Genomic DNA, 57,671 nt, shown 5'->3' on the forward strand with positions numbered 1-57,671 from the left:
GCGCAGATCTACGCCTGGCGCAAGGGCATCAAGACCATCTACTACATCCGTCTCCGCCAGCTCGCGCTGGAGGGCACGGAGGTCGACGGCTGCGTCAGCTGCATGCTGTAGCGCCCGCCGCTGCCCCTTTCGACACCTCTGCACGACCTATCCGCACGAAGAAGAGATCATGACTCCCCCTGAGAAGCTCAAGCTGGTCAGCCACGTCAACGCCATCAACTGGAACCGCATCCAGGACGACAAGGACGTGGAGGTCTGGAACCGCCTCACGAGCAACTTCTGGCTGCCCGAGAAGGTCCCGCTGTCCAACGACATCCAGTCGTGGAACACGCTGACCCACGAGGAGCAGCAGCTCACGATGCGCGTGTTCACGGGCCTGACCCTGCTCGACACCATCCAGGGCACGGTCGGCGCGGTCTCGCTCATACCCGATGCGATCACCCCGCACGAGGAGGCCGTCTACACGAACATCGCGTTCATGGAGTCGGTGCACGCGAAGAGCTACTCGTCGGTCTTCTCGACGCTGTCCAACACCCAGGACATCGACGAGGCGTTCCGCTGGTCCGTGGAGAACCCGAACCTTCAGAAGAAGGCCGAGATCGTCATGGACTACTACCGCGGCGACGACCCGCTGAAGCGCAAGGTCGCCTCGACGCTGCTCGAGTCGTTCCTCTTCTACTCCGGCTTCTACCTGCCGATGTACTGGTCCTCGCGGGCCAAGCTCACCAACACGGCCGACCTCGTGCGCCTCATCATCCGCGACGAGGCCGTGCACGGCTACTACATCGGCTACAAGTTCCAGAAGGGCCTCGAGCGCGTCGACCAGGCCAAGCGCGACGAGATCAAGGACTATACGTTCTCGCTGCTCTACGAGCTCTACGACAACGAGGCGCAGTACACGCAGGACCTCTACGACCAGCTCGGCCTGACCGAGGACGTCAAGAAGTTCCTGCACTACAACGCCAACAAGGCCCTGATGAACCTCGGCTACGAGCCGATGTTCCCCAAGCAGGTCACCGATGTGAACCCCGCGATCCTGTCGGCCCTCTCGCCCAACGCGGACGAGAACCACGACTTCTTCTCGGGCTCCGGCTCCTCCTACGTGATCGGCAAGGCCGTGAACACCGAGGACGAGGACTGGGACTTCTAGGCGTCGACACCACGTCCGGTCCTCCACGGCGAACGGCCCCTCCCCGACACGGGTGAGGGGCCGTTCCTCGTTCCCGGGCGCCGGGCACTCAGAGCGGCAGGCGCATCAGCACCCGCGGGAAGCCGTTCAATACCGAGGTGGTGTCGGCCGCCCACGAGAAGCCGGCGCGCTCGAACAGAGCGCGGGTGCCGACGTACGCCATCGTCTGCTCGACCTTCGCACCGCGGTTGTCGACCGGGTAGCCCTCGATCGCCGGAGCGCCGTGAGACCGAGCGAAGTCGACGGCTCCCGCGAGTAGGGCGTGCGAGATGCCGCGGCGGCGGAAGCCCGGGCGGACGCGGATGCACCAGACGGTCCACACGTCGAGGTCGTCGACGTGCGGGATCCTGCGGTTCTTCGCGTAGCTCGTGTCGGCGCGGCGGTGCACGGCGGCCCAGCCCGTCACCTCGTCGCCGTCGTAGGCGAGCACGCCGGGCGGGGGATCCTGCGCCACCAGTTCGCGCATCCGCTCGCCCCGCGCAGGACCGCGGAGGGAGGTGTTCTCGGTGGAGGAGAGCAGCCGGTAGCTCAGGCACCAGCACACGCTCGCATCCGCTCGCTTCGGCCCGTTCATGATCGCGACGTCGTCGAAGACGGACGCCGGGCGCACCTCGATCGTCATGAGGGCACCCTGGCACCGGGGGAGGGGCGCGGGCAAGCGTGCTGATTCACCACTCCGTCGCATGAATCGCACCAGCACCCGCTGTTGGACGCCACTCAGCCGGCCCCCCTACCGTGGGGGAGTACCCGACGAAGGAGTCCCTCTTGAAGCACGTCCCCCTCGGTGCCTCCGGCATCGAATCCCCGAACGTCGTCCTCGGCCTCATGCGCATCCCCGACATGACCGACGACGCCATCCGCGATCTCGTGCGCACCGCGCGCGACTCCGGCATCGACTTCTTCGACCACGCCGACGTCTACGGCAATGCCGTGCACCACTGCGAGGAGCGCTTCGCCGAGGCGATGCAGCTCACCCCGTCCCAGCGCGACGAGATCGTGCTGCAGACCAAGTGCGGCATCGTCGGCGACGGCCCCTACTTCGACTTCTCCTACGAGCACATCGTCGAGTCCGTCGAGGGGTCGCTGAAGGCTCTTCGGACCGACCGCATCGACGTGCTGCTCCTGCACCGCCCCGACGCGCTCGTCGAGCCGGACGAGGTCGCCCGCGCCTTCGACGAGCTGCACGCCGCCGGCAAGGTGACGCACTTCGGCGTCTCGAACCACACGCCGTTCCAGATCGAGCTGCTGAAGAAGTCGCTGAACCAGCCGATCGTGGCGAACCAACTGCAGCTCTCGGTCACGCACGCTCCGCTGATCGCGCAGGGAGTCGCGTCGAACATGGCGGCGCTCGACCAGTCGATCATGCGCGACGGCGGCATCGTCGACTACTGCCGCCTCAACGACATCACCGTGCAGGCGTGGTCGCCGTTCCAGGCGGGCTTCTTCACCGGGGTCTTCCTCGACAACCCCGCGTACACGGAGCTCAACGCCGTGATCGACCGCCTCGCCGCGCAGTACGACGTGCCCGCGATCGCCATCGCGACCGCGTGGATCACGCGCCACCCCGCGAACATGCAGGTCGTGCTCGGCACCACCAACGAGCAGCGCGTGCACGACGCGGCACTCGGCTCCGACATCCCCCTGACCCGGGCCGAGTGGTACGAGATGTTCCGCGCCGCCGGCTACACGGTCCCCTAGAGCTCCCACCCCGGAGGAAAGGCGCGTCGGCGCACAGAGAGGGCGCGGCTCCGGCCGTGCCCTCTCGCACGTCCGGCAGGCGTCAGATGCGCAGGCGCACGGTGACGGCGGAGTCGACCTCGACGCCTTCCGCCCGGCGCGCTGCGGTCTTGAGTGGCACCAGGTAGCCGCCGTCCTTCGGCCAGAGCGACGTGCTCCAAGTGCTCGCGCCGAGCACGACCGTCGCGGGGATCATGCCCCAGCCGTACGACACGTGGGCCGCGGCGTCCGCGATCGCCGGGACGTGCTCCTCCGGCACCCGCACGAAGTGCCAGGGCGCCGGCCCGCGCCAGAAGACGACGACGGCGTCGAACTCGATCTCCATGTGCTCAGCACTTGTGGCTGTCAGTCACCGATGTGGCTCTTGCGGCCTGCGCTTTCGCGCAGTCCTCGACGATCAGGTCGAGCCAGCGTGCCGATCGGTCCGTCACAGAGGCACCGCATCGCGGAGCACGGCGTCGTCTCGTCCTCGACGCAGACCTGACCGGAAGACGGCGTCGACGGAGCGACCGAGAAGCGCTTCCGCGCCGAGAGCGAAGGCCGCGAGGGAGAAGTAGCTCGTGCCGGGCTCGGCGTCGACGATCAGGTCGATGTCGCTGCCGTTCGTCGATGTGCCGCGTGCGACCGAACCGAAGACGGCGACCGAGGTGATCCCGGAGCGAGACGCCAGGTCGAGCAGTTCCTCGCGGTGCGCTCGCAGCTCCTGCAGCGACGGAGCCGTCGGTCTCGCGCGCTCCTGCGCACGCACCTCTCCTCCGTCACTGCTCATGACTCGACGGTACCGAGGGCGGGGGGAGCTGTACAGCGAAGACCCAGGAATAGGATCCGGCTCTCCGCGTTGAACTTGAGTGCAAGTGACTCAACTCTTCAGGAGGACTGGTGCCCGACAACTTCAACGAGGCCGGAGCGAGCTCGTTCGACGACTTCCTCGCCCGCTACCTCGACGGTGAGCGCGCCCGCGCGGCGCGGTCCATCGACCTCAGCCGATTCCTCACCGCCCGTACTCAGAGCATCCTGCAGTCCGCAGGACGCTTCGCCCTCGAGCGCGGCCAGACCGAGCTCGACGCGCTGCACGTGCTGCGCGTCCTCGTCGATGACGAGGCCGTCGCGCAGGCCGTCCGGCGCATCGGCGTCGACCCCGGCGCGATCGCGACCGCGACGGAGGCGCGCCTGCCGCAGGCCGCCGAAGGGCAGGCGTCGCCGAACGCCGCCACCATCACGCCCAGCGCCCAGCGGGCGCTGTTCCACAGCTACCAGGTCGCCCGCTCGAGCGGATCGACCTACATCGATCCCGAGCACCTCTTCTTCGCGCTCGTGCTCGGTCAGGACGCGCCCGCCGGGCAGGTCCTGGCGCGCGCCGGTGTGACGGCGGAGGCGCTCACCCAGGGACTGCGCGAGACCGTCACCACCGGTCCGGAGCAGCAGCAGGAGACCGGCACGCCCGCCTCCGAGACGCCGATGCTCGACACGTACGGCACCGACCTCACGCAGCTCGCCCGCGACGGGAAGCTCGACCCGGTGATCGGCCGCGCCGACGAGATCGAGCAGACCATCGAGATCCTCAGCCGGCGCACCAAGAACAACCCGGTGCTCGTCGGGGAGGCCGGCGTCGGCAAGACCGCGATCGTCGAGGGCCTGGCCCGCGCGATCGTCGCGGGCGAGGTCCCGGAGCAGCTGCGCGACAAGCGCGTCGTCTCCCTCGACCTCCCCGGCATGCTCGCCGGCACCCGCTACCGCGGCGACTTCGAGGAGCGCCTCACGAAGACGATGGACGAGATCGCGGCCCGCTCGGGCGAGCTGATCGTCTTCATCGACGAGGTGCACACCGTCGTCGGCGCCGGTGGTGCCGGCGAGGGCGGCATGGACGCGGGGAACATCCTCAAGCCCCGGCTCGCCCGCGGCGAGCTGCACCTGGTGGGTGCGACCACGCTCAAGGAGTACCGCACGATCGAGAAGGACCCGGCGCTGGAGCGCCGCTTCCAGCCCGTCCGCGTGGGCGAGCCGTCCGTCGAGGACGCCGTCGCGATCCTGCACGGACTGCGTCAGGCCTACGAGGAGCACCACCGCGTGACCTTCACCGACGACGCCCTCCGCGCCGCCGTGGAGCTCTCGGACCGCTACCTCCCCGACCGCGTGCTGCCCGACAAGGCGATCGACCTGATCGACCAGGCCGGTGCGCGCCTCCGCCTCTCGCTGGGCGCCGGAGTCGACACCGCGGCCCTGCTCGAGCGCCTCGCGGTGCTCGAGGGCGACAAGAACGCGGCCGTCTCGGCCGAGCACTACGAGGAGGCGTCGCGACTGCGCGACGAGATCTCCTCGGTGCAGGCACAGCTCGACGCCGCGACCTCGACCGGACGCGCGTCGACCGGGGCCGAAGTGGGCGAGACGGAGATCGCGGCCGTCGTGGCCCGCGCCACGGGCATCCCCGTGTCGCGCCTGACGGAGGGGGAGCGCGAGCGCCTCGCGCACCTCGAGGACGAGCTGCACCGGCGCGTCATCGGCCAGGACGACGCGGTGACCGCGGTCGCGCGCGCCGTCCGCCGCAGCCGGACCGGCCTCGGAGACGCCTCGCGTCCCGTCGGCTCGTTCCTGTTCCTCGGTCCGACGGGCGTCGGCAAGACCGAGCTGGCGCGCACGCTGGCCGGGTCGCTCTTCGCCGACGAGCAGTCCGTGATCCGCTTCGACATGAGCGAGTTCGGCGAGCGGCACACCGTCTCGCGGCTGGTCGGCGCCCCTCCCGGGTACGTCGGCTACGACGAGGCCGGCCAGCTCACCGAGCGCGTGCGGCGGAACCCCTACTCCGTCGTGCTGTTCGACGAGATCGAGAAGGCGCACCCCGACGTGTTCAACCTGCTCCTGCAGGTGCTCGACGACGGGCGTCTGACCGACGGTCAGGGCCGCACGGTCGACTTCCGCAACACGGTGATCATCATGACCTCGAACCTGGGGTCGGAGTTCCTGGCCTCGCGTTCCGGCGCGCTCGGCTTCGTCGCGCAGAGCGACGCGTCGGCCGAGGGCTTCGCCTCGGAGAAGGACCTGCGCGACCGCGTCATGGGCCGGCTCCGCGAGGCGATGCGGCCCGAGTTCCTCAACCGCATCGACGAGATCGTGCTGTTCCGCAAGCTCGGTCGCGAGCAGCTCCGCGAGATCGTGGGCATCGTGCTCGACGCGACCCGGGCCCGTCTCGCGCCGCGCGAGGTGTCGCTCGAGGTCACGGAGTCGGCGATCGACTGGCTCGCGGAGCACGGCTACGAGCCGCAGTACGGTGCCCGTCCGCTCCGCCGCCTCGTGCAGCGCTCGGTCGACGACCGCATCGCCGACCTGTTCGTGAGCGGTGACGTCACCGACGGAGGCGCGGTGCACGTGGACGCGGTCGGCGGCGAGCTGGTCGTGACGTCCTCGTCGCGGATGCCGCTGGCGGCGTAGCCCGCCGCCCGCCGACGCCCCGGCTCCCTCACCTCGGGAGCCGGGGCGTCGTGGTGTGCGCCGGGCCGCTCGCGCGACCGCTTGCGCGGGCCCGCTCCGGCGGATAGACACGGGAGAGCACGAGAACCGGAGGCCCGATGTCGAACCCGCGCTACTACGACCCGGTCGGTCGCGCGATCCGCGCCCTGCTCTGGATCTCCCTCGTCTGCTTCGGGCTGGCCGTCGGCTTCTTCGCACTCGACGTGGTCACTCCGGGGTCGATGACCGACGCGGCACGGCCCTACGCCGAGGCGAGCGGGGCGCTCGCGCGCTTCGGCATCGCGGCGCTCATCGTGCACTTCGCGGTGGTCGCGATCGTCGGGGCGATCCGGGGGCGCGGGCAGTAGGTCCGGCTCGCAGGAACACGTTCGGCTCGCAGGAATCCGAGGATTCCGCGAGCCGAACGTGGTCTGACGAGCCGGACTCAGCCGGCGATACCCGTCAGGGGCACTTCTTCGCGGTGATCGAGACTTTCAGGGCTGCGTCCGGGGCGACGGAGGAGCCGCCCGCCGGCTCCTGACCGGTCACCTTCCCGGTGTCCGGCGCATCGCCGGCCTCGGTGCAGGACAGCGTGATCTGCGTGAATCCGGCGGCCCCGAAAGCGGCCTTCGCCGCCTCCAGGTCCTGACCTGTCACGTCCGGCACCGTCTTCTGGTTCCCGCTGCTGGTGAACACCGTGATGCCGGTGCCCGCCTGAGCCGAGCCCGACGGGTCCTGGCGCGTCACGGTGCCGACCGGGGCGTCGGACGCCTCGGTGCCGCCCTCGATGAGGGGGAAGCCCGCCGCGGACAGCTTGGCCTTCGCATCCGCGAGGGCGAGCCCCGTCACATCGGGGATCTCGACCCGCGGCACGACCTGGAGCGAGCCGTTCGCCTTCGGGAAGGCCGCTCCGCCGTACTCGGCGTTCGCGGCCGCCATCACGACCGGCCAGATGCGGTGACGGGCGGTCGCCGCGGACCCGGAGTCGAAGTTGAACTGGCGGAGGCGCAGGTTCGCGGTGCCCTTCACGTTGAAGACGCCGACGACGGTCGCGACCCGGGTGCTCGCTCCGCTCATCCAGGTGGCGGCGGCGCTGTCGGTCGTGCCGGTCTTGCCGATCAGCGGGATGCTGTCGCGGGTGCGCGACGCGGTCGCCGTGCCGCCCGCGGTGAAGGTCGACTGCAGGGCGACGGCGGCGGTGGCCGCGACGTTCGCGTCGATCGACTGGCGGCAGTTGGCCGGCGGCACCGGCTGCTCCACCCCGGCGGTGTCGGTGATGCGGTCGATCGCGATCGGGTCGCAGGTGATGCCGCCTGAGGCGACGGTCGCGTACGCGCCCGCCATCGAGAGCGGCGAGACGTAGTTGGTGCCGAGGACCGAGGACGGGTTGTGCTCGAGCTCGGCGCCGCTGCCCTGCTTCACGCCCATGTCGAGCGCGGTGTCGCGGATGCCGCAGAGGTCGAGCTTGCGCGCCATGCCGACGAAGCCGGTGTTCAGCGACGTCTTCGTGAAGGAGACGGGCGTACCCACCTCTCCGGTGCCGCCCTCGTCGTTCTTGGCGCTCGTCTCGTTGCTCGTGTCGGTTCCGCCGTCCACGCACGAGTCGGTGAAGGTGCCCCAGGTCGACTTGCGCGTGCCGTCGACGCGCTCGTTGATGCTGTGCCCCTCCTTCAGCCACTCGATCAGGGTGAAGAGCTTGTAGGTCGATCCGGGCTGGATGCCGGAGGAGCCGCCGTAGGCCTTGTCGGTGCTGAAGTTGATCGCGCTGTAGGAGGCGTCGGCGTTCAGGACGTCGGGGTCCTGCGAGTACTTCTTGTTCTGCGTCATCGCGAGCACTCGGCCGGTGCCGACCTCGACGCTGACGGAGACGGCTCCGACGTCGAAGTTCCACGTCTCGGGGACCTGCGCGTTCACGGCGTTCACCGCCGTGTCCTGGAGGGAGACGTCGAGCGTCGTGTAGACGTCGAGGCCGCCGCGGCGGAAGTTCGTCCACCGCGCGTCCTCGTTGTCGCCGAAGGTGGGGGAGTTCTTGAGGACGTTCGTGACGTAGTCGCAGAAGAAGCCCGCGTTGCCGGCGGTCGAGCAGCCGGTGCTGGGCTCGGTGATCGCGGGCTGGACCGGCGTGGCGAGGGCCGCGTCGTGATCGGCCTGCGTGATCTTCCCCTCCTCCAGCATCTTGCCGATGATGTAGTCGCGCCGGTCCTTGTTGCGGGCGTAGCCGTTCGCGGCGCCGTTGTCGGGGTCGTCGGGCTGGTCCAGGCGCAGGTTCGCCGGGTTGTTCACGATGGCGATGAGGCTCGCGGCCTGGGCGATCGTGAGGTTCGCGGCGGTGGTGTTGAAGTAGTAGTTGGCGGCCGTCTCGAGGCCGTAGGTGGTGCCGCCGAAGAACGCGATGTTCAGGTAGCCCTGGAGGATCTGGTCCTTCGTGTACTCCTTCTCGAGACCGATCGCGAGCTTCATCTCGCGGAGCTTGCGCTCGGGCGTGGTCTTCGTCGCGCTCTCGATCGCCGCGGCGCGCTCGGCCTCGTCGGTGATGTTGCGGACGGCCTTCTCGATGAGCACGTTCTTCACGTACTGCTGCGTGATGGAGGAGCCGCCCTGCACGTCGTTGCCGAGCACGTAGGTCTGAGCGACCGCGCGCAGGGTGCCGGGGAGGTCGACCCCGCCGTGCTCGTAGAAGCGCGGGTCCTCGCCCGAGACCGCGGCGTCCTTGGCGAACTGCGAGATCTGGTCGAGCGGGACCTCGACGCGGTTCTCGACGTAGAAGGAGGCGAGCAGCTGGGGCGTGCCGTCGGCGCGCGTGGCGAAGATGTTGCTCTTCTCGGAGAGCTTGTCGACCTCGAGGTACTCGGGGAGGCCGTCGAAGACGCCGATGGACTGGTTCGCGGCGACGCCGGCGATCGCCACGGCGGGCGTCACCGTGGCGGTCACGAGGACTCCGGCCACGACGCTCATGCCCAGGAAGCCGACGATCGCCTTGATCACGCCGCCGGTGGTCCGTCTGTCCGTCGCCAATCCGTCTCCTTCGGGTACCCCCGGTCTCGCGACGGTCGCGACCGACGCCCTGACGCGCTCTGCGACAGGTCAACCTCGACAGACTAACCCGAGACCTCCCGAAGACGAAGGCCCGGTCCGAGGCCTGAAAGGGGGCTGGGACGCGGGGCGGAGGCAGCCGGGCGATCGGCGCGTGCGCGCCGGGCTCGGCGGGTCGGGGATGCTCGGGCGCCAAGGGCTGGTGATCGCCTGAGAAGAAACACAGGATGACGGCGAGCGGATCCGATGCAGGGGCCGCTCGGGAGAGCGCGGCCTCGGTGCGGTGACGTGGCCCGTCCGCTCTCCTCGCTGCCGCGCGCCGATGGCCCGAGGGCTTCCTCCACAGGGCCGCGCCGTTGCGGCATACCGGTGTTGTCCCTACTCTCCGAGGAAACCTCACCGATCAGAAGGAGATCTCATGTCCCTCACCCGGCGCGTAAGCGCTTTCGCCCTCGTAGCGGTCGCCGCAGCGACCTTCGCTGCTCCCGCCGCCACCGCGGCGGAGAGTCAGTGCCCCACCGGCTTCAGCTGCGTCTGGACCGACAAGGACTACTCGAGCAGCTACTCCGGCCGCGGCAACGCCAACTACCACGAGTACTACGCCGTCGGCGGCCGCATCTTCAACGACTCCATCTCGAGCATCAAGAACCGGTACCCGGGTCAGAAGACCTGGTTCGAGCACATCGACCGCGGAGGCCAGTACCTGAAGGTGAAGGCGTACGAGAAGATCTCGAACCTCCAGGACCGCTCGCCCGGGGTCTGGTACCACTCCGACTGGAACGACTTCATCTCGAGCGTCGACTGATGGCGGGGGTCCGCCTGCTCCCGCCGCTCGTCCTGGTCCCGGTGCTCGCGCTCTGCGCGTGCACCGGGCCGGGCCCCGAACCGACCGGCGCCACGATGCCGGAGCGCGTCGACATCAGCGAATACGCGGACGTCAGGGCCGGCCTGGACGCGGCGAACGAGACGATGACGTTCCCGATCGACGCGTTCTTCCTGTCTCCCGCCGCGCTCGGCCGGGTCGGCCAGGCGAACGCGCTGCTCTGGGACGCGTGCATGCGGGAGGGCGGGCGGACCTACCCTCCGGCCGCTTTCGACCTGACGACGTCGGGCATGCTGCCCGACACGCTGTACGGGATCTGGAGCCCGGAGAACGCCCAGCAGTGGGGGTACGGGCTCGACCCCGCGAACGACGCGGTGATGGAGGCGGCGAACGAGGCCTTGATGACGGCCGCGGCGGCGGATCCCGGATGGGATCCCGCGTTCGACGTCTGCCTCGAGTCGACACCCCGGCTCCCGGAGCCCGGGCGCGGTTACAGCGGAGACGAGGAGCTGGCGATCTCCGGTCCGGCCAAGCAGGTCGCCGACGACGCGAAGATGCTCGCGATGACGGACCCGCGCTGGGACGAGGCGAGGGCCAGGTGGACCGACTGCCTCGTCGCGGAGGGACTCCGCCTGCGCGAGGGCGAGACGTCGCCCTGGGCTCCCGAGGTGCCCGAGGATCCCGAGGCGGCCATCAGGACGGCCGTCCTCGACGTCGAGTGCAAGGCGAGGACCGAGCTGGTCGAGACGCTGAGCTCGCTCGAGGCGCAGTACCAGGCGGCCCTCATCGATCGGCAGCGAGCGGCTCTGGACGAGGTCGCCGAGAAGGAGCGGGAGATCGTCGAGCGGGCCGACCGGATCATCGCGGGGAGCGGCCGGTGAGCGACGAGCCGCCCTCCCGTGTCCGCCTGCCCGCCGTCGTGCGTCCGCGCGCTCTGGCGGTGTTCGCGGTCGCGGTGCTGCTGGTCGGTGCCGCGGGAGTCGCGCTCGGGGCCTCGATGCGCTCGACGTCGGACGTCGACGACGAGGCGCTCCTGGCTCCTCCGCCGGTCGACGCGGCGGTCGAGAGGCGCTCCATCGATCCGGCCCGGATGCTGCAGGGGGCCGTCGACGCGGGGGACACGACGACGGTCGCCTTCCGCGACGCGGGCGGTGAGGACGTGCTGCCCTACGTGACCGAGGTCGGCACCGCTGCGGGAGCGGCGCTCGTCAACGGAGGGCTCCTGCTCGCCGTCGCCGACCGGCCCCGGATCGCGCTGCACGTCGCCTCGCCCCTGTACCGCGACCTCCGCGTGGGCGACGAGGGGGAGGACGTGCGGGCGTTCGAGACCGCGCTGAAGGCCGTGGTCCCCGGCGACTTCGACGTCGACGAGGATTTCACCGGCCGCACCCTCGCGGCGGCGGAGCAGCTCTGGCAGCGGCTCGGGTACGACCTGCCGACCCGTCCCGGCGAGGTGGTCGCTCCGGCGCCGTCCCCGTCGGCACCGGGTCCGGTGGCCACCGGTGCTGCCGTCACGACGGCGACGACACCTCCCGCGACGGCCACGACTCCGGCGATCGCTGCGGCTCCGGAGGCGTACATCGACGTGGCGCAGATCGTGCAGCTGCACGCCGACGCGGTCGGCGTGCTGACCGTGCTCGACGTCGGCGCGATCGCCGAGGTCGGCGCCCCGCTCGCGACGCTGCAGACGAGCCCGCGCCGGGTGGTCGCCCGCGCGAGCGTCCTCGATGCGGACGAGTTCGTCGTCGGGACCGCGGTGACCCTGCGGGCGAGCGGACGGCCCGAGCAGAGAGGCACCGTCGCAACGGTCGGCGGGTTCGTCGCCGCCGACGGGACCGCGCAGAGCGTGTCGGGACGCGACGTGCGCGTCGACCTCCCGGCCGACTGGGCCGATCTCGCCGACAAGTCGACGGTCACGCTCACGACCGTCGAGGCGGGCGAGCCGGTGCTGGCGGTGCCGCTCACGGCGGTCCACGACGCGTCCACGGACCCCTACGTCGTCTCCTCCGAGACGGCGGGCTTCGACGAGGGAGAGCGGGTGCCGGTCCAGGTGCTCGGTTCCGGCGACGGCTGGGTGCGCATCGACGAGGAGTCGGGGCTCCTCGAGGGCGATCGGATCGAGGTGGGCCCGTGACCGTGCCGCTCCTGTCCCTCCGCGGCGTCTCGCGGCGCTACGCCGGCGCGACCGGCGCCCTCGCGCTCCAGGGCATCGACCTCGACGTGCACGAGGGCGAGTTCGTCGCCGTCGTCGGCCGTTCCGGAGCGGGCAAGTCGACGCTCCTCAACGTGCTCGGGCTCCTCGACTCGTCCGACGCGGGGGAGTACCGCATCGGCGGGCTCGACGTCTCGCAGCTGCCGGAGGGCGACCGGGACGCCCTGCGGGCGCGCACCTTCGGCTTCGTGTTCCAGGACTCGTTCGTGCTGCCGGGCGAGAGCGTCGCCCGCAACGCGGCGCTGCCCCTGCGGATGCGGAGGGAGTCCCACGAGTCGCAGACCACCGCCGTCGCCGCGGTGCTCGACCGCTTCGGCCTGCTCCGACTGGCGGAGCAGCCCGCCGGCACGCTGTCGGGCGGGGAGCGCCAGCGGGTCGCCCTGGCCCGCGCCGTGGTCGGGCGGCCCGCGGTCGTCCTCGCCGACGAGCCCACGGGGAACCTCGACTCGGCGACGACCGCGGTCGTGATGGACCTGCTCGTCGAGCTGCACCGCAGCGGGGTCACGGTCGTGCTCATCACGCACTCGGCGGAGGTCGCCGCGGTCGCGGGACGGCGGATCCGACTCGAGGACGGCGCGATCGTCGCCGACAGCGGCGACGGCCTCGACGATCGGCTCGGGGTGCTCGGAGGAGTGGCGACCGCGGTGCCGCGGGAGCGGGGGCGACGTGGTCCGGCCTGGGTGCTGGCCGACGCGGTGTCCGCGCTGCTGCTCTCGCCCGCCCGCACCCTGGGGGTCCTTGCCGCCTTCGTCCTCGCGATCGCCGGACTCGTGTCCTCGGTCGGGATCAGCGCCACCGCCGCGCAGCAGGTGACCGAGCGGCTCGACGCCGCAGCGCTCGACCAGGTGACCGTCCGGATGCCCGAGTCCTCCTCGGACGAGGACCTGCGGCACGCGGCCGCGGCGATCGCCGGTCTCGGCGGAGTCTCCGCGGCGGGCCCGAGGGTCCTGCTCACGGGATCGGAGGGACGACCGGGGCGTCTCCTCGGGCCGGACGGACTGTCGACGGAGGCGACCGTCCTGGCGGTCGACGAGTCGTTCCTCGCCGTCGAGCTGGTCGCGGTCGCCCCCACGACGGCGCCGGCCTGGCTCGACGTCGTCGACGGCGTGCCCGTCGCACTGCTCGGGATCGGAGCGGCGGAGGACCTCGGGATCCCCATCGGGCGCACGGGGGACACGATCCGCATCGCAGGGCAGTCCGTCGTCGTCGCGGGGTTCCTCACGTCCTCGGAGCGGGATCCCGCGCTGACGGAGTCGATCCTCGTCTCGCTCACCGACCTGTCCGTTCCTCCGCGGTCCGAGCGCCAGGTCGTCGCCCGGACGAGCCCGGGTCGTCCGGCCGCGGTGGCCGGATCGATCCCGCTCGCCGTCGACCCGGGGCATCCCGAGAGGGTCGTCGTCGAGACCGTCGCCGACCTGCGGTTGCTCGCCCGCGGGGTGAGCAGCGACCTCGCGGCCAACCTGCTCGTGGTCTCGGCCGTGCTGCTCCTGCTGGTCTGCTTCAGCAGCGCCACGTCGATGTTCCTCGCCGTGTCGGCCCGCACCCGCGAGATCGCGCTGCGGCGGGCCGTCGGAGCGACCCGACGCGACATCCGCCTGCTGTTCCTCATCGAGGGGACGGTCATCGGACTCGCGGGTGGCGTCTCGGGGCTCGCTCTCGGCGTCCTCGCGACCTCGGTGCTCAGCGGTCTGCAGGGCTGGTCGCCCGTGCTCGACGCGACCAGCGCCGCCGTCGGCCTCGTCGCGGGCGTGGGGGCGGGGGCGCTGTCCGCGGTCGGACCGGCGCTCCGTGCCGCGCGGATCGAGCCGGCGCTCGCCCTGAGGGCGGGATGAGCGCGGCCGGTCTTCTAGGGTGCTGGTATGTCGAGCACCCCTCCCGACCCCCGTCCGGAAGCGCTGCCGCCCGCGCAGCCCGCACCGCCGACCGGGGCGATGCCCTACGCCCTCGGCTTCCTCGCCCTGACCGGGATCCCGTTCCTCTCGTTGATCGTCGCGGGCGTCGTGATGGCGGCCGTGTACCCGTCGGCCCGGCGGCGCGGGGGAGCGGTCGCCGAGAACGGCCGGCGGGCGGCGAACTGGGGTCTCACGACGGTCCTGATCACCGTCCTCTGCCTCGTCGGCCACTTCGTGCTGCTCTTCGCGCTGACCGCCGACGCGCCGTCGACGAGCTTCTACCCGATCGGCGTCCCGATCACGGTCTTCGCGGTGCTGGCCGTGGCCCACCTCGTGGTCATCATCTGCGGCCTCGTCTCGGCGAACCGCGGGCACGTGTTCCGCAACCCGCTCGCGATCCCGTTCCTCCGCCGCCGCACCGCGCACTGACCGCTCAGGACGTCGCGACGGGCCAGACGTAGTCGAGGTCGTCCGGGGTGCCGGGGAAGCGCGGTGCATAGAACTCCGGCGCCTTCGCGAGCAGCTTGGAGCGGTGCGAGCGGTGCAGCTCCTCCCGGCCCAGCCACGGCGGCACCGGGAAGCCGCCGAGCAGGTACGCCTCGGCGTCCTCCGGCACCGTCTCGAGCACGGCCATCGTCTTGACGAGGCAGGTGTCGGCGAAGCCCCGCTCCGTCCAGACGGCGCAGGTCTCGCGCTGGTACTCCATCAGCGCGGGCCGGTAGCCGCGCCACATCGCGGTGACCGGGTGGTGCTGCCAGCCGTAGCCGGCGACGGTGAGCGCCTTCATCACCTGCAGCGTCTCGACGCGCTGCTTGCCCAGGCGCCGGTCGTCGAGGGAGCTCGCGCTCGCGTGGAAGTCGGGGAACGGGAGGAACGTCTGCATCCCCTCCAGTCAACACGAGGGCGCGCGTGCGGGACGAGCCCCGTCGCCCCTTCGCCGCGTCGTCCCCCGGCCACCCGGTCGTCACGTCGAGGACGCCTGCGGCCCGTACCGTGCGGTCCATGACCGGACTCCCCCTCCTCGCCACCGACGACGTCCAGCTGCGCTGGGCGCGCCCCGAGGTGCTCGACTCCTCGCGGCACCGGATGCTCCGCCTCCTCACCCTCGCCGAGCGCCTGCGCTTCGAAGCCACCGGCCGCCGCGAGGCGCGCGACAGCTTCCTCCTGGGCCGGGTGCTCGTGCGCGAGCTCGCCGCCGAGACGCTCGGCATCGACCCGCTCGAGATCGCGGTGGAGGCCCGCTGCGCCCGCTGCGGCGGACCGCACGGCCGCCCCGTCCTCGCGGGGGAGCACCCCGCCCTCGAGCGGATGCGCATCAGCATCGCCCACTGCGAGGGCGCCGTCGTCGCGGCGCTGGCCACCGGTCGCGACGTCGGGATCGACGCGGCCCGCACCCGCGTCGTGCGCGAGCGCATCGCCTCCGGGCAGGAGAGCGCCGAGCAGGTGCTCGAGGGGCTCCGCGCGCAGGCCGTCGCCAAGGCCGACGGTCGCGGCACGGACATCGACGAGGCGGTGCGCTTCCGCACCCGCGAGGGCGCGACCGAGGCCTGGATCGACGGCTCCGAGCGCTACTTCGCGGTCTCGGAGCCGACGGTCCACTCGGCGCTCGTCGTCACGCTGGCGCTCGCCGAGGCCTGAGCGGCGGGTCAGAGATGCGGAGCCACGTGCTCCGCAAAGCCCGCCGCGACCTTGGCCGCGACGTCCGCGTACGCCGTGTCCCAGACCTCCTGATGGAAGATCTCGACCTCGATGTCGCCCGTGTAGCCCGCCTCGACGACGGTCTGCGTGAGCAGCGCGAAGTCGATGACCCCCTCGCCCACGTAGTGGCGCGAGAGCAGCACGTCGGCGGCGAGCGGAGTGGCCCAGTCGCACACCTGGTACGAGGCGATGCGCCCTTCCGCCCCGGCGCGCAGGATCTGCGGCAGCACCTGCGGGTCCCACCAGACGTGGAACGTGTCGACCACGACGCCGACCGCGGCCGCCTCGAACGGCGCGGCGAGGTCGAGGGCCTGGCCGAGCGTCGAGACGACGGCGCGGTCGGACGCGTACATCGGGTGCAGCGGCTCGATCGCCAGCTGCACTCCGGAGCCGCGTGCGTAGTCGGCCAGCTCGGCCAGCGCCTCCGAGACCCGGGCGCGCGCGCCGACGAGGTCGCGCGAGCCGGTCGGCAGGCCGCCCGCGACGAGCACCAGCGCCGGTGCGCCCAGCGCGGACGCCTCGTCGATGGCCCGGCGGTTCTCCTCGAGGGCCGCGCGGCGGTCCGGCCCCTCGGGCACGGTGAAGAAGCCGCCCCGGCACAGGCTCGAGACGCGCAGGCCGCTCTCGGCGACCAGGCGCATCGCCTCCGCGACCCCCACCTCGGCGACGGGCTCGCGCCACAGGCCGATCGAGGAGTAGCCGGCCCGCGCGGTGACGTCGAGTGCCTCGCGCAGGTCCGCGTACTTGATGGTCGCCTGGTTCAGCGAGAGCCGCGGATGCACGGTGGTCGCATCGGCCCGCACCACCGGATCGAGCGCGGTCATGCGAGCACCGTCCGGAGCGCGTCGACGCCGTTCACGGCGAGCAGGCCCGTCCAGCGGGCGGCGGCGAGCTCCGGGCGCTCGAGCGCTCCGGCCTCGTCGGCCAGCCGCACGATCTCGGAGAGGTGCGGCAGCGAGCGCGCCGAGTGCAGTCCGCCGACCATCGCGAACGCGGTCTGGTGGCCGTTCAGCCACGAGAGGAACGCCACGCCGGTCTTGTAGTACTGGGTGGGCGCCGCGAAGACCTGGCGAGCGAGCGCCTCGGTGGGCCCCAGGACGCGGCGGTAGGCCTCGATGTCGTCGGCGTCGAGCGCCTGGATCGCGGCGGAGGCGTTCGGTGCGAACGCGGCGAACGCCCCGAGGAGGGCGTCGGAGTGGCGCACCTCGCCGTCGGCGTCCTGCCCGCCCTCGATCAGGCCGACGTAGTTGAAGTCGTCGCCGGTGAAGAGCGTCGCGCCGAACGGGAGGCGCGCTCGCACCGCGATCTCGGCGTCCGCGTCGAGCAGCGACATCTTGATGCCGCGCACCTTCGCGAGGTTGTCCTCGATGATGCGGATCACGGTGTCCGACGCGGTGGCGACGTCCTCGCTGCCGAAGTAGCCGGTGAGCACGGAGTCGAACGCCGGTCCGAGCCAGTGCAGCACGACCGGGCGCGAGGCCCGCTCGAGCACGGCGCGGTAGACGCGCTCGTAGTCCGCGCCGGACTGCGCCGCGCGGGCGAGGTGGCGGCTGGCCATCAGCACCACGCCGACTCCGGCGTCCTCCGCGACCTCGAGCTGCGCGAGGTACGCGTCGATGACGCGCTCGAGCGGCACGACCTCGTCGGCCAGCTGGTCCGTGTTCACGCCGACCACGACGTCGCCGCCGACCGAGGCCGCCTCGGCACCGCTGCGGCGGATGAGCTCGGTGGTCGCGGCCCAGTCCATGCCCATGTTGCGCTGGGCGGTGTCCATCGCGTCGGCGACTCCGAGGCCCCACGACCAGACGTGGTGCCGGAACGCGAGCGTCGCGTCCCAGTCGACGGCCGCGGGGCTGCCGGGGGTGTTCTCGGCCCAGGTGACCGGGACGACGTGCGCGGCCGCGTAGGCCACCCGCGCGCCCAGCGGACGGCGGGGGCGCACGAGGTCCGGCGCGCGAGAGACGGTGTGCGTGCGGAGCGATCCGTCCGCGGCGAGCAGGGTGACGTCGGTCACGGAGCGACCTCGGCGGAGGTGGCGGCGAGGGCCTGCTCGTCGGCCTCGGCGTCGAGCGCGGCGACGTCGATCCGGCGGCCCTCGCGAGCCGACTCGAGGCCCAGCTCGGCGAGGCGGACGCCGCGGGCGCCGGCGAAGAAGTCGTAGGGGTGCGGGCCGTTCTCGACCACGTGGCGGATGAACTCCTCCCACTGCGTCTTGAAGCCGTTCTCGAAGACGTCGTTGACGGGCAGCTCCTGCCAGTCCTCGGCGTAGACGTGCTGCTCGGGCAGGTCGGGGTTCCAGGTCGGCTTGGGGGTCGCGACGCGCGGCTGCACCTTGGCGCCGAAGAGTCCGACGACCGCGCTGCCGAGGGTGCCGTCGACCTGGAACTCCACGAGCTCCGGGCGGTTCACGCGCACGGCCCAGGAGGAGTTCAGCTGCACGGTCGCGCCGCCCGCGACGTCGAAGATCGCGTAGGCCGCGTCGTCGGCGGTGGCGGTGTACTCCTCGCCGTTCTCGTCCACGCGCACCGGGATGTGGGTCGCGGCCTTGGCGTAGACGCCCTCGACGGCGCCGAACAGGTTCTCGAGCACGTAGTTCCAGTGCGGGAACATGTCGACGATGATGCCGCCGCCGTCCTCCTTGCGGTAGTTCCAGCTGGGGCGCTGAGCGTCCTGCCAGTCGCCCTCGAAGACCCAGTAGCCGAACTCGCCGCGCACCGAGAGGATGCGGCCGAAGAATCCGGAGTCGATCAGGCGCTTGAGCTTCTGCAGGCCGGGCAGGTAGAGCTTGTCGTGCACGACGCCGTTCTTGATGCCGGCCTCCTTGGCCAGCTCGGCGATCTCGAGCGCCTCGGCGTAGCTCTCGGCGGTGGGCTTCTCGGTGTAGATGTCCTTGCCGGCGGCGATGGCCTTCTTCAACGCGGGGACGCGGGCCTTGGTGACCAGGAAGTCGGCGTAGATCTGCCACTTCGGGTCGGCGAGCGCGGCGTCGAGGTCGGTGGTCCAGTGCTGCAGACCGTGCTTCGCGGCGAGCTCGGCGAGCTTGGCCTCGCTGCGCCCGACGAGCAGCGGCTCGAGCTGCACGCGGGTGCCGTCCGAGAGCAGGACTCCGCCCTGCTCGCGGATCGCGAGGATCGAGCGGACGAGGTGCTGGCGGTATCCCATGCGGCCCGAGACGCCGTTCATGATGATGCCGAGGGTCCGCGGTTCGGCGGAGGTGGTGGCGGGGGTGGTCGACTCTGACACGGGAGGCCCTTCTGCTGTGCGGTGCCCCGATCGGCCGACGGGCCGGGCGGAAAGCGTTTACCAGAGTGTAGGACCGCGGATCGACCGGGGGCAAGCGCATTCCCACCGAGCGTCGCCGAACGGCCGGTCTGCGCAGGGCCGAGCCCTCAGGACACCGACGCCGTGACGCGCAGCGCGCCCTCGAAGACCTCGGCGCCCTCCGCGCCGACCGTCAGCGTCAGCCGGGTCAGCCGCACCCCCCAGCTCGCCTCGAGCAGCGGATCCTCGAGCAGCCACTCCTCCGTCGTCGCCTCGGCGCCGGTCCACTCGAGCCTCAGCCGCCGCGCCCCCTCGATCGGAGTCACGACCGCGGCGCCGTCCTGCAGCTCCACGTCTCCCGCGATCAGCAGGTGCACCTCGACGCCGTCCACCACGACGGTCGCGGGGCGGGGCAGGCGCCACTCGTCCTCGACGACGACCTGCGCCCCCTCGCGCCGGGCGCGGCGCCTCAGACTCGATCCGGCGCGCAGGGGGTACGCGGTGGCGAGCTCGAGCAGCAGCCCGGCCGGCCCCGACGAGACGTCCGACGCGCCGAAGCCGCGGCCGACCCCCTGCTCGAGACCCCACGGTGCCGGAGCGGAGTGCCAGCGGCTCTGCATCGCGCGGATGCCGTACCGCTCGGGGCCGAAGGTCTGCGACGTGTACGTCGGCTGTCCGGCGTCGACCAGCACGGGCACGCCGTCCAGCGCCACGATCACACTGCCGACGTCGAGGTGGTTGTGGTGCTCGCCGTTGTGCCCGCCCTTGACGACGAGGCCCAGACCCTCCGCGACGCCCGGGTGCTCGCGCGTCACGAGGAGCTGCACCGACGGCAGCCAGGTGGGGGAGACGAGGGGCGCCGGCCCGGGCTCGGCGGCGATCCACTGCCGGTCCGAGAGGGCGCGGACGAGGCGCCCGAGCCCGGCCGCCGGATCGGCGAGCGGCTCGGCCGGCCGGCGCTGGGCGGCGGCGTGCGCGATCACGTCCCGGTCCCCGATCCGCCGCCCCCAGCGGTGCAGCACGTGCCAGGGCAGAGTGTCGGAGGCGCGCGCCGGCCCGTCGGCGACGTTCGCGTACCACGGCCCGCCCAGGTGCATCCGGTGGGGGAACCGCACGGCCTGCCGCACGACGGGCAGCTCGGAGGCGTCGAGCGCGCCGTCGGTCGCCTCCGCCAGCAGCTCCAGGGTCTCGAGCGCCCGGCCGGCGCCGTTCCACCAGTAGGCGAAGCCCTCGTCGATCGCGCCGTCCGCCGGCAGCGAATCCAGGAACCGGTCGAGCCCCTCGAGCAGCAGCGCGACGACGTCGGCCCGCTCCTCCGGGTCGTCGACCAGCGCGACGGCGGCGAGCAGGACGTTGCCGTGGATCCACGGGTTCCAGTTGTGCACGTCGCCGTCGAGCCCGAGCCAGTGCCAGTCGCGCCGGTCGAGGAACGGCCGGATCACGCGCGTCCGCGTCTCGGCGCGCATCCGCTCGCGCAGGCCCGGGGCCCGTCGGGCGAGCGGCTCGCCGAGCAGGGCGTCGATCCACGCCAGCTGCCCGACCACCTCACCCGCCCCGAGATCCAGGTAGGGGCGGTCGATCGGAGGGACGACCCGGCCGAGCAGAGGCAGTGCGTCGTCGTGCGCGGCCCAGCTCCAGCTGCTCTGCTCGCACAGCAGCTGCACGCCGTCGGCCGTCTCGTCGAGCCAGCGCTGCTCGCCGGTGGCCGTCGCGAGCACGGCGGCGCGGGTGAGGCGGCGCTGGCGCTCGCCGATGCGGCCCTCGTAGTCGGTCCGGTTGCCGTCGCGGGCGTAGCGGGCGTAGTTCGAGAGCAGCGGCTGCGGCCACGGCGTGCCGAGGTCCTCCTCCGCACGGCGCCGAAGCGCCTCGAGGGTCGGCGCGTGCTCGAATGCCCCGAGGGGGAGCCGGGCGGCGGCCAGGAGAGGGACCAGCGCCTCCGCGTCGAGGGCGGCGCCGAAGCGGCGGCGGAGGGGGCCGGTGAAGGGCTGGGCGGTCGTCGTCGACATGTCTCGTCCCGTGTGCTCGAGTGTGATCGAAGCGGATCGATCCTGTCCGATCCGCCTGCAGCGGTCGGATCAGCCTACGACTCGATCACGGGCGGCCGCGAGCCGCGCTCACTCGAAGAGCGAGAGGGTGACGACGGAGGAGTAGCCGCCCGCGCGGACGGACGGCGCGGTGCGCAGCACCAGCTCGGCGTCCGCGGTCCACCGTCCGGGCCGGGCCGCCGCCCCGTCGGCCAGGGCGAGCAGCTCGGCCGAGACGAGTCCGGGGCGCGGTCCCTCCGTGCCGCCGTCGAGCACGGTCCGGACGGCCGGTCCCGCGACGACGGGGCCCTCTCCCTCGAGCAGCCGGGGCGCCCAGCCCAGGTGCTCGACTCCGAGCGCCGGCTGCCCGTCGTCGCCCGTGAGGTCGGCGGCGGTGCCGAGAACGGACCAGTCCGCGCCCTCCGGCACCGCGTCCGGATCGCGGGTGTCGCGCACCGTGACGGTCGGCAGGACGCCGAGGAAGCGGCGGGCCGTGGCGGTGGACCCGGACTCGGTCAGCGCGGCCGCGTCGCCCGCGACGGTCATGGTCAGAGCACCGCCGTCGACCGGGGGATCGATCGAGACGCCGACGTCGACACCGTCCGTCGACTGCTCCTCCGGCACGCTCGGTGCGATCGAGGGCGCGGGAGCCGGTGCGGCGGGCGGAACCGGCGCGGACACCTGCGGCTCCGGGGTCCCGTCGAGGTCGGTGCCCTCGGGGCGCTCCTCCGCGACGCCGTCGACGGCACCGGCGGCACCCGAGCGCGGGCTCCTGATCGAGTCCACGGGGCTCGGCGTCGTCGTCGGAGTCGCGGTCGGAGTCGCGGACGGCTCCGCGACCGCCGTCCCGGGAGTCTGCGGCACGGCCTCGGGGGCGGCTGCGGCGGTGGCGAAGAGGAGCGCCAGCACGAGGCCGGCGGTCGGGGCGGCGGCGGCGAGGGCGGCCGTGCGGGCGGAGCGGGTCACGCGTGGATCCTGGTTCTGCCGAGCGGCACTGCGAGCGGCGAGTCCTTCGTACCAGTGCCGCACTCCGCACCGAGACCCCTCTTCCGGTGCACGTCGACTCGCGCGGTCACGCGGAGGAGCCCCGGTCGGGGGACGATGTCCACCCGACCGGGGCTCCCTTCAGTGCTCCGGGTCAGCAGCCCCGCGCCGGGTAGGCGACGGTCTGCTCGAGCGTCTCCCCGCCGCCGACCGCGGTCACCGTCACCTGGCCCGCCGGTGCGGTGGCCAGGCGCGTCGTGAACGCGTGCGTCGCGTTCGCTCCCGGAGCGACCTGCGAGAACGCCTTCTGCCCGTAGGCCGAGCGCACGGTCACGTCGATCGGCATCGCCGAGCCGTTCGCCGTAGTGACCGTCAGGACGGCCTTCTTGGCGATGCAGCGGCTCGTGACGCTGACGGGGGCCACGACCGCCGGGGCGGCGGCCTCCGGCACCACGATCTCGGTGATCTTCACGAACGAGTCCGGAGTCGCGAAGGTGATCCGCAGGCCCGTCGCCGTGACGGCACCGAACGTCAGCGTGGTGGCCGCGCCGTTCGCCGCGACCGGAGCGGTCTGCGCAGTGGTCGGGCGCCACACGCCGTCGGTGCCGCGGTACGCCACGCTCGCCGACGCGATCGTGCCCTCGATGTTGGTGAACGTCACCCGGTCGACGCGGTGGGACGCCGCGGTGGTCAGCGTGAAGTCCGCGCTGCTCCGCAGCGGCGCGCTCGACCACGTCGACCACGTGGTCGCCGCGTTCCCGTCGCACGCGTTCGCCGCGGGCAGGGTCGCCCACTCCGTCTGGCTGAAGGACGCGCTCACGCTCGAGCCGGCGATCCGGCACAGGTTGACCGGAGGCGCCTCGCCCCAGATCTCGACCTCCGAGATCGACTGCCAGGTGTTCGCCGCACTGGTGAGGTGCAGGCGCACGGCCGCGGTGTCGGGGAGGGAGGAGAGATCCAGTGCCACGGTCGGCGCCGCGTCGGTCGCGACCTGGGTCAGGGTCGCCGCGACGGTCGACGTGCGCCAGGCGCCGTCGACCTGGTACTCGACCTCGATCCTCGAGGGCCAGCTCGCGGCTCCGTCCTTGTAGGTGTGCACGGTGAGCGAGTCGAGGTCCTGCGGCGAGCCCCAGGTGAAGGTCAGGCGGCTGTCGCGCGGGTACCCGGTGGAGGTCCAGTCGTCCCAGCCCTTGCCCTTCAGGTCGCCGTCGACGAGCTTCGGAGCGAGGTCCGAGCGGCTCGTCGTCGTCACCGTCGCCAGGCGCGCGAGGTTCGCGATCCCGGGCTCGGCGACCTCGATGGTGCGGGTGAAGCGGCGTCCGTCCGAGTACTCGGCGTCGCCGGCCAGCACGCCCGTGACGCTGAGCGTGCCCAGGACGTTCGGACCGGTCGGCTCCCACTCGACGGCCACGTCGCGCGTCCCGCCGGGGGAGCGGACCGAGACGGTCGCGGGCAGCTTCGCGCCGATGTCGGCCGCGCGGGTGACGGTGTCGGGGAGGCGGTCGTCGACGACCGACCAGAGGCCGGCTCCGACGCCCTTGTCGTCCCAGTACGACGCGTCCCAGCCGTCGGCCCAGCGCGCCGGGTCCTCGACGGCGGGATTGCGCATCTCGAGGCGCCCGTTCTCGCCGATGGTCATCGGCAGCCAGACGTAGTTCGAGTCGGCCGCGCCGTCGTTCCACCGGTCGCCCATGTAGACGTGCCTGCCGGCGCCGAGGGTCAGGACGTTCGTCGACTGCGAGCCGAAGGTCGTCTTGCGGCCGTCGCCGACCGAGAGGAGTCCGTCGCCGCCCTCCGGGATCTGGTTGTACGCCACGTTCTCGTACGGGTCGCCGGCCTGGACGCCGCGGATCCACGGTCCGAGCACGCTGTCGGCCGTGTAGTAGGTCTGCGGGTTCGGCGCCCATCCGGTCGCGCCCGAGGCGAGCGTGTAGTACTTCCCGCCCTCGGCGAAGATCGCGGGCGCCTCCAGGACGCCGCACTCCTTCACGATCTGGAAGTCGGTCCCGCGCACGGGAGCGCCGGGCGTCCCGTCGGCGAAGACGTACGGGTAGGTGCCGTCGGCCGAGTACTGGTTCGCGTCCAGGGTGTCCGTGGTCGTCGTGCGCTCGACGTTGGTGTAGTCGGCGTCGAGCTTCGCGATGTAGAGGCTCCGGTTCTCCTCGGAGGAGTAGGAGATGTACGCGGTGCCGTCCTCGTCCTGGAAGACGGTCATGTCGCGGGCCTGGCCCGGCACGGCCGCCGAGATGCACGCCTTGTAGTCGGTGCGGTTGTAGAGGCGGTAGGCGCCGGTCATCGTGAACGGACCGGTCGGGCTGTCCGAGACCGCGACCGCGGCGAACGACCGCGCATACGTGCTGCCGCCCGGCGTGATGCGGCCGTCGGAGTGCCACCACATCACCCACTGGTCGTTCTTCTCGTTGTAGAGCACCTTCGGGCGCTCGAAGATCGCGGTGTTGGGCGAGGTCTGGTTCGTGTCGAGGTGGTAGTCGATCTCGGCGATCCGGTCGGCGCGCGGCACTCCGGCGTCGTCGACGGTGTCGTAGAGGGCGTCGAAATAGGGCTGCTCGAGCTCCTCGGGGGTCTGGACGCTGCGCAGCGCCGTGCCGCGGTTCTCCCAGTTCATCCCGTCGGTCGAGCGGTACACGGCGACTCCGGGGCTGTTGTAGTAGCCCTTCGTGCGGTCCTCGCCGTACCAGTAGTGCACGTCGGCGCCGTCCTCCTGCACCGTGACGATCTGCCCGCCGTGCGCCTGGATGTGGCGCCCGTCGGTGTCGTACCAGCTCGGCTGGAAGTAGCCGGCCGCACTCCGGCCCGGATCCTGGATCGCGGGGAAGGAGTCGTACACGGGCGGCGGATCCGCGCGCGGCACTCCGTCGGCGGGATCGGTCACCACCGCGCTCGCGAGCGGCGCCGCGACGGCGGGCGCTCCTGCTCCCAGGAGGCCGGTGACGACGAGTGCCGTCACCGCCCATCCGAACGGTCTGAGTCGAGACGTCATGCTGTGCTCCTTTGCACGGGGACTTCACGGGTGTTCACGTAAACATTCCTGCGATCCACCGTACAGGCCGACGCCGACATGCACGAGGGGGCGGCGGGCCCTCTCGACCTCAGCGCGGCGCGCGGAGCTCGCGCAGCGGGCCGGCGTGCAGCGGCTCCGTCGCCCAGCGCGCGGTGAACGTCGCGGCGGCGGCGTCGAGCGCGAGGTGCAGTCGATGCGGCGTCTCGAGGAACAGCACGTCGACGAGCAGCTCGCCGGCGGGGCCGCGGCCGGCGCTCGCGGCCAGGACGTCCGTCGTCGTCCACTCCCCGGATCCCGGCGCGACGAGCAGCCGGTCCTCGCCCTCGATCAGCGCGAGCGTCCAGCCCGCGGGCTCGACCGAGAGCTCGAGACCGGTCAGCGAGAGGATCTCCGAGTGCGACGGCCGGTAGCGACCGGGCGCCACGTCGACGGCGGCAGGGGCGAGCGGAGGGAGGCCGAGGGCGCCGAGGCGCGTCGCGAGCGCCTCCTCCGCCCCGGTCGGGGCGACGGCGCCCTCCGGCTGGAGCGCCGGCAGCAGGTGCTCCCAGACCCGCGCGAGCAGACCCTCGGTGTCGGTCGTCTGGCCGGTGATCGCGAGCACCGCGTCGTGCTCGGGCAGCACGAGGCCGAACTGCCCGTAGGCGCCGTCGGCCCGGTAGCCGTGCTGCGAGCGCCAGAACTGGAAGCCGTAGCCGCCGGTCCAGTCGTCGCCGGTCCCGGTCGGCGTGGGGACGTGGGCGGTCGATGCCTCCGCGACCCACTCGGCGCTCAGCAGCTGCTCCGAGTCCCAGCGGCCCTCCTGCTGGTAGAGCAGCGCGAGCGCCGCCGCTGCCTCGGTCGTGGCGTGCAGTCCGCTGTAGCCGATCTCGCGACCGGAGGCGTCGCGCAGCCACGCGACCTCGCCGATCCCCAGCGGATCGAGCAGCCGCGGCCGGAGGTAGTCGACCAGCGACTCCCCGCTCACCCGCTGCACGATCGCGGCGGCCGCGAAGGTGCACGGCTGGTTGTACGCGAAGAGCCCGCCCGGCTCCTCGTCGGGCGGCACCAGGAGGAAGCCCCGGACCATGTCGACCGGATCGATCGCCCGCGCGCGGTCGATCGTCTCCTCGCGGTGCCCGCTGGCCATCGCGAGCACGTGCCGGACGCGGATCGCGCGCGAGCGCTCGTCCGTCACCTCGGCGTCGAGCTCGGGGAAGTAGGACAGCACGGTGGCGTCGAGATCGACGAGCCCCTCGGCGACGGCGAGGCCGACCGCCGTCGCCGTGAAGCTCTTGGAGTAGGAGTAGAGCAGGTGCAGCCGCTCGGCCGAGTAGGGCGCCCACCAGCCCTCGGCGACGACGCTCCCGCCGCGCACCAGCACGAGCCCGTGCAGCTCGATGCCGGGCGCCTCCTCGAGGGAGTCGACGAGGGCGAGGACGCCGGCGGCGTCCACTCCGCGGGCGGACGGTGAGCTTCTCGGCAGCGAGCGGTCCATGCCCCGATGCTACGGGCGCGGTCCGACGTCCTTGTCTCCGGGCCGGAGGTCGGCGGTGTGCGGGCTCGGAGCGATCGGTGCACGATTCGCAGGGGATCCGGGCTGGCAAACGCATTCCTCCGCCTGCTGCCGCCGCGCCGGGTGCACATCCCCTGCAGATCGCACAGTCCCCTGCAGATCGCACATTCCCCTGCAGATCGTGCGCGGGCCTGCAGATCGTGCAGAGGCCTGCAGATCGTACGGGGGAGCTCGCGGCGGGGGCGGACGGCTCCGCCCTACGCGTCGGCGGGCGGTGCGTCCGGGAACGGCCCGAGCCCGAGGAGGAAGCGCAGCAGCACCTCGGCCGGCGCCCGGACGGCCGGGCCCAGGCCCAGCTCCCAGCCGGCGTCCGTCGCGACGAGGGAGCGGCCGCGGAGCGCGGCGCGGATCGGGAGCGGCGCGCGCTGCATCCGCTCCATCGCGATCGCACCCGAGACGCGCGGCGGCAGGTCGACTCCGGTGACGAGGCTCAGCTCGACCCGGACGACGTCGACCAGGTCGGCCACGCCGCGGGACCCGGAGCCGGAGCGCCGGGCCGAGGCGAGCGCCGTGAGAGCGCCGGGGATCTGCTCGGCCGGGGGAGGGGAGCCCGCCTCCCTGGCGCCGACGCGGGTGGCGAGGCGCTGGCCGGTGCTGCTCGAGAGCCGCACCACGAGCTCGCCGAGCACGGCGGCGGCGGAGGGAGGAGGGGTGGAGGGGGCGGAGACGGCACCGGCCGCCTCCTCCTCCAGGAAGGAGGGGGAGGCGGCCAGTACCGCGAGGCGATCGAGTCGATCGGCGACGAGCGGGCGCCAGTCGTTGCTGACCCCCGACTCGTCGACGTCGGGCCGAGCGCTCAGCGGGAGGAACCGCGACCAGTCGGGCACGGGACTCCGATCAGCGTCCGCCTGCGCGGCGCTTGTTGTAGACGTCGAACGCGACCGCGAGCAGGAGCACGAGGCCCTTGACCGCCTGCTGCCACTCGATGCCGATGCCCATGATCGACATGCCGTTGTTCAGGACGCCGATGATCAGACCACCGAGGATCGCGCCGCCGATGGTGCCGACGCCGCCCTGGACCGCCGCGCCGCCGATGAAGGCGGCCGAGATGGCCTCGAGCTCGAAGCCGTCTCCGGCCTTGGGGCCGGCGAGGTTCAGGCGGGCGGTGAAGACGAGTCCGGCCAGGGCGGCGAGGACGCCCATGTTGACGAACAGCCAGAAGGTCACGTTGCGGGTCTTGATGCCCGACAGCTCCGCGGCGTGCAGGTTGCCGCCGATCGCGTAGACGTGGCGGCCGAAGACCGAGCGGTTCATCACGACGCCGTAGACCAGCACGAGCACGGCCAGCACGATCAGGGTCACCGGGATGCCCTTGAAGGTGGAGAGCGCGAAGGCGAAGGCGCCGATCACGAGCGCGACGAGGACGAGCTTGGTGACGAACCAGACGCCCGGCTCGACGCTCTGGTTGTACTTCTGGCGGCCGCGGCGGGTGCGCAGCGACTGCACGGTGAACGCGATGATCGCGAGCGCGCCGACTCCGAGCGACAGCGGGTCGAGCGCGGTCTCGCCGAACAGGTCGGTGAGGAAGCCGTTGCCCAGCGCGCGGTACTCGATCGGGAAGGAGCCGATGTTCGCGTTGCCGAGGACGACGAGCGCGAGGCCGCGGAAGATCAGCATGCCCGCCAACGTCACGATGAACGCGGGTATGCCGACGTAGGCGATCCAGAAGCCCTGCCAGGCGCCGACGAGGGCGCCGATGCCGAGCGACAGGATGATCGACAGCCACCACGGGAGACCCATGGTGACCGCGAAGACACCCGAGACGGCTCCGACGAACGCGGCGACCGAGCCGACCGAGAGGTCGATGTGCCCGGCCACGATGACCATCACCATGCCGATGGCGAGGATCAGGATGTAGCCGTTCTGGACGATCAGGTTGGAGATGTTCTGCGGGCGCAGCAGGATCCCCTCGGTCATGATCTGGAACAGCAGCACCACCACGATGAGGGCGATGAAGATGCCGTTCTTGCCGAGGTCGCCCAGCACGTGGCTGAGGCGCTTCGTGAAGGCGTTCTCGGTGGGGTTCACCTGCGCACCCGCCGCCGTGGGCGGGGTGTTCTGCAGATCGGTCATCGTTGCTTCTCCTGGGTCATGAGGGTGAGGACCGCCTCGGGGGTCGCCTCGGCGATGGGCAGCTCGCCCGTGATCCGGCCCTCCGACAGCGCGTACACGCGGTCGCAGATGCCGAGCAGCTCGGGGAGCTCGGAGGAGATGACGATGATCCCCTTACCCGCCGCCGCGAGCTTGTTGATGATGGTGTAGATCTCGTACTTCGCTCCCACGTCGATGCCGCGGGTGGGCTCGTCGAGGATCAGGACGTCGGGGTCGGAGTAGATCCACTTCGACAGGACGACCTTCTGCTGGTTGCCGCCCGAGAGCTTGCCGGTCTTGGCGAGCACGGTCGGCGACTTGATGTTCATGCTGCCGCGGTACTCGTTCGCGACCTCGAACTCGCGGTTGTCGTCGACGAGTCCGCCCTTCGACACCTTCTCGAGCGAGGCGAGCGAGATGTTCCGCTTGATGTCGTCGATGAGGTTGAGGCCGTAGTGCTTGCGGTCCTCCGTGGCGTAGGCGAGCCCGTGGGCGATCGCCTCCGACACGTTGCGCATCTTGATCTCCTTGCCGGCCTTGAAGACCTGGCCCGAGATGCGGCTGCCGTAGGAGCGGCCGAAGAGGCTCATCGCGAACTCGGTGCGACCCGCGCCCATGAGGCCGGCGATGCCGACGATCTCGCCGCGGTGCACCGTGAGGTTCACCTTGTCGACCATGACGCGAGTCGGGTCCTGCGGGTGGTGGGCCGTCCAGTCCACGACGCGGAGGATCTCCTCGCCGATGTGCGGGGTGTGGTCCGGATAGCGGTGGTCGAGGTCGCGGCCGACCATGTCCTTGATGATCCGGTCCTCGGTCACGTCGTCGTGAGCGATCGTCTCGATCGTCTTGCCGTCGCGGATGACCGTCACGGTGTCCGCGATCTTCTTGATCTCGTTCAGCTTGTGGCTGATGATCAGCGACGTGATGCCCTGCTCCTTCAGGTGCAGGATCAGGTCGAGCAGGTGGTCCGAGTCCTCGTCGTTGAGCGCCGCGGTGGGCTCGTCGAGGATGAGCAGCTTGACCCGCTTGGAGAGCGCCTTGGCGATCTCGACGAGCTGCTGCTTGCCGACTCCGATCTCCTGGATCTTCGTCGTGGGGTTCTCCTTCAGACCCACCCGGGCGAGCAGCGCGGCCGCCTCCTGATTGGTCTTGTTCCAGTCGATCAGCCCCGCGAATCCGCGGACCTCGTTGCCGAGGAAGATGTTCTCGGCGATCGAGAGGTAGGGGCTGAGGGCCAGCTCCTGGTGGATGATGACGATGCCCTTGGCCTCCGAGTCGCGGATGCTGCCGAACTGCATCACGTCGCCCTCGAAGACGATGTCGCCCTCGTAGGTGCCGTGCGGGTAGACCCCGGACAGGACCTTCATCAGCGTCGACTTGCCGGCGCCGTTCTCGCCGCAGATCGCGTGCACCTCGCCGCGCGCGGCGTTCAGGGTCACGTCCTGCAGCGCTTTGACACCCGGGAACGTCTTGGTGATCCCGCGCATCTCGAGAATGTTGGTGCTCACTACGCCTCACTCCTTCAGGGAGCCGGGCCCCCTCTCGGGGACCCGGCTCGGATCGTTCAGTACCGACTCGCGACCCGCACCCTCTCGGGCGCCGATCCGGTCACGGCCCCTCGGGGAGGCCTCGCTCGCTTCCGCTCCTCTTTGTTAAGTGGAGTGACGCAACAGCTCCTCCTCAGGAGGGCATCCGCGGCGGCTCCTCCTCGGGAGGGCTGTCGCGGAGCTCCTCCTCCTGGAGGGCGGTCGCGGTTCTCGGTGGGGTGAGCTGCAAGGCGGAGGAGGAAGCGATGGTGGAACCATCGCGCCCGACGACAACGCCGCAGATCACCCCACCGAGGTTCGCGCTTAACCGTTGATCTCGGCGTCGGTGTAGTAGCCGCCGTCGACCAGGACCGACTCGATGTCGTCCTTGGTCACGATGACGGGCTCGAGGAGGTACGACGGGACGACCTTCTCGCCGTTGTCGTAGGTCTCGGTGTCGTTGACCTCGGGCTCGGTGCCCTCGAGGACGGCCTGCGCCATGGTGACGGCCTCGGCCGCGAGCTCGCGGGTGTCCTTGTAGATGGTCGCGTACTGCTCACCGGAGATGATCGCCTTGACCGAGTCGAGCTCGGCGTCCTGGCCGGTGATGATCGGGAAGTCGGTTCCGACGGTGTAGCCGGCGTCGGTCAGGGCCGAGATGATGCCGCGGCTGAGGCCGTCGTAGGGCGAGAGGACGCCCTGGACCTGGGATCCGTCGGAGTACGACTTGGTCAGGATGTCCTCCATGCGGCTCTGGGCGACTTCGGGGTCCCAGCGCAGCGTGGCGACGGTGGTGAACTCGGTCTCGTCGCTCTTGACGACGAGGGTTCCGTCGTCCATGAAGGGCTTGAGGGTGTCCATCGCGCCGTTGAAGAAGAACGTGGCGTTGTTGTCGTCGGGGCTTCCGGCGAACAGCTCGATGTTGAACGGGCCGGCCGGCGCGTCGGCGGCGGGGGCTCCGGTCAGGTCGGTCAGGCCCAGGCCCGCGAGGAGCGAGGTGGCCTGCTGCACGCCGACCTTGTAGTTGTCGAAGGTCGCGTAGTAGTCGACGTTGGCCGAGTCGCGGATGAGGCGGTCGTAGGCGATGACCGGGATGTCGTTCGCGGCCGCCTCCTCGAGCACGCTCGTGAGGGTGGTGCCGTCGATCGAGGCGATGATCAGGGCCTTGGCGCCCTTGGTGATCATGTTCTCGAGCTGCGAGACCTGGGTGGGGATGTCGTCCTCGGCGTACTGCAGGTCGACCTCGTAGCCGGCCTCCTCGAGCTGCGACTTGACGTTGTCGCCGTCGGCGATCCAGCGCTCGGAGGACTTCGTCGGCATCGCGACGCCGACCAGTCCGCCTTCGCCGCCGCCGTCGCCGCTGCCCGAGTCGCCGCCGCTGGAGCAGGCTGCGAGGGAGAGGATCATCGCTCCGCCGGCGAGGCCGGCGAGGAGGGAGCGCTTCATAGTGGTCACTGTGATTCCTTCGTCATTGAATGCAGTGGGAGGGGCCGCTCCCGGTTGCGGGGCGGGGATGTGAGCGCTCATGTGAGCGATCACATGGAGTGATGCTAGACCCGCGGATCGCTTTCGTGCCACCGGGAAAGTTGCGACTCGGTAACGGCGCGCGGTGACGGACGCTCCGCGACGCCTACCGGGCGCAGTGTGCGGGGCGCCGCGGTGGACCCGCGGACGACGAGCTGCGGCTCGATCGGCGGCGCCGGCTCCGGCCGCTCGCCCTCGATCAGGCTGAGCAGCGTCGCCATGCAGCGGCGGCCGAGCTCGGCGAAGTCCTGGCGCACGCTCGTCAGCGGCGGCCAGTAGAACGCGGCCTCGGGGATGTCGTCGTAGCCGATCACGCTGACGTCCTCGGGTACCCGGATCCCGCGCTCGTGGAAGGCGCTCAGCAGGCCCAGCGCCATCTGGTCGTTCGCGGCGAAGACGGCCGTGAAGTCGAGGAACCGCGCGAGCTCCAGGCCCACGCGGTGGCCGCGCTCGGCGCTCCAGTCGCCCAGGAGCGGCGGTCGCATCGCGATGTCGCGGTCGTCGAGCTCGGCTAGGAAGCCGCGCATCCGCGCCTCCGCCTCGATCCAGTCCTGGGGGCCCGCGAGGTGCACGATCTCGGTGTGCCCGAGGTCGATCAGGTGCGCGGTGGCCAGGCGGGCCCCCGCCATCTGGTCGACGTAGAGCGCGTCGTCGCGGGAGTCGTCCGAGGTCTGCAGGGTCACGTGCGGGATCCGCAGCGCGGCTCCCGAGAGGATGTCGAACACGCGGATCTGCGGCGCGATGACCACGAGACCCTCGACCGCCTGGTTCAGCAGGTGGCGGATCCCGGCCTGGATCGACTCGCCGTCGGTGCCGTCGACGTTGGCGGTGACGACGAGGTAGCCGGCGTCGCGCGCAGCGACCTCGATCGCCTGGATGCTCGAGGCCGGGCCGTACTGGAGGCTCTGCGAGGACAGCACGCCGACGGTGCGCGTGCGGCTGGTGACCAGCGCGCGGGCGGCGAGGTTGGGCCGGTAGTCGAGGTCGGCCATCACGGCGAGGACGCGGCGCTTGGTCTCGGCGCGCAGGCTCGGGTGGTCGTTCAGGACGCGGGAGACGGTCTGGTGCGAGACCCCGGCGGCGCGCGCGACGTCGTAGATGCTGGGAGCCCGGGGCGCGGGCTTGTCTTCCGGCATCGGGGCACCGTGGCTCTCTGTGATCGGCGGCGCCCTGTCGCAGGGACCGTCCGAGCCCGCGTCAGCGCGGGACCCGCCCGTCCGCGGGCGCGTGTGAGCACACCTTACGTCGCTCGGGGCCCCGGAGTGCTCGCGCGCAGGACCACCGAGGTCGCGACGGGCTCGGCGGGAGCGTCGTCGTCGCCGAGCGCGACGGCGAGGGAGCGCTCGCCCAGCTCGCGCAACGGCACGGCCACGGTCGTGAGCGCGGGGTGCACGTCGCGCACCGTGGGGATGTCGTCGAAGCCCGCGACGCCGAGGTCGGCGCCGGGCTCGATCCCGGCCGCGCGCAGGGCCGAGGAGACTCCCATCGCCATCACGTCGCTCACGGCGAAGACGAGGTCGATCTCGTCGCGGTGCTCGGCGAGGAGCCTCGTGGCGCCGTCGAATCCGCCGTCGCGCGAGAAGGGCGCCTCGACCACGAGCGCGTCGTCGAGGGCGATGCCGTGCGCCTCGAGCCCTTCGCGGAAGCCCTGCACGCGATCGTGCGACGTGAGGATCGCGGGGCTGCCGGAGACGACTCCGAAGCGCCGGTAGCCCTGCTCGACGAGGGCCTCGGCCAGCGCTCGCGCACCCGCGCGGTTGTCGAGCACGACGGTCGGGAACGGCAGTCCGCCCTGGCTGATCAGCACGACGCGGCCGCCGGCGGCCTCGAACGAGGTGAGCTCGGCGATGAGCGCGTCGCGCTCGTCCTCGCCGGCGAAGCGGCTGCCCGCGAGGATCATCACTCGCGGCCGCGCGCCGCGCAGGGCCCGCACGATGGCGAGCTCGCGGGCGGAGTCGCGGCCGGTGACGGCCATCGTGACGACGAGGCCGAGCTGCTCCGCCGCTCCGGCGACGCCCGCGGCGATGGTCGAGAAGTAGGGGTCGGCGATGTCGCTGACGATCAGGGCGACCGTGCTGGTCGAGCCCTTGGCGACGGCCTGGGCCGAGAGGTTGGGGGAGTAGCCGAGGCGCTGGGCGGCCGCGAGCACGCGGACTCGGTACTCCTCGGCGACCTTGCGCTGACTGCCGTTCAGCGATCGCGAGGCGGTGGCGAGCGAGACGCCGGCCTCTCGCGCGACGTCGTGCAGGGTCACTCCGGAGCTGCGTCCTGATCGTGTCGGCACAGGCGCGTCCCTTCGGTCCCGGTCATTCTGGCACAGGGGGTGCACGCGGGGCGGGAGCCGTGGCCCTGGGCCGAGGCCAGGGTTCCCGCGATGCGCGGCGGGTACCGTGGACGGATGCGCCTGCTCCTCATCCGCCACGGCCAGACGCCCTCGAACGTCGCCGGGCTCCTCGACACCCGCATCCCCGGACCCGGGCTGACCGAGCTCGGACGCACCCAGGCGGAGCTGCTGCCCGAGACGCTCGCCGGTGAGGGCATCGGCGCGCTCTACGTCTCGACGATGCGCCGGACCCACGAGACGGCGGCGCCGCTCGCGGCGGCCCTGGGGCTCGAGCCGATCGAGCGCGACGGGATCCGCGAGATCGCGGCCGCCGGTCTCGAGATGCGCGGCGACGAGGCCGCGGTCGAGGAGTACATGGGCACCGTGTTCCGCTGGGCCGGCGGCGAGACCGCGCTGACGCTCGCCGGGGGTGAGACGGGTGAGGAGTTCGCGGCGCGGTACGACTCCGTCGTCGCGGAGGCGGAGTCGTCGGGGCACGGCACGGTCGCGCTGGTCAGCCACGGGGCGGCGATCCGCTGCTGGGCGGGGCTGCGCTCGAAGGACCTCGACGCGCGCTTCATCGCCGATCACCTGCTCGACAACACCGGCGTCGTCGTGCTCGTGGGCGGCGGCTCGGAGTGGGTGCTCGAGTCGTGGCAGGGCGAGCCGGTGAGCGGAGTGGGAGCCGCTGCTCCGTCCGGTCCGTCGGGGGACACGACGGCCTGATCCGGACTGCCGGTCGGTTCTCCCGGGAGAGTCGGGTAACGATCGAGCAACGAAGCGTAATGATCCCTGATCTGGGGTTCCTCGCTGACGACGCGGACGCGCGCGGCCGCTGACACCCCTCCTCCATTAGTCCGACATTTGCCGGATCGGGGCTCCGCGGCTACCGTGGACGGCGGTCTTCGAGACCCCGATGAACCGGTCCGCGCCCGTGCCCCGTCCCCGTGACGGAGAGCCGCGAGCGTACGGTCAGCGGGAGCGGAGGCGGCCCCGAGGCCGCCTCGGACACACCCCGGACGCCTCCATCCCCCGCCTGCGTCGCGCGGCGAGCAGCACGCGGAGGCTCGACCCGGGGAGTCCCACGCGCCCCGACCCGGCACCACGAGATGAGAGAGCGCGGGATCCGTCCTGCGCCCCGACGGAGCGTACGTGCAGCAGAACCAGAACGACATCAGCGAGCCCGCGGGCGGAGGGGTCCTCGAGGACCTCGCCGTTCCCGCCCTCGAGGCGAGAGGGCTCTTCAAGGTCTTCGGACGGCGTCCCGACGAGGCGGTGAGGCGACTGCGGGCGGGCGCCGACCGGGACGACCTCGGCTCCTCCGGGACCGCGGCGGTGATCGACGCCTCGTTCGCCGTGCGCCGCGGCGAGATCTTCGTGGTGATGGGGCTCTCGGGCTCCGGCAAGTCCACGCTGATCCGCATGCTCAACGGCCTGCAGGAGCCGACGGCGGGCGAGGTCGTGATCGACGGGTCGAGCATCACGGGAGTGCCCGAGGGGGAGCTGCGGCGGGTGCGCCGCTCGTCCGTCTCGATGGTGTTCCAGCACTTCGCGCTGCTGCCGCACCGCACCGTGCTCGACAACGTCGCCTACCCGCTCGAGATCCAGGGCGTCCCCGTTCAGGAGCGGCGCGAGCGCGCGCTGCTGGCGATCGAGCGCGCCGGACTCGCCGGCTGGCACGACACGACGCCCGGCGAGCTCTCCGGAGGCATGCGCCAGCGCGTCGGCCTCGCCCGCGCGCTCGCGGCCGACACGGGCATCGTCCTGATGGACGAGGCGTTCTCGGCACTCGATCCGCTCATCCGGCGCGAGATGCAGGAGCAGCTGATCGAGCTGCAGCAGGAGCTCGGGAAGACGATCGTCTTCATCACCCACGACCTCAACGAGGCGATGCTCCTCGGCGACCGCATCGCCGTCATGCGCGACGGCCGCATCGTCCAGATCGGCACTCCGGAGGAGATCCTCACCGACCCGGCGAACGACTACGTCGCGCAGTTCGTGCAGGACGTCGACCGTGCGCGCGTGCTGACCGCCGCCGCCGTGATGGAGCCGCCGCGCTCCGTCGTGACCCTCGCCGCCGGGCCCCGCGCGGCGCTCCGCGGGATGCGCGACCTGCAGACCTCCGCGGCGTTCGTGGTCGGCGCCGGACGCCGACTGGTCGGGACCGTCCGCGACCGCGACGTGATGGGGCAGGTGCGCCGGAGCGAGGTCGATCTCTCGGCCGTCGTCACTGCGGACGTCGTCGCCGTCGCTCCGGACACCGCGCTGAGCGAGATCATCGAGCCCGCCGTCGAGACGGAGCTGCCCGTCGCGGTCGTCGACGGGAGCGGACGCCTGCTCGGAGCGATCCCGCGCGTCACGCTGCTGGCCGCCCTCGGCAACATCAGCTCGCAGACCGGGGAGCAGCCGGTGATCGAGCCGCCGGCGACGATCCCGACGGAGCTCGTCACGGCCACGCTGCACGCGACGGGCGGACCCGTCGACGACTCCGTGCTCGCGAGCGAGGGGGGCGTGCGATGATCCGCCTGCCCCTGGGCGACGCCGTCGAGAGCGGCATCGACGCCCTCACCGCGGTCTTCCAGCCCGTCTTCGACCTGATCAGGACCGTCTTCGGCGCTCTCTACACGGGAGTCGACGCGGTGCTCGCCACTCCGCCGTTCTGGGTGATCATCGCGTTCCTCGCGGTGCTCGCCTACGCCGCGCGCGGGTGGGTCCTCGCGATCGGCACCGCGGTGGGGCTCGTGGTGATCGTGAGCGTGGACCAGTGGGAGAACGCGATGGACTCGCTCGCGCTGGTGCTGGTCGCCTCCGTGATCGCCATCGCGCTGAGCGTGCCGCTGGGCGTGCTCGCCGCGCGCAACCGGACGGCCTCCACGATCCTCCGCCCGGTGCTCGACCTGATGCAGACCATGCCGGCGTTCGTGTACCTGATCCCGGCGCTGATCTTCTTCCGCGTCGGAGTCGTGCCCGGCATCGTCGCGACGATCGTCTTCGCGATGGCGCCGGGGGTGCGCCTGACCGAGCTCGGCATCCGCGGGGTCGACCCCGAGCTCGTCGAGGCGGGGGAGGCGTTCGGCTCGTCGAAGTGGCGGATCCTGCGCCAGATCCAGCTGCCGCTCGCGCTGCCGTCGATCCTGGCGGGGCTCAACCAGGTGATCATGCTGTCGCTCTCGATGGTGGTCATCGCCGGCATCGTCGGCGCCGGCGGGCTGGGCGGCGATGTCGTCGCGAGCCTCAACCGGATCGACGTGTCGCTCGGGTTCGAGGCCGGGATCTCGGTGGTGATCCTCGCGATCGTGCTCGACCGGATGACGGGGGCGCTGGGGAAGCCCTCGCCCGCCCGCGTCGCCCGGGCCGGCAGCCGTCGCGCCGTGATCCTGACCCGCTCGGCCGTCGCGGCCGTCTCGGTCGCCGTCGTCGCCTCCCTCGGCGCGTCGGCCGTCGCGGGGCCGGCGAGCACCGCCTCCGTCGATAACGGCGACCGCACCGACGTGCGCCTGGCCGTGTTCCAGGGCTGGGACGAGGGCATCGCGGTGTCGGCGCTCTGGGGCGCCGTGCTCGAGGAGCAGGGCTACGACGTCGAGCTCTCGGACATCGACGTGGCGCCCGGTTTCGCGGGGCTCGCCGCCGGGAGCTACGACCTGGCGCTGGACACCTGGCTGCCGACCACCCACGGCAGCTACCTGGAGCAGTACGGCGACCAGCTCGTCGACCTCGGAGCCTGGAACGACGAGGCGAAGCTGACCATCGCGGTCAACGAGGACGCTCCGATCGACACGCTCGAGGAGCTCGCGGCGAATCCGGACGTCGTCGGGAACCGGCTCATCGGCATCGAGCCCGGGTCGGGGCTGAACGCCGTGACGACCGAGGAGGTCATCCCCGGGTACGGCCTCGAGGGGATGGAGTACCTGACGTCGTCGACGCCGGCGATGCTGCAGGAGCTCGAGACCGCGACGGCGAACGGCGAGGACATCGCCGTGACGCTCTGGCGCCCGCACTGGGCCTACGACGCGTTCCCGGTGAAGGACCTCGAGGACCCGAAGGGGCTGCTCGGCGAGGCGGAGGACATCCACTCGTTCGGCTCGAGCTCGTTCGACGGCGACTTCCCGACGCTGAGCAGCTGGATGCGCGACTTCCGGATGGACTCCGAGACGCTCTACTCGCTCGAGAACGCGCTGTTCAACTCCGCGTCGGACGACCGCGACGCGGCGCTCGCCGAGTGGATGGACGAGAACCGCGAGTACGTGGACTCGATGACGTCCTGATCTCGGCTGCCCTGCGAGATGCCACTCCGGTACGCGACACGCCGTCGAAGGCGTACCGGAGTGGCATCTCGCAGACGGCGTCAGGCGCGGGCCGCCGCGTACTGCGCGCGGATCGCGGGGCGGTGGTCGGCCGCCGGCTCGGCGACCGAGGTGACCTGCCACGTCGGCCGCGAGCCGGTCAGCGCCCACGCGGCCTGCACCGCGGCTCCGTCGGCCACGTACTCGCCGGGGGTCGGCACGACCACGGGAACGTCGAACACCTGCGAGGCGGCCAGCTGCACGGCGCGGTTCTGCGCCGCTCCGCCGATCAGCAGGATGCGGTGCGCCTCGACTCCGAGGCCGCGCACCGCGTCGAGGCCGTCGGCCAGACCGCAGAGCATGCCCTCGATCGCCGCGCGCGCGAGGTTCGGGCGCGTGGTCGAGGCGATGGTCATGCCGTGCAGGCTCGCCGTCGCATCCGGGAGATTGGGGGTGCGCTCGCCCTCGAAGTACGGGACGAGCACGAGGCCGTCGGCGCCCGGCTCCGCCTGCAGCGCGAGGTCGGCGAACTCGTCGAAGCCGGCTCCGAGCAGGGCGGCGGTCGAAGACAGCACGCGGGCGGCGTTGAGCGTCGCGACGAGCGGCAGGAAGCGCCCGCTCGCGTCGGCGAAGCCGGCGACGGTCCCGGAGGGGTCGCGCACCGGGTCCTCGGTCACCGCGAAGACGGTGCCGCTCGTGCCGATGCTGACGACCACGTCGCCGGGTCCCGCGCCGAGACCGAGCGCCGCGCCCGCGTTGTCGCCGGCGCCGGGGCCGACCACGAGGCCCTCAGGCGTCCGGCCCGCCTCCTCCGACGGCCCGAGCACGCGCGGGAGCGCCGGGCGGTGTCCGAGCGCGTGCTCGAGCAGCTCGAGGTCGTAGCCGTCGGCGCCCCAGTACGAGGTGCCGGAGGCGTCCGAGCGGTCGGTCGTCAGCGCGTCCACGTCCACGCCGCGCGGGGATCCGGGTCCGTAGCCCAGCAGGCGCCACGTCAGCCAGTCGTGGGGGAGGGCCACTGCCGCGACGCGCGCCGCGTTGTCGGGCTCGGCGTCGCGGAGCCAGCGGAGCTTCGTGGCCGTGAAGGAGGCGACCGGGACGGTGCCCGTGCGGCGCGCCCACTCCTCCGCCCCGAGCTCGGCGACCAGCGCCTCGGCGGCGCCCGCGCTGCGCGTGTCGTTCCAGAGCAGTGCGGGGCGGATCACCTCGCCGTCGGCGTCCAGCACGACCATGCCGTGCTGCTGCCCGCCGATCGAGATCGCGGCGACGTCGTCGAGTCCGCCGGCATCCGCCAGGGCCGCGGTCAGCGCGTCCCACCAGGCCGAGGGGTGCACCTCGGTGCCGTCGGGGTGGCTCGCGCGACCGGTGCGGACCACCGCTCCGCTCTCGAGGTCGCGGACGACCACCTTGCAGCTCTGGGTCGACGAGTCGACTCCTGCGACCAGCGTCATCGCCGTGTCCGTTCCTCCCGCAGCGGCGGGATGCGTCTTCAAAAGGGGGGGTACGGGGGAACGGACGAGACCCCGTGCCGGAGGGCAGGGGGTCTCGTCCGTCAGGGGAGTGCCGGAGCGATCAGCGGGCGCCGAGCAGGTGCTCGGTCGCGAGCTGCTGCAGGCGCACGAAGCCGAAGCCCTTGCCGCCGAGGTAGGCGTCGGCGTCGAACGACTCGTACGACGCGGTGTCGGCGAGCAGGTCGTCGTAGGACTCGCCCTCGTTCAGCGTCGGGGTCTGCAGCTCGGCGACCTTCGCGGCGGCGAGCGCCTCCTGCACCTCGGGGTCGGCGCGGAAGGCCGCGGCGCGCTCCTTCAGCAGCAGGTAGGTGCGCATGTTCGCGGCGGCCGAGTCCCAGACTCCGGTCTCGTCCTCGGTGCGCGAGGGCTTGTAGTCGAAGTGGCGCGGGCCGTCGTAGGAGGGGACTCCGCCGGGGCCGCCGTTCTCGAGGAGGTCGACGAGCGAGAACGCGTTGTGCAGGTCGCCGTGGCCGAAGACGAGGTCCTGGTCGTACTTGATGCCGCGCTGGCCGTTGAGGTCGATGTGGAAGAGCTTGCCGTGGTACAGCGCCTGGGCGATGCCGGCGGTGAAGTTCAGTCCCGCCATCTGCTCGTGGCCGACCTCGGGGTTCACGCCGACGAGCTCGGGGCGCTCGAGCGAGTCGATGAACGCGATCGCGTGACCGAGGGTCGGCAGGAGGATGTCGCCGCGGGGCTCGTTGGGCTTCGGCTCGATGGCGAAGCGGATGTCGTAGCCCTTGTCGGTGACGTAGTCGCCGAGCAGGTTGACGGCCTCGCGGTAGCGCTCGAGAGCGGCGCGGATGTCCTTCGCGGAGTCGTACTCGGCGCCCTCGCGGCCGCCCCACATCACGAAGGTCTGGGCGCCCAGCTCGGCGGCGAGGTCGATGTTGCGGAGGACCTTGCGCAGCGCGAAGCGGCGGACGTCGCGGTCGTTGGAGGTGAATCCGCCGTCCTTGAAGACCGGGGCGCTGAAGAGATTGGTGGTGACCATCGGCACGACGAGGCCGGTCGACTCGAGCGCGCCCTTGAGGCGGTCGATCTGGGTCTGGCGCTCGGCGTCGGTCGAGCCGAACGCGAAGAGGTCGTCGTCGTGGAAGGTGAGGCCGTAGGCGCCCAGCTCGTCCAGCTTCTCGACGGCGTGCACCACATCGAGGGGCTCGCGGGTCGGGCCGCCGAAGGGGTCCGTGCCGTTGTAGCCGATGGTCCAGAGGCCGAACGAGAACTTGTCGGCGCGGGTGGGGGTCAGGGACATGGATCCGATCCTTTCCGGCGACGTCGCCGAATTGTTGTTGTGGCCAACATATCGGGGGCGGCGGCTGCGCGCAACGCCGATCGATTGCATCTTCGGTCTCGGCGGCCGATATGTCGCGGGTCGCGACAAACCTGTTGCGGAAGCGCTTCGACTCTGCGTACAGTGCTCAGCAGCACAGCCCCGTCGAAGCGTTTCGAGCGTCGAGGGGGTCCGACGACGAGGTCCGGCAGGAGGAACGATGGCGACCATCCATGACGTCGCCCGCGCTGCCGGGGTCTCGATCAGCACGGTGTCCTACGCTCTCTCGGGCAAGCGCTCCATCGCCGCCACCACCCGCCAGCGGGTCGACGACGCGGTGCGCGAGCTCGGCTACCGGCCGCACGCCGGCGCCCGGATGCTCGCTGGGGCGCGGACCCACATCCTCGCCCTCTCGGCGCCGATGCGCGGCGAGCTGCACCTCCCCACCCACATGCGCTTCGTGACGGAGGTGCTCGAGCGGGCCCGCGAGTCCGACTACGACGTGCTGCTGCTCGTCACCGACGAGGCCTCCAGCGGCATCGACCGCGTCTCCTCCTCCTCGCTCGTCGACGGCATCGTCCTGATGGGCGTCGACGACGACGACGACCGCGCCGCGCTCATCCGCGACGCGGGGGTGCCCGCGACCTTCATCGGCGTCCCCGCCGACGCCCACGACCTCGCGTGCGTCGACCTCGACTTCGCGGAGGCGGCGCGCCGCAGCGTCCGCACGCTCGCCGAGCAGGGCCACCGGTCCGTCGGCCTGATCGAGCACCCGCAGTCGTACACCGACCGCAATGCCGGCTTCGTCCGCCGCTTCGACGACGCGTTCCGGGCGGAGTGCGTCGCGCTCGGCCTCGAGATCGTGGTCGAGCGCCCGCACCTCGGCCGCGCCCACGCCGCGTCCGCCGTCGACGCGATCCTCGGATCCGCGATCGCCCCGACCGCCCTCGTGCTGCACTGCAACGAGCCCGTGGCCGAGGCCGCCGTCGAGCGCGTGCTCGAGCGCGGCCTCTCCGTCCCCGGGGACCTCTCGGTCCTCGCCGCCTGCGCGAGCTACGACGGAGCGGCGCTGCCGGTCCCGGTGAGCTCCTTCCCCCTCCCGTTCGACGCGATGTGCCGTGCGGCCGTCGGTCGCACCCTCCAGCAGATCGACTCCGGCCGCACCGTCGGCGTCGACCTCCTCCCGCCCCACTATGTCGACCGCGGTTCCGTCGCGGCCGCGGCGATCGGCGCTCGCGTGCCGACCGCCTCCTGACGCCCCTCCCTCCACTTTCTGCTCCTGCTTCCTCGTCGGCCGATCGTCGAAACGCTTCGACACTCGTCCGATCGGAGAGCGCTCCACCACCCACCCACGCAGTCACAGCCCAGCGGCACCGTCCGAAGGAGAACACCCGCTATGTCGCCTCGTCCCCGCACCGCCTTCCACCGCCCCACCGCCGCCGCGGTCGGCTCGCTCAGCCGTCGCGGCCTGCTCGCCGGCGGCGTCGGCCTCGGCGCGGTCTTCGCGCTCGCCGCCTGCTCCGGAGGAGGATCCGACGCCGGATCCGACGCCCTCGCCACCGAGGTCGACGGCGCCGGCCGCACCCTCACCATGTGGGACTTCGAGACCCCCGACAGCGACCGCGGCATCGCCTGGCTCGCCGCCCGCGACATCTTCACGCAGGAGACCGGCGCCGAGATCGCCTACGAGTTCAAGGCCTTCGAGCAGCTGCGCACCGGCGCCAGCCAGATCTTCAACTCGAACTCGGCCCCGGACGTCGTCGAGTACAACAAGGGCAATGCCACGAGCGGCCTGCTCTCGAGCCAGGGCCTGCTCACGAACCTCGACGAGGCCGTCGAGTTCTACGGCTGGGACAAGCTGGTCCCGGGTGCGCTGCAGACGACCGCCAAGTACGACGAGGACGGCATCATGGGCTCCGGCTCCTGGTACGGGATCCCGAACTACGGCGAGTTCACCTTCGTCTACTACAACGAGGACGCCTTCGCGGCGAACGGCATCGAGGTGCCGACGACCTACGACGAGTTCATCGCTGTGCTCGACGCGTTCGTGGCCAAGGGCATCACGCCGCTCGCCGAGGCCGGGGCCGAGTACCCGCTGCAGCAGCTCTTCTACCAGCTCGCGCTGCTGAAGGCCGACCGCCAGTGGATCACCGACTACCAGACCTACACGGGCGAGGTCGACTTCTCGGACGCCGCGTGGTCCTACGCCGCCGACCAGCTCCAGGAGTACGTCGACAAGGGCTACATCTCGCCGGACGCCTCCGGCCTCAAGGCCGAGGACGCGGGAACCGCGTTCATCTCGGGCGACTACCCGATCTTCTTCTCGGGCTCCTGGTGGTTCGGCCGCTTCAAGACCGAGATCACCGGCTTCGAGTGGAACACCTTCCTCTTCCCGGGGGCGGAGTTCACGATGGGCTCGGCGGGCAACCACTGGGTGATCCCCGAGACGGCGAAGAACAAGGACCTCGCCTACAAGTGGATCGACATCACGATGCGCCCCGAGATCCAGAACCTGATCGGCAACAACGGAGGCATCCCGCTGGTCGTCGACGAGTCGGCGATCACGGACGAGAAGAGCAAGGAGCTGCTGTCGCAGTGGAAGACGGTCGTCGACGGCGACCAGCTCTCGTTCTACCCCGACTGGCCCACCGCGACCTTCTACGACGACCTCGTCGCCGCGACGCAGGAGCTGCTGAACAAGTCGACGTCGCCCGACGACATGCTCGCGCAGCTGCAGGAGAAGTACGACGACGGAGTGGACGACATCAAGTAGTCCTCCCGCATCCCCTCTCCGCGAGATGCCACTCCGGTACACGACACGCCGTCGGACCCGTCCCGAAGTGGCATCTCGCGGCCCCCTCCCGCACGCCTCCCCGCACGACCTCTAGGAGTACCCATGACGACGACCGCACCGCGTCGCGCGGAGAGCGCGCCACCGCCTCCGGCCGCGAAGCCCCCGCGCGAGAAGCGCTCGGGCGGCTACTGGCTCTACCTGATCCCCGGGTTCGTGCTCTTCACGTTCATCGTGCTGATCCCGCTCGTGTGGAACGTCTACATCAGCTTCACCTCGTGGCGCGGCATCAAGCCGCCGATCTTCATCGGCCTCGAGAACTGGGTCGAGCTGATGGGCGACGACCAGTTCTGGACCTCGTTCCTGAACTCCGTCTACATGATCATCGCCATGGTGATCGTGCCGACGATCCTCGGCCTCCTGCTCGCCGCGATCCTGTTCGACCTGGTCGGCAAGAAGTTCGGCGGCAAGCTGGCGAGCTTCCTCCGCGCCACCTACTACCTCCCGCAGATCCTCCCCACGGTGATCGCCGCGATCGTCATCGGCTGGATCCTGCGCCCCGACAACGGCGCGCTCAACACGATCCTCGAGGCGGTCGGACTCGGCTCGCTCTCGCACGACTGGCTGGGCAAGCCCGACACCGCGATGCTCTCGATCATGGTCGTGATGATCTGGGTCCAGCTGGGCTACCCGGTCGTCATCTTCATGGCGGCGCTGCAGCGCGTGGATCCGGAGCTCTACGAGGCCGCGGAGCTCGACGGCGCGAACTGGTTCCAGCGCTTCCGCTGGATCACCGTGTCGATCATCCGCCCCGAGATCTTCGTGGTCACCCTCACCTGCACCATCGCCGCGCTGAAGGTCTTCGGACCGATCTACGCGCTGACCCGCGGCGGGCCGGGCGATTCGACGATCGTGCCGAGCTACTACTCCTACACCGAGTTCTTCCAGAAGCAGCAGGTGGGCTACGGCGCCACCATCGCGACCGCGCTCACGATCGTCATCGTGATCCTGGCCGTGCTGTTCATCCGCGCCCAGGAGCGCGTCGAGCGCAGCGAAGGAGCCCGCTGATGTCGGCCATCGAGACCCTGCCCCTCACGCAGGCGGGCACCGCGGACAGCGACCTGACCACGTCGCGCCGAGCGCCCAAGCCGGCCAAGGGCACCACCAAGCGCACGATCGGCGACTGGGCGATCCTCGTGGTCGCGATTGTCATCGGGCTGGTGATCATCAGCCCGGTGCTGCTGATCCTGCTCAACTCGTTCAAGACCCCCGCCGAGTACTCGGCGAACGGGCCGCTCGCGTTCCCGACCGGGCTCTCCTTCGACGGCCTGTCGACCTTCTGGGAGCGGGTGAACTTCCCCGAGAAGCTCGGCAACTCGATCCTGATCTCGGGGTCGGTCGCGATCCTCGCCGTCGCCCTCTCGGTGCTGAACGCCTATGCGATCGGCATCGGCCGGGTGAAGGGCCGCAGCTGGATCATCGTGCTGTTCCTGCTGGCGAACATGCTGCCGCAGGAGGCCCTGCTCTACCCGCTGTACTACATGTTCAAGGCGGTGGGGATCTACGACAGCCAGCTGTCCGTGATCATCATCTTCACGGTCATCCAGTCGGCCTTCGGCACGTACCTGCTCTCGAGCGTCTACGGCACGTTCCCGAAGGAGATCCTCGAGGCCGCGGCGCTGGACGGCGCCTCGAAGTGGCAGGTGCTCACCCGGGTGATCGTGCCGATCTCGCGGCCGACCCTCTCGGTGCTGATGATCTTCTTCTTCATCTGGACCTGGAACGAGTTCCTCATCCCGCTGGTGTTCCTCGTGAGCGACGCGACGCAGACCGTCCCGATCGCGATCTCGAGCCTCCAGGGCGACAAGATCATGGACGTCACGACGACCAGCGCGAGCGCCCTGCTGGGCCTGCTCCCGACGCTGATCTTCTTCCTGATCTTCCAGCGCACGCTGACCCGCGGCATCACCGCCGGCGCGGTCAAGTAGCACCACCACTGCGGGCAGGGGGCCCCACCGGCCCCTGCTCCGCGGTGCCCGCACTCCGCACCCCGCACGACCACCTCCACCGCCACCAGAGAGGCACACGCATGAAGTTCACCGACGGGTTCTGGCAGACGAGGGCCGGATTCACCGCCTTGTTCGCGCAGGAGGCGTACGACATCCGCGCCACCGGCTCGGCACTGGAGGTGATCGCGCCGACGAAGGTCATCCAGGGCCGCGGCGACGTGCTGAACCGTCCCGCGCTCACCGTCACGGTCTCCTCGCCCGCCGAGGGAGTCGCGAAGGTGCGCATCGAGCACTGGCGCGGTACCGCCACCCGGCCCGGCTTCGCCCTGACCGAGGGCTCGGTCGGCGAGGCGAGCGTCACGGAGGCGGGCGGCGTGCTCCGCACGGGCGATCTCGAGGTCCGCGTCGCGCAGGGCGCGCCCTGGTCGCTCGAGTTCTGGGACACCGCGACCGGCACGCGCCTGACCGGCTCCGGCCACAAGTCCCAGGGCTACCTGACCGGACCCGACGGCGATCCCTACGTGCACGAGCAGCTCGACCTCGGAGTCGGCGAGCTCGTCTACGGTCTCGGCGAGCGATTCGGCCCGTTCGTGAAGAACGGCCAGACGGTCGACGTGTGGAACGCCGACGGAGGGACCTCCTCCGAGCAGGCCTACAAGAACGTGCCCTTCTACCTCTCCAACCGCGGCTACGGCGTGCTCGTCAACGACCCCGGCCTCGTCTCGTTCGAGATCGGCTCGGAGTCGGTCGAGCGCGTGCAGTTCTCGGTCGGCGGCGAGGCGCTGGAGTACCTGGTGATCCAGGGTCCGACGAAGAAGGACGTCCTGCGCCGCTACACGGGGCTCGCCGGCCGCCCCTCCGTCGTGCCCGCGTGGAGCTACGGCCTCTGGCTGACCACCAGCTTCACCACGAGCTACGACGAGGACACCGTCAACTCCTTCATCGACGGCTTCGCCGAGCGCGAGCTGCCGCTGTCGGCCTTCCACTTCGACTGCTTCTGGATGCGCGAGTTCCAGTGGACCGACCTCGAGTGGGACTCCCGCACCTTCCCGGACCCCGAGGGCATGCTCGCCCGCCTGCACGACCGGGGCCTGAAGACCTGCGTCTGGATCAACCCGTACATCGCGCAGGCCTCGCCGCTCTTCGCGGAGGGCCGCGAGAAGGGCTACCTGCTGAAGACGACGTCGGGCGACGTCTGGCAGTGGGACCTCTGGGTCGCCGGCATGGCGCTGGTCGACTTCACGAACCCGGAGGCGACGCGCTGGTTCCAGGACAAGCTGCGCGTGCTCGTCCGCCAGGGCGTCGACTCCTTCAAGACCGACTTCGGCGAGCGGATCCCGGCCGAGGGCGTGGTCTGGGCCGACGGCACCGACCCGGAGGCGATGCACAACTGGTACACCCAGCTCTACAACCTCGCGGTGCACCAGGTGCTCGTCGAGGAGCTGGGGGAGGGGCGCGCCACGCTCTTCGCCCGCAGCGCCACCGTCGGCGGGCAGGCCCTGCCGGTGCACTGGGGCGGCGACAACACCTCGTCCTACGTCTCGATGGCCGAGACCCTCCGCGGCGGACTCTCGCTCGCGCTCGGCGGCTTCGGCTTCTGGGCGCACGACATCGGCGGCTTCGAGGGAACGCCCGACCCGGGCGTCTTCAAGCGCTGGCTCGCGTTCGGACTGCTCTCCTCGCACTCCCGCCTGCACGGCTCCACCTCGGTCCGCGTGCCGTGGGAGTTCGGCGACGAGGCGGTCGACATCACCCGCCGCTTCACCGAGCTCAAGCTCTCGCTGATGCCGTACCTCTACGCGGCGGGAGCGGAGGCGGCGCGCGAGGGGATCCCGGTGATGCGGCCGATGACGCTCGAGTTCGAGGACGACCGGAACGCGGCGCACCTGGACACGCAGTACATGCTCGGCCACGACCTGCTGGTCGCCCCGGTCTTCACTCCCGACGGCTCGGTCGAGTTCTACCTGCCCCGCGGACGCTGGACCAGCTGGTGGACCGGCGAGACCGTCGACTCGACGGGGGAGTGGCGCCGCGAGGTCCACGGCTTCGACACCCTGCCGCTCTACGTGCGCGAGGGGGCGGTGGTGCCGGTCGGCTCCCGGACCGACGTCGCGGAGTACGACTACCTCGACGGGCTCGAGCTCCGGGTGTTCCCGGGCGGCGACGGCGCGCGCGAGGTGCGGGTCGTGGCGCACGACTCCGGGGTCGAGACGGTCTTCACCGTCACCCGCTCGGGTGCCGACGTGAGCGTCGACGGGCCGGAGGGCAGCTGGACCTGGAGTCGCGCAGGGGCGTGAGCCTGCAGAACCTCCGCCGAGAGGAGGGGATGTCGCCTGACAGCGGTAATCCCCTCCTCCCGGCTGACGATGCGCGCGCGGCCGGCCGCCGCGATGTGCGCACCGAGGGCGCCGAGGCCCGCCGATAGGCTGACCCGAGACCAGAGGAGACCGCGGAATGCCCGACCACGCGACGCGCGGCAACACTCTCGACCGGGTCCGGCGCCACAACCTGGCGGCGATCCTGCGTCTCGTGCACCGCGGCGGGCCCCGCTCCCGTTCGCAGCTGACGCGGGCGACCGGGCTGAACCGCTCGACGATCGCCGCCCTCGTGGGCGAGCTTGTGGAGCTCGGCATCGTCCGCGAGCGGGACCCCGACACGCTGAACCAGGTCGGCCGGCCGAGTCCGATCGTCGAGGCCGATCCGCGGGTCGTCGCGTTCGCCGTGAACCCCGAGATCGACGCTGTGACGGTCGCGGTGGTCGGCTTCGACGCGGAGGTGCGCCGCCGCCTCCGCCGCACCGCGCTCGTGCCCACCGCCGAGGCGGCCGCCGCGCTCGCCGCGGACGCGATCGCCGAGCTGCGCGCCGAGCTGCCCGCCGACGCCCGGACGGTCGGCATCGGAGTCGCGGTGCCCGGCCTCGTCCGCGACGCCGACGGTCTCGTCCGCACCGGCCCGCACCTGGGCTGGAGCGACGAGCCGTTCTCGCGGATGCTCGCCGACGCGACCGGGCTCCCGGTCCTCTCGGCGAACGACGCCAACCTCGGCGCCCTCGCCGAGAGCGCGCTCGGCGCCGGCCGCGACGTCTCGCACCTGATCTACCTCAACGGCGGCGCGAGCGGCGTCGGCGCGGGCGTGATCGTCGGAGGCGCTCCGCTGCACGGCATCGACGGCTACGCGGGCGAGATCGGCCACACCCTCGTCAACAGCGCGGGCGTCGACTGCCACTGCGGCGCGGTCGGCTGCCTCGAGACCGAGGTCGGCCGCGCCGAGCTGCTGCGCGTGCTGGGCCTGGAGGAGAGCGAGCGGCTGGAGGAGGCGCTCGCCGCCTCCGAGGACCCGGCGGTCCGCGCGGAGGTCGAGCGCCAGCTCGGCCACCTGGCCGTCGCCCTCCGGAACGTCGTCAACATCTTCAACCCGCAGCTGGTCGTGCTCGGCGGCTTCCTCGGCGCCCTGGTCGGCGTGGCGCCCGGGTTCCTCGAGGAGCGCCTGACCCACGGCGGTCCGTTCCGCGTGGCGCTCGAGTCGGTCCGCATCGCGCGCACTGAGCTCGGCGGCGATCTGCTGATGATCGGAGCGGCCGAGCTCGCGTTCGAGCAGCTGCTCGCCCATCCGCTGGCCGCGCCGCTGCATCCGCTCGCCCCGTGACGACGGGGACTTGGGCGCGGCGGAGGTAAGCGCTTACCCTGCTGGAGGACCACCGGGATCGGGCACCACCGTCGGCGCCCCGGCCCGCACCACCGCTGCGGCGGTCGAAGGAGAGAGCACATGCCCGTTCGCTACGGAGGCGACTACAACCCCGAGCAGTGGCCGGAGGAGGTGTGGCCCGAGGACGTGACCCTGATGAACCGCGCCGGAGTGAATCTCGCGACGGTGGGCGTCTTCTCGTGGGCGCACCTGGAGCCGCGCGACGGCGAGTTCGACTTCGCCTGGCTCGACGAGGTCCTCGACGGCCTGCACGCCGGCGGCGTCCGCGTCGACCTCGCCACCGCCACCGCGTCGCCGCCGCCGTGGCTGAGCCACGAGCACCCCGAGATGCTGCCCGTCACCGCTGACGGCGTGATCCTCGGAGTCGGCTCGCGCCAGCAGTACGCGCCGTCCTCGCCCGTGTATCGCCGCTACGCCGCGCGCCTGGTGCGCAAGCTGGCCGAGCGCTACGCCGGCCACCCCGCGCTCGAGATGTGGCACATCGGCAACGAGTACGGCTGCCACGTCTCGCACGACTACTCCGAGTCGGCCGTCCTCGCGTTCCGCGAGTGGCTGAGCGCCAAGTACGGCAGCATCGAGGCTCTCAACGAGGCCTGGGGCACCGCCTTCTGGTCGCAGCGCTACTCGAGCTTCGAGGAGGTGCGCCCGCCCGCCGCGATGCCGACCCTGCCGAACCCGACCCAGCGCCTCGACTTCGACCGCTTCTCCTCCCGCCAGCTGCTCGAGTGCTACCTGGCCGAGAAGGAGATCCTGCGCGAGTACTCGCCCGAGACCCCGATCACCACGAACTTCATGGGGCTCTTCAAGCCGGTCGACTACTGGGCGTGGGCGCCGCACGTCGACGTCGTGTCCGACGACCTCTATCCGGACCCCGCCGATCCGGAGGCGCCCTTCACCGCCGCGGTCGCCCGCGACCTGATGCGCTCGCTGGGCGAGGGCCGCCCGTGGCTGCTGATGGAGCAGGCGACGAGCGCCGTCAACTGGCGCCGCAGCAACGCCCCGAAGAAGCCCGGCCAGATGCGCGCCTGGAGCTACCAGGTGCTGGGCCGCGGAGCCGACGGCATCCTGTTCTTCCAGTGGCGGCAGTCGCGCGCCGGGGCCGAGAAGTTCCACTCCGGCCTGGTGCCGCACGGCGGCCCCGAGACGCGCGTGTTCCGCGAGGTCGAGGAGCTGGGCGCCGAGCTCGGCCGCCTCGACGAGATCCTGGGCACGGAAGTGGCCGCGCGCGTCGCGATCGTCTTCGACTGGGACAGCTGGTGGTCGATCGAGCAGGACGCCACTCCCGGCGCGATCGACTACGCGGCGCACGTGACCGCCTGGCACCGCGAGTTCACCCGCCGCCACGTCACGGTCGACTTCGTGCGCGCCTCCGGGCCGTTCGACGGCTACGACCTCGTCGTCGCTCCGGCGCTGTTCACCGTGCGAGCGGAGGATCTGGCCGGCCTCGCCGCGTACGCGGAGGGCGGCGGGCACCTCGTCACCACCTTCCAGAGCGGCATCACCGACGAGGACGCGCACATCACCGAGGGCGGCTACCTCGGCGCGCTGCAGTCGACGCTCGGCGTGCGCGTCGAGGAGTTCGCTCCGCTCGCCTCCGCCGACGCGTTCTCGGACGACCTGCCCGAGTCCACCGTGACCGGGTCTCTCGCGGGCGCGATCACCCGCTGGCGCGAGTACCTGCACGCCGACGGTGCGGAGGTGCTGGCGCGCTTCACCGACGACCTCGACGGCTGGCCCGCGATCACCCGCCGCGAGACGGCCGCAGGCGGCTCCGCCTGGTACGTCGCGACCTGGCCCGCGCCGGAGCTGCTCGGCACGGTCGTCGAGCGCGCGCTCGCCGACGCGGGTGTCGAGGGGATCCTCGCCGAGCCCCTCGAGGGAGTGGAGCTCATCCGCCGCGGCGCGCTCGTCTTCGCGATCAACCACGGGCGCTCGGACGTCGTCGTGCCGATCGCGGGGGTCGACGTGCTGACCGGCGGGCGCGCCGACTCCGTCACCCTGGCGCCCCAGGGGGTCGCACTGCTGCGGGTGGAGTGAGAGCGCTCCCGGTCTCGGATCGCGCCGATCACGTCCCCGCATGGACTGATAGTCGAATCAATTCGACCCAGGGGGAGTACACGGGCGCTCCCGGCGGTTAGCGTGAGGAGCGGTGCACGGATCCGAGGGTCCGGCGCCGCTCCTCGCGGCCGTTCGAGCCGCTCCCGCTCCGCTCCCCGCGCTCCTGCGCAGGAAGGCCTCCGTGACCACCGTCGCCTCGACGCCCACCGGCTCCGTCCCCGTCCACCGCCACCCCGGCGACGCCCTGACCGCGCGTCAGCGGCTCGTCTACATCATCGTTCTGGGAGCGCTCACCGCGCTCGGTCCGTTCACGATCGACCTCTACCTCCCCGCGTTCCCGGTGCTGCAGAGCGAGCTGAACGTATCCGAGGCGGCGGTGCAGCTGACCCTCACCGGCACGACGCTCGGCTTCGCCCTCGGCCAGCTGATCGTGGGGCCGTGGAGCGACGCGGTCGGGCGCCGGCTGCCGCTGATCCTGGCCACGGCCGTGCACGTGCTCACCTGCATCGGCGCCGCCTTCGCGCCCGACATCGTCTGGCTCGGCGTGTTCCGCGTGCTGATGGGCGCGGGTGCCGCGGCGGGCGGAGTCGTCGCCATGGCGATGGTCCGCGACCTCTTCGGCGGTCGTCCGCTCGTCAAGATGCTCTCCCGCCTCGCCCTGGTGTCGGGTCTCGCTCCCGTCCTCGCCCCGGTGATCGGCTCGCAGCTCCTGCTCGTCATGGACTGGCGCGGAGTCTTCGTCTTCCTCGCCGGCTACGGCCTCGTCGTGATGGTCGCCGTGGCGCTCCTCATCGTCGAGACCCGACCGCGGACCGCGCGCGACGACCGCGACCGCCGCTCCCTCGCGCAGCGCTACGGCTCGGTGCTCGGCGACCGCCAGTTCGTCGGCGTCGCGGTCATCGGAGGCATGACCTTCGCCGGCCTCTTCACCTACCTCTCGAGCTCCTCCTTCCTCTTCCAGGGGCTCTACGGCTTCGACGCTCAGCAGTACGGCCTGCTCTTCGCGGTCAACTCGCTCGGAGTCGTCTTCGGCGTGCAGGCGTCCTCGCGCCTCAGCCGCCGGGTCGGCCCGCAGTGGATCCTCGCGATCACCACCGTGTCGCTCTTCACGTCGGCCGGGCTGATCGCGCTGTTCGACGTCCTCGGCTTCGGACTCTGGGGCACGCTCGTCCCGCTCTGGCTGTTCATCGCCTCCTGCGGCTTCAGCTTCCCGTGCGTGCAGGTGCTGGGCCTCGTGAACCACGGCAGGGAGGCGGGCACCGCCGCGTCGCTGCTGGGTGCGGTGAACTTCGGAGTCGCCGGCCTGCTCTCGCCGATCTCCGGGATCTTCGGCGCCTCCTCCGCCGTGCCGATGGCCCTGGTCATGATGGCGACCGCGACCGTCTCGATCCTCGCCCTCTGGCTGATCGTCCGCCCGCGCACGGTCGCCGCCCTGCAGGACTGACGCGCGGCTCCTCCTCCCTCGGTGCGATCTGCGGGGCCCCGGTGCGATCCGCAGGGACTTGCACGATCTGCAGGCCCCGCACGATCTGCAGGTATCTGCACGATTCGCAGGGGATCCCGCTGTCGGCGAGGAGTCCCCGCGGAGGAAAGCGAGTTCCCCTCCGGAACCCCTGCAGATCGCGCAATCCCCTGCAGATCGCGCAATCCCCTGCAGATCGCGCACGGCACCGCCCGAACGCAGCGCCCCGCAGTCCGCGCAAGCCCCCGCAAGGTGAACGGCCATCGCGGCATCATGTCCATATGGTGAACCGCGAGAACCGCCCCCCGACCGAGCCGGCGTCGGCGTCCCCCGACGCGGTGCAGCGCGAGCGGCTGACCACGGCCGCGCCGTCCGCCGACCCCGCGGCGACCAAGGTCCTCACGCAGGAGGTCGCGCACCGCGTCTCGCGCCGCTGGCCGCTCATCTCGGCGTCGATCGCTCTGCTGATCACCGTCGTCCTCGCGATCATGATCGCCTACCGCCCCACCACCGCCTTCGGCTTCGACGTCGAGTGGATGGACGAGGTCGTCGAGCACCGCTCGAGCGTCTGGGACATCCCCGCCCTGATCATGAACACGGTCGGCGCCGGCATCACCGGCACCGCGATCATCCCGCTTGCCATCGTGGCCGTCCTGCTCGTGTTCCGGAGGCGCTGGGCCGCGCTGTACTACGCGGTCGCCGCCCTCGTCAGCGTCGGCCTGACGCAGCTCGTCAAGGAGCTCGTCGGCCGTGCCCGCCCCGAGGACATGCTGGTGACCAGCGACTACGGCTCGTTCCCCTCCGGCCACACCGCCAACGCGGCGACGACCGCCATGGTGCTCGCCCTGATCTTCCCGCTGATCTGGGTCTGGATCGCCGGCTTCCTCTACACGATCGCGATGATGGCGAGCCGCACCTACCTCGGCGCCCACTGGCTGAGCGACACGATCGGCGGCCTGCTCCTGGGCGTCGGAGTCGCGCTCGTCGTCTGGGCGCCGCTCGCCGGCCGTCTCCGCAGCGAGAGCGAGCTGCCGCATCCGCCGATCTGGGTGAAGCGCTCGGACGTGCGCTAGGAGCCGAACGAGGCGAGCCCGTCGAGCTCGTTGAACGTGTACACGTGCAGCCCGTGGAGCCGGTCGCCCGCCGCCGCCTCCAGCCGCCCGACGAAGGCGGTCGGGTCGAAGCGGCGGCCGCGCAGCAGCCCGCCCGCGACGGAGGAGCTGCGCGTCAGGAACCCGAGCGACGAGCCCACGCCGATCTTCGCCCCCAGACTCAGCAGCTTCGCGCGCTCGACCGGTCCCGGGATCCCGGCCCACAACTCCGCGTCGATGCCCTCGGCGCGCAGCGAGTCGGCGTAGCGGGCGACGGCGTCCACGTCGAAGCACATCTGCGTGACGACCGAGCGGATGTAGGGGGCCCGCTCGCGCAGGTGCTTCAGGATGCTCTCGTCCGAGAGGTGCGGGTGCCCCTCCGGGTAGCCGGCGATGCCGACGGCCAGGGCGGGCATGATCTCGACGGCGTCGCGGAGGAGCTCCAGGCTCGTCGAGTAGGTCCCGCTCGCCTTCTTCGCGTCGCCTGAGACGACGAAGGCCTCGCCGATCCCGGAGTCGCCCAGGCGGCCGAGCGCGCGCTCGAGGGCGGGCCTCCCCTCGACGGTGCGGGCGGCCAGGTGCGGCACGACGCCGAAGCCCAGGGCGGCGAGCTCGACGGCCGCGTCGAGGGTGCGCTCCAGGCCGTGCTTCGGGAGGCTCGTGACGGTCAGCACGACGGCCGACGGGTCGGGGAACGCGCGGCGGGCCCGCTCGGCGATATCGGCGGTGGGGATGATCTCGAAGCGCGCCCTGGTCACCTGTCCAGCCTCCCACGGCCCGGTGTCGGAGGGTCGCCCTAGCCTGGAGGCGCCCGCCGCCCGGCGGCACCGGAGGGAGTCGCATGTACCTGGAGGCCGGCCGCGTGGTCACGAGCCCCACCGACCTCTCGAACTGGGCGGCCTGCGAGTGGGCGGTGCTGCGGCGCTTCGACGCGATGCTCGGCCGGTCCCCGCGGCTCGACCCGGTGGTCGACGCGATGCTCGATCGCACGGCGGTCCTCGGCGACGAGCACGAGCACCGCTTCCTCGACGAGCTGAAGCGCACGCACGAGGTCCTCGAGTTCGAGCGTCCCGAGCCCGCGGGCTACGCGGCGGCCGCCGACGCCGCTGTCGAGGCGATGCGCGCCGGAGTCGACGTGCTCTACCAGGCCGTCTTCTTCGACGGCGAGTTCCTCGGCTTCTCCGACTTCCTCCTCCGCACCGACGACGGCGCGTACGAGGTCTACGACACCAAGCTCGCGCGGCACGCCAAGATCCCGGCCCTGCTGCAGCTCGCGGCCTACGCCGAGCAGATGAGCGCCCGCGGCGTCCGGGTCGGCGAGCGGGTCCACTTGGTGCTGGGCGACGGCTCCGTCACCAGTCACGAGCTGGCCTCGATCGCGCCGGTGCAGCGCGTGCAGCGCGCGCGGCTGCGGTCCGTGCTCGCCGAGCGCCTCGCCGCCGCCGAGCCGCTCGCGTGGGGCGATGCGCGCTACCTCTCCTGCGGTCGCTGCCCGGTCTGCGCTCCCGAGGTGGCGGCGCACCGCGATCCGATCCTCGTCGCCGGCATGCGGCTCGACCAGCGGGCGAAGCTCGCCGCGGCCGGAGTGATGACCCTCGACGCCCTCGCCGAGCACGTCGGCGCTGTCCCCGGCCTCGGCGCCGGCACCCTCGACTCGCTGCGCGCGCAGGCGCGGCTGCAGGTGCTGTCCGAGTCCTCGTCCGTGCCCGCCGTCGAGCTGATCGACCCCTCCGTTCTCGCCGCCCTGCCCGCTCCCGATCCCGGCGATCTCTTCTTCGACTTCGAGGGCGATCCGCTGCACAGCGAGGACAACCGCGAGTGGGGCCTCGACTACCTCTTCGGCATGGTCGACGACCAGGAGGAGTTCACGGCGTTCTGGGCGCACGACCTCGCCGCCGAGCGGCGCGCGCTCGTCGACTTCCTCGCGTTCCTGCGCGAACGCCGGGCCCGGTACCCGCGGATGCACGTCTACCACTACGCCTCCTACGAGCGCACGCACCTGCTCTCGCTCGCCCTGCGGCACGGCGTCGGCGAGGAGGAGGTCGACCAGCTGCTGCGCGACGGCGTCCTCGTCGACCTCTATCCGGTGGTCCGGCGGGCGCTCCGGGTGGGCTCGCGCAGCTACTCGATCAAGAAGCTCGAGCCGCTCTACATGGGCTCGGAGGAGCGCGACGCGTCCGGAGTGACGAACGCGGCCGACAGCATCGACGTCTACGTGAAGGCGCGCGCCGCGTTCGCGGACGACCCCGTGAAGGGTCAGCGCGAGCTCGCCCTCGTGGCCGAGTACAACGCCTACGACTGCCGGTCGACCCTCCGGCTGCGCGACTGGCTGCTGTCGCTCGCGCCGCCCCGCGACGCGCCGCTGCCGCTCGTCGAGATCGACCTTCCCGTGCCGCGCGAGCCCGACCCCACCGCCGTCGCCCTGCTCGCGCAGGTCGAGGGCGTCGAGCCCTGGGAGCGGACGGCCGACCAGACCGCGCTCGCCCTGGCCGGCACCGCGATCGACTACCACCGCCGCGAGGCGAAGACCTTCTGGCAGGAGCACTTCGACCGCCTCCGCGAACCGCTCGACGAGTGGGCCGACACGCGCGACGTCGTGATGATCGACCGCGTCGAGGTCGTCCGCGACTGGTCCAAGCTCCCGAAGGCGCGGACGCAGTCGCGCGAGCTGCGGATCCTCGGCCGGCTCGCTCCCGGCAGCCGGCTCGGCACCGGCTCCTCGCCGTACCTCGTCTACGACGCGCCCCCGCCGCCCGGAGCGTCCTCGCCCGGCCCGGGGCTCCGCGGCGCGTCCGACCGCTCCGAGATCCTCGCGGTCGACGACGACGGAGAGCGCATCGTGCTTCTGCTCAAGGAGGGCCTGAAGGCGGGGGAGGACCCGCACGACGACGCGCCCGTCGCGCTCGCCCCCGCCCCGCCTCCGCGCGCGGCCCCGCAGCCCGAGGCCATCGCCGAGTGGGGCGGCGAGGTCCTCGACGCGCTGCCCGAGCTGCTGCCCGACCCCGCGCTCGACGTGCTGCGGCGCAGGCCCCCCGCCGCGGTCGCCCCGGTCGAGGGCGACGACGTCATCGGCGCCGTGGTCTCGACGCTCGTCGGCCTCGATCGGGCGACCCTCGCGGTGCAGGGCCCGCCCGGCACCGGCAAGACCTACGTCGGATC

General features: G+C 71.7%; 45 protein-coding genes (2 of these 45 only partly in view). 24 read left to right on the plus strand and 21 right to left on the minus strand.

Annotation, left to right across the window (positions count from 1 at the left end; translation table 11 throughout):
• Both nrdE and nrdF read left to right on the plus strand, forming a co-directional pair.
• Nucleotides 1-111, plus strand: the 3' portion of a protein-coding gene (nrdE, locus tag LRG51_RS15975; RefSeq protein ID WP_055791597.1) for a class 1b ribonucleoside-diphosphate reductase subunit alpha. 1,995 nt of this gene lie to the left of the window's left edge; 111 of the gene's 2,106 nt are visible here — the last part of the coding sequence; its start codon lies off the left edge, out of view; its stop codon occupies nucleotides 109-111.
• A 58-nt stretch (nucleotides 112-169) separates the two neighbouring features.
• Nucleotides 170-1,150 carry a class 1b ribonucleoside-diphosphate reductase subunit beta gene (gene nrdF, locus LRG51_RS15980; protein ID WP_055791099.1) on the plus strand — a complete coding sequence of 327 codons (981 nt, stop codon included), beginning with the start codon at nucleotides 170-172 and terminating at the stop codon, nucleotides 1,148-1,150.
• 88 nt (nucleotides 1,151-1,238) lie between these two features.
• Here the strand turns inward: nrdF and LRG51_RS15985 are convergent, their stop codons facing one another.
• Nucleotides 1,239-1,811, minus strand: a complete 573-nt coding sequence (locus LRG51_RS15985; protein WP_230673616.1) for a GNAT family N-acetyltransferase — start codon at nucleotides 1,809-1,811, stop codon at nucleotides 1,239-1,241.
• A 143-nt stretch (nucleotides 1,812-1,954) separates the two neighbouring features.
• Between LRG51_RS15985 and LRG51_RS15990 the strand changes: the two genes are divergently transcribed.
• Nucleotides 1,955-2,887, plus strand: a complete 933-nt coding sequence (locus tag LRG51_RS15990) for an aldo/keto reductase (RefSeq protein WP_268788506.1) — start codon at nucleotides 1,955-1,957, stop codon at nucleotides 2,885-2,887.
• A gap of 82 nt (nucleotides 2,888-2,969) precedes the next feature.
• On the opposite strand, the gene LRG51_RS15995 is transcribed toward LRG51_RS15990, so the two are convergent.
• Together LRG51_RS15995 and LRG51_RS16000 are read right to left on the minus strand one after the other, a co-directional pair.
• A complete protein-coding gene (locus tag LRG51_RS15995) occupies nucleotides 2,970-3,251 on the minus strand; it encodes a DUF1905 domain-containing protein (protein ID WP_055791104.1) in 282 nt (93 codons plus the stop codon).
• A gap of 102 nt (nucleotides 3,252-3,353) precedes the next feature.
• Complete coding sequence (locus LRG51_RS16000) at nucleotides 3,354-3,695, minus strand: nucleotidyltransferase family protein (RefSeq protein ID WP_055791107.1); 342 nt, start codon at nucleotides 3,693-3,695, stop codon at nucleotides 3,354-3,356.
• Nucleotides 3,696-3,805: 110 nt separating this feature from the next.
• On the opposite strand from LRG51_RS16000, the gene LRG51_RS16005 reads away from it, so the two are divergent.
• Nucleotides 3,806-6,352, plus strand: a complete 2,547-nt coding sequence (locus tag LRG51_RS16005; RefSeq protein WP_230673618.1) for an ATP-dependent Clp protease ATP-binding subunit — start codon at nucleotides 3,806-3,808, stop codon at nucleotides 6,350-6,352.
• A gap of 137 nt (nucleotides 6,353-6,489) precedes the next feature.
• The gene (locus LRG51_RS16010; protein ID WP_230673620.1) at nucleotides 6,490-6,738 is read left to right on the plus strand and encodes a hypothetical protein; all 249 of its coding nucleotides are present in this window, start codon (nucleotides 6,490-6,492) and stop codon (nucleotides 6,736-6,738) included.
• 94 nt (nucleotides 6,739-6,832) lie between these two features.
• Here LRG51_RS16010 and LRG51_RS16015 read toward each other — a convergent pair whose 3' ends face one another.
• Nucleotides 6,833-9,385 (minus strand): transglycosylase domain-containing protein, encoded by a 2,553-nt coding sequence (locus tag LRG51_RS16015; RefSeq protein WP_230673622.1) that lies wholly within the window; start codon nucleotides 9,383-9,385, stop codon nucleotides 6,833-6,835.
• A gap of 436 nt (nucleotides 9,386-9,821) precedes the next feature.
• Between LRG51_RS16015 and LRG51_RS16020 the strand changes: the two genes are divergently transcribed.
• The 5 genes from LRG51_RS16020 to LRG51_RS16040 are packed head-to-tail and all read left to right on the plus strand — an operon-like array spanning nucleotide 9,822 to nucleotide 14,759.
• Entirely contained in the window at nucleotides 9,822-10,208 is a 387-nt protein-coding gene (locus LRG51_RS16020) for a peptidase inhibitor family I36 protein (RefSeq protein ID WP_230673624.1), read from the plus strand.
• Complete coding sequence (locus LRG51_RS16025) at nucleotides 10,208-11,107, plus strand: hypothetical protein (protein WP_230673626.1); 900 nt, start codon at nucleotides 10,208-10,210, stop codon at nucleotides 11,105-11,107. The genes LRG51_RS16020 and LRG51_RS16025 overlap by 1 nt, the downstream gene beginning before the upstream one ends.
• Nucleotides 11,104-12,360, plus strand: a complete 1,257-nt coding sequence (locus LRG51_RS16030) for a hypothetical protein (protein ID WP_230673628.1) — start codon at nucleotides 11,104-11,106, stop codon at nucleotides 12,358-12,360. The genes LRG51_RS16025 and LRG51_RS16030 overlap by 4 nt, the downstream gene beginning before the upstream one ends.
• Nucleotides 12,357-14,270 (plus strand): ABC transporter ATP-binding protein/permease, encoded by a 1,914-nt coding sequence (locus tag LRG51_RS16035; RefSeq protein WP_230673630.1) that lies wholly within the window; start codon nucleotides 12,357-12,359, stop codon nucleotides 14,268-14,270. The genes LRG51_RS16030 and LRG51_RS16035 overlap by 4 nt, the downstream gene beginning before the upstream one ends.
• Before the next feature lie 27 nt (nucleotides 14,271-14,297).
• The gene (locus LRG51_RS16040) at nucleotides 14,298-14,759 is read left to right on the plus strand and encodes a DUF4870 domain-containing protein (RefSeq protein ID WP_082481290.1); all 462 of its coding nucleotides are present in this window, start codon (nucleotides 14,298-14,300) and stop codon (nucleotides 14,757-14,759) included.
• A gap of 4 nt (nucleotides 14,760-14,763) precedes the next feature.
• On the opposite strand, the gene LRG51_RS16045 is transcribed toward LRG51_RS16040, so the two are convergent.
• Nucleotides 14,764-15,213, minus strand: a complete 450-nt coding sequence (locus LRG51_RS16045; RefSeq protein WP_055791135.1) for an MSMEG_6728 family protein — start codon at nucleotides 15,211-15,213, stop codon at nucleotides 14,764-14,766.
• 119 nt (nucleotides 15,214-15,332) lie between these two features.
• On the opposite strand from LRG51_RS16045, the gene LRG51_RS16050 reads away from it, so the two are divergent.
• Nucleotides 15,333-15,968, plus strand: coding sequence for a 4'-phosphopantetheinyl transferase family protein (locus LRG51_RS16050; RefSeq protein ID WP_055791139.1), 636 nt, complete (start codon nucleotides 15,333-15,335; stop codon nucleotides 15,966-15,968).
• An 8-nt stretch (nucleotides 15,969-15,976) separates the two neighbouring features.
• On the opposite strand, the gene LRG51_RS16055 is transcribed toward LRG51_RS16050, so the two are convergent.
• The 13 genes from LRG51_RS16055 to LRG51_RS16115 form a co-directional block, all read right to left on the minus strand.
• Nucleotides 15,977-16,852 (minus strand): sugar phosphate isomerase/epimerase family protein, encoded by an 876-nt coding sequence (locus LRG51_RS16055; RefSeq protein ID WP_230673632.1) that lies wholly within the window; start codon nucleotides 16,850-16,852, stop codon nucleotides 15,977-15,979.
• Nucleotides 16,849-18,042 carry a DUF993 family protein gene (locus LRG51_RS16060; RefSeq protein WP_230673634.1) on the minus strand — a complete coding sequence of 398 codons (1,194 nt, stop codon included), beginning with the start codon at nucleotides 18,040-18,042 and terminating at the stop codon, nucleotides 16,849-16,851. Before LRG51_RS16060 ends, LRG51_RS16055 begins: the two co-directional genes overlap by 4 nt.
• Nucleotides 18,039-19,211: a Gfo/Idh/MocA family protein gene (locus tag LRG51_RS16065; RefSeq protein WP_055791607.1), complete on the minus strand. Its 1,173-nt coding sequence runs from the start codon at nucleotides 19,209-19,211 to the stop codon at nucleotides 18,039-18,041. Before LRG51_RS16065 ends, LRG51_RS16060 begins: the two co-directional genes overlap by 4 nt.
• A 206-nt stretch (nucleotides 19,212-19,417) precedes the next feature.
• Nucleotides 19,418-21,295: a heparinase II/III family protein gene (locus tag LRG51_RS16070; RefSeq protein WP_230673636.1), complete on the minus strand. Its 1,878-nt coding sequence runs from the start codon at nucleotides 21,293-21,295 to the stop codon at nucleotides 19,418-19,420.
• 108 nt (nucleotides 21,296-21,403) lie between these two features.
• On the minus strand, nucleotides 21,404-22,279 hold the full coding sequence (locus tag LRG51_RS16075) for a hypothetical protein (RefSeq protein ID WP_230673637.1): 876 nt from the start codon (nucleotides 22,277-22,279) through the stop codon (nucleotides 21,404-21,406).
• A 172-nt stretch (nucleotides 22,280-22,451) separates the two neighbouring features.
• Nucleotides 22,452-25,298, minus strand: coding sequence for a discoidin domain-containing protein (locus tag LRG51_RS16080; RefSeq protein ID WP_230673639.1), 2,847 nt, complete (start codon nucleotides 25,296-25,298; stop codon nucleotides 22,452-22,454).
• A 109-nt stretch (nucleotides 25,299-25,407) separates the two neighbouring features.
• On the minus strand, nucleotides 25,408-26,793 hold the full coding sequence (locus LRG51_RS16085; protein WP_230673641.1) for a serine hydrolase domain-containing protein: 1,386 nt from the start codon (nucleotides 26,791-26,793) through the stop codon (nucleotides 25,408-25,410).
• A 275-nt stretch (nucleotides 26,794-27,068) separates the two neighbouring features.
• On the minus strand, nucleotides 27,069-27,698 hold the full coding sequence (locus LRG51_RS16090; protein WP_230673643.1) for a hypothetical protein: 630 nt from the start codon (nucleotides 27,696-27,698) through the stop codon (nucleotides 27,069-27,071).
• 10 nt (nucleotides 27,699-27,708) lie between these two features.
• A complete protein-coding gene (mmsB, locus tag LRG51_RS16095) occupies nucleotides 27,709-28,944 on the minus strand; it encodes a multiple monosaccharide ABC transporter permease (RefSeq protein ID WP_055791160.1) in 1,236 nt (411 codons plus the stop codon).
• Nucleotides 28,941-30,470 carry a multiple monosaccharide ABC transporter ATP-binding protein gene (mmsA, locus tag LRG51_RS16100; protein ID WP_055791163.1) on the minus strand — a complete coding sequence of 510 codons (1,530 nt, stop codon included), beginning with the start codon at nucleotides 30,468-30,470 and terminating at the stop codon, nucleotides 28,941-28,943. The genes mmsB and mmsA overlap by 4 nt, the downstream gene beginning before the upstream one ends.
• Before the next feature lie 342 nt (nucleotides 30,471-30,812).
• On the minus strand, nucleotides 30,813-31,934 hold the full coding sequence (chvE, locus tag LRG51_RS16105) for a multiple monosaccharide ABC transporter substrate-binding protein (RefSeq protein ID WP_055791166.1): 1,122 nt from the start codon (nucleotides 31,932-31,934) through the stop codon (nucleotides 30,813-30,815).
• Between the two features lie 104 nt (nucleotides 31,935-32,038).
• Nucleotides 32,039-33,148: a LacI family DNA-binding transcriptional regulator gene (locus tag LRG51_RS16110; RefSeq protein ID WP_230673645.1), complete on the minus strand. Its 1,110-nt coding sequence runs from the start codon at nucleotides 33,146-33,148 to the stop codon at nucleotides 32,039-32,041.
• A 104-nt stretch (nucleotides 33,149-33,252) separates the two neighbouring features.
• A complete protein-coding gene (locus LRG51_RS16115; RefSeq protein ID WP_107575634.1) occupies nucleotides 33,253-34,266 on the minus strand; it encodes a LacI family DNA-binding transcriptional regulator in 1,014 nt (337 codons plus the stop codon).
• A 144-nt stretch (nucleotides 34,267-34,410) separates the two neighbouring features.
• Here LRG51_RS16115 and LRG51_RS16120 point away from each other — a divergent pair, with 144 nt between their 5' ends.
• The 3 genes from LRG51_RS16120 (at nucleotide 34,411) to LRG51_RS19610 (ending at nucleotide 38,600) form a co-directional block, all read left to right on the plus strand.
• Complete coding sequence (locus tag LRG51_RS16120) at nucleotides 34,411-35,061, plus strand: histidine phosphatase family protein (protein WP_230673647.1); 651 nt, start codon at nucleotides 34,411-34,413, stop codon at nucleotides 35,059-35,061.
• A 447-nt stretch (nucleotides 35,062-35,508) separates the two neighbouring features.
• A complete protein-coding gene (locus LRG51_RS16125; RefSeq protein ID WP_230674083.1) occupies nucleotides 35,509-36,855 on the plus strand; it encodes a quaternary amine ABC transporter ATP-binding protein in 1,347 nt (448 codons plus the stop codon).
• Nucleotides 36,852-38,600, plus strand: coding sequence for an ABC transporter permease/substrate binding protein (locus tag LRG51_RS19610; RefSeq protein WP_055791173.1), 1,749 nt, complete (start codon nucleotides 36,852-36,854; stop codon nucleotides 38,598-38,600). Before LRG51_RS16125 ends, LRG51_RS19610 begins: the two co-directional genes overlap by 4 nt.
• An 80-nt stretch (nucleotides 38,601-38,680) precedes the next feature.
• On the opposite strand, the gene xylB is transcribed toward LRG51_RS19610, so the two are convergent.
• Both xylB and xylA read right to left on the minus strand, forming a co-directional pair.
• Nucleotides 38,681-40,066 (minus strand): xylulokinase, encoded by a 1,386-nt coding sequence (gene xylB, locus LRG51_RS16140; RefSeq protein ID WP_230673649.1) that lies wholly within the window; start codon nucleotides 40,064-40,066, stop codon nucleotides 38,681-38,683.
• Nucleotides 40,067-40,187: 121 nt separating this feature from the next.
• The gene (gene xylA, locus LRG51_RS16145) at nucleotides 40,188-41,378 is read right to left on the minus strand and encodes a xylose isomerase (protein ID WP_055791178.1); all 1,191 of its coding nucleotides are present in this window, start codon (nucleotides 41,376-41,378) and stop codon (nucleotides 40,188-40,190) included.
• Nucleotides 41,379-41,616: 238 nt separating this feature from the next.
• Between xylA and LRG51_RS16150 the strand changes: the two genes are divergently transcribed.
• The 9 genes from LRG51_RS16150 to LRG51_RS16190 all read left to right on the plus strand — a co-directional run bounded on the left by LRG51_RS16150 (nucleotide 41,617) and on the right by LRG51_RS16190 (nucleotide 54,494).
• On the plus strand, nucleotides 41,617-42,651 hold the full coding sequence (locus tag LRG51_RS16150) for a LacI family DNA-binding transcriptional regulator (RefSeq protein ID WP_170116412.1): 1,035 nt from the start codon (nucleotides 41,617-41,619) through the stop codon (nucleotides 42,649-42,651).
• A 141-nt stretch (nucleotides 42,652-42,792) separates the two neighbouring features.
• Nucleotides 42,793-44,169 carry an ABC transporter substrate-binding protein gene (locus LRG51_RS16155; RefSeq protein WP_082481299.1) on the plus strand — a complete coding sequence of 459 codons (1,377 nt, stop codon included), beginning with the start codon at nucleotides 42,793-42,795 and terminating at the stop codon, nucleotides 44,167-44,169.
• 123 nt (nucleotides 44,170-44,292) lie between these two features.
• Entirely contained in the window at nucleotides 44,293-45,255 is a 963-nt protein-coding gene (locus LRG51_RS16160; RefSeq protein ID WP_056867832.1) for a carbohydrate ABC transporter permease, read from the plus strand.
• Nucleotides 45,255-46,175: a carbohydrate ABC transporter permease gene (locus LRG51_RS16165; protein WP_082481301.1), complete on the plus strand. Its 921-nt coding sequence runs from the start codon at nucleotides 45,255-45,257 to the stop codon at nucleotides 46,173-46,175. The genes LRG51_RS16160 and LRG51_RS16165 overlap by 1 nt, the downstream gene beginning before the upstream one ends.
• A 101-nt stretch (nucleotides 46,176-46,276) precedes the next feature.
• Entirely contained in the window at nucleotides 46,277-48,493 is a 2,217-nt protein-coding gene (yicI, locus tag LRG51_RS16170) for an alpha-xylosidase (RefSeq protein WP_230673651.1), read from the plus strand.
• Nucleotides 48,494-48,650: 157 nt separating this feature from the next.
• Nucleotides 48,651-49,841 (plus strand): ROK family transcriptional regulator, encoded by a 1,191-nt coding sequence (locus LRG51_RS16175; protein WP_055791193.1) that lies wholly within the window; start codon nucleotides 48,651-48,653, stop codon nucleotides 49,839-49,841.
• A gap of 120 nt (nucleotides 49,842-49,961) precedes the next feature.
• Entirely contained in the window at nucleotides 49,962-51,938 is a 1,977-nt protein-coding gene (locus LRG51_RS16180; protein WP_230673653.1) for a beta-galactosidase, read from the plus strand.
• A 202-nt stretch (nucleotides 51,939-52,140) separates the two neighbouring features.
• Complete coding sequence (locus LRG51_RS16185) at nucleotides 52,141-53,403, plus strand: multidrug effflux MFS transporter (RefSeq protein WP_055791617.1); 1,263 nt, start codon at nucleotides 52,141-52,143, stop codon at nucleotides 53,401-53,403.
• 299 nt (nucleotides 53,404-53,702) lie between these two features.
• Entirely contained in the window at nucleotides 53,703-54,494 is a 792-nt protein-coding gene (locus LRG51_RS16190) for a phosphatase PAP2 family protein (RefSeq protein ID WP_230673655.1), read from the plus strand.
• Here LRG51_RS16190 and LRG51_RS16195 read toward each other — a convergent pair.
• A complete protein-coding gene (locus tag LRG51_RS16195; RefSeq protein WP_230673657.1) occupies nucleotides 54,491-55,270 on the minus strand; it encodes a methylenetetrahydrofolate reductase in 780 nt (259 codons plus the stop codon). The genes LRG51_RS16190 and LRG51_RS16195 overlap by 4 nt on opposite strands.
• Before the next feature lie 83 nt (nucleotides 55,271-55,353).
• On the opposite strand from LRG51_RS16195, the gene LRG51_RS16200 reads away from it, so the two are divergent.
• Nucleotides 55,354-57,671: the 5' portion of a TM0106 family RecB-like putative nuclease gene (locus LRG51_RS16200; protein WP_230673658.1), read on the plus strand. The gene runs 1,111 nt beyond the window's last position; 2,318 of the gene's 3,429 nt are visible here — the first part of the coding sequence; it begins with the start codon at nucleotides 55,354-55,356; its stop codon lies off the right edge, out of view.

This window comes from Rathayibacter sp. Leaf248 (genome assembly GCF_920939495.1).
GTDB lineage: Bacteria > Actinomycetota > Actinomycetes > Actinomycetales > Microbacteriaceae > Rathayibacter > Rathayibacter caricis.

Excerpts from the sequence above, each read along its gene's own strand:
- LRG51_RS16065 (WP_055791607.1), bottom strand. The coding sequence starts at position 19,211 with ATGAACGGCGTCTCGGGCCGCATGGGATACCGCCAGCACCTCGTCCGC.
- LRG51_RS16180 (WP_230673653.1), top strand. The coding sequence starts at position 49,962 with ATGCCCGTTCGCTACGGAGGCGACTACAACCCCGAGCAGTGGCCGGAG.
- LRG51_RS16150 (WP_170116412.1), top strand. The coding sequence starts at position 41,617 with ATGGCGACCATCCATGACGTCGCCCGCGCTGCCGGGGTCTCGATCAGC.
- LRG51_RS16165 (WP_082481301.1), top strand. The coding sequence starts at position 45,255 with ATGTCGGCCATCGAGACCCTGCCCCTCACGCAGGCGGGCACCGCGGAC.
- LRG51_RS16155 (WP_082481299.1), top strand. The coding sequence starts at position 42,793 with ATGTCGCCTCGTCCCCGCACCGCCTTCCACCGCCCCACCGCCGCCGCG.
- LRG51_RS16055 (WP_230673632.1), bottom strand. The coding sequence starts at position 16,852 with ATGACCGCGCTCGATCCGGTGGTGCGGGCCGATGCGACCACCGTGCAT.
- LRG51_RS16000 (WP_055791107.1), bottom strand. The coding sequence starts at position 3,695 with ATGAGCAGTGACGGAGGAGAGGTGCGTGCGCAGGAGCGCGCGAGACCG.
- LRG51_RS16120 (WP_230673647.1), top strand. The coding sequence starts at position 34,411 with ATGCGCCTGCTCCTCATCCGCCACGGCCAGACGCCCTCGAACGTCGCC.
- LRG51_RS16045 (WP_055791135.1), bottom strand. The coding sequence starts at position 15,213 with ATGCAGACGTTCCTCCCGTTCCCCGACTTCCACGCGAGCGCGAGCTCC.
- xylA (WP_055791178.1), bottom strand. The coding sequence starts at position 41,378 with ATGTCCCTGACCCCCACCCGCGCCGACAAGTTCTCGTTCGGCCTCTGG.
- LRG51_RS16160 (WP_056867832.1), top strand. The coding sequence starts at position 44,293 with ATGACGACGACCGCACCGCGTCGCGCGGAGAGCGCGCCACCGCCTCCG.
- LRG51_RS16175 (WP_055791193.1), top strand. The coding sequence starts at position 48,651 with ATGCCCGACCACGCGACGCGCGGCAACACTCTCGACCGGGTCCGGCGC.
- LRG51_RS16070 (WP_230673636.1), bottom strand. The coding sequence starts at position 21,295 with ATGTCGACGACGACCGCCCAGCCCTTCACCGGCCCCCTCCGCCGCCGC.
- chvE (WP_055791166.1), bottom strand. The coding sequence starts at position 31,934 with ATGAAGCGCTCCCTCCTCGCCGGCCTCGCCGGCGGAGCGATGATCCTC.
- LRG51_RS16085 (WP_230673641.1), bottom strand. The coding sequence starts at position 26,793 with ATGGACCGCTCGCTGCCGAGAAGCTCACCGTCCGCCCGCGGAGTGGAC.
- LRG51_RS15985 (WP_230673616.1), bottom strand. The coding sequence starts at position 1,811 with ATGACGATCGAGGTGCGCCCGGCGTCCGTCTTCGACGACGTCGCGATC.
- LRG51_RS19610 (WP_055791173.1), top strand. The coding sequence starts at position 36,852 with ATGATCCGCCTGCCCCTGGGCGACGCCGTCGAGAGCGGCATCGACGCC.
- LRG51_RS16080 (WP_230673639.1), bottom strand. The coding sequence starts at position 25,298 with ATGACGTCTCGACTCAGACCGTTCGGATGGGCGGTGACGGCACTCGTC.
- nrdF (WP_055791099.1), top strand. The coding sequence starts at position 170 with ATGACTCCCCCTGAGAAGCTCAAGCTGGTCAGCCACGTCAACGCCATC.
- LRG51_RS16110 (WP_230673645.1), bottom strand. The coding sequence starts at position 33,148 with ATGCCGGAAGACAAGCCCGCGCCCCGGGCTCCCAGCATCTACGACGTC.
- LRG51_RS16010 (WP_230673620.1), top strand. The coding sequence starts at position 6,490 with ATGTCGAACCCGCGCTACTACGACCCGGTCGGTCGCGCGATCCGCGCC.
- mmsB (WP_055791160.1), bottom strand. The coding sequence starts at position 28,944 with ATGACCGATCTGCAGAACACCCCGCCCACGGCGGCGGGTGCGCAGGTG.
- LRG51_RS16020 (WP_230673624.1), top strand. The coding sequence starts at position 9,822 with ATGTCCCTCACCCGGCGCGTAAGCGCTTTCGCCCTCGTAGCGGTCGCC.
- yicI (WP_230673651.1), top strand. The coding sequence starts at position 46,277 with ATGAAGTTCACCGACGGGTTCTGGCAGACGAGGGCCGGATTCACCGCC.
- LRG51_RS15995 (WP_055791104.1), bottom strand. The coding sequence starts at position 3,251 with ATGGAGATCGAGTTCGACGCCGTCGTCGTCTTCTGGCGCGGGCCGGCG.
- LRG51_RS16040 (WP_082481290.1), top strand. The coding sequence starts at position 14,298 with ATGTCGAGCACCCCTCCCGACCCCCGTCCGGAAGCGCTGCCGCCCGCG.
- xylB (WP_230673649.1), bottom strand. The coding sequence starts at position 40,066 with ATGACGCTGGTCGCAGGAGTCGACTCGTCGACCCAGAGCTGCAAGGTG.
- LRG51_RS16025 (WP_230673626.1), top strand. The coding sequence starts at position 10,208 with ATGGCGGGGGTCCGCCTGCTCCCGCCGCTCGTCCTGGTCCCGGTGCTC.
- LRG51_RS16190 (WP_230673655.1), top strand. The coding sequence starts at position 53,703 with ATGGTGAACCGCGAGAACCGCCCCCCGACCGAGCCGGCGTCGGCGTCC.
- LRG51_RS16050 (WP_055791139.1), top strand. The coding sequence starts at position 15,333 with ATGACCGGACTCCCCCTCCTCGCCACCGACGACGTCCAGCTGCGCTGG.